General features: G+C 69.1%; 53 protein-coding genes and 1 tRNA gene (1 of these 54 cut by a window edge). 29 read left to right on the forward strand and 25 right to left on the reverse strand.

Annotation, left to right across the window (positions count from 1 at the left end):
* Positions 1-51: 51 nt before the first annotated feature.
* Together NA8_RS23695 and NA8_RS23700 are read right to left on the reverse strand one after the other, a co-directional pair.
* Positions 52-981, reverse strand: a complete 930-nt coding sequence (locus tag NA8_RS23695) for an ABC transporter permease (RefSeq protein WP_245663971.1) — start codon at positions 979-981, stop codon at positions 52-54.
* Positions 978-2495 carry an ABC transporter substrate-binding protein gene (locus NA8_RS23700; protein ID WP_063052559.1) on the reverse strand — a complete coding sequence of 506 codons (1518 nt, stop codon included), beginning with the start codon at positions 2493-2495 and terminating at the stop codon, positions 978-980. The genes NA8_RS23695 and NA8_RS23700 overlap by 4 nt, the downstream gene beginning before the upstream one ends.
* A 382-nt stretch (positions 2496-2877) precedes the next feature.
* On the opposite strand from NA8_RS23700, the gene NA8_RS23705 reads away from it, so the two are divergent.
* The 7 genes from NA8_RS23705 (at position 2878) to NA8_RS23735 (ending at position 11478) form a co-directional block, all read left to right on the forward strand.
* The gene (locus NA8_RS23705) at positions 2878-3975 is read left to right on the forward strand and encodes a TauD/TfdA family dioxygenase (RefSeq protein ID WP_063052560.1); all 1098 of its coding nucleotides are present in this window, start codon (positions 2878-2880) and stop codon (positions 3973-3975) included.
* Positions 3947-4957, forward strand: coding sequence for an ornithine cyclodeaminase family protein (locus NA8_RS23710; protein ID WP_174550127.1), 1011 nt, complete (start codon positions 3947-3949; stop codon positions 4955-4957). The genes NA8_RS23705 and NA8_RS23710 overlap by 29 nt, the downstream gene beginning before the upstream one ends.
* Before the next feature lie 94 nt (positions 4958-5051).
* Complete coding sequence (locus NA8_RS23715) at positions 5052-6356, forward strand: alanine racemase (RefSeq protein WP_063052622.1); 1305 nt, start codon at positions 5052-5054, stop codon at positions 6354-6356.
* 34 nt (positions 6357-6390) lie between these two features.
* Positions 6391-7422 (forward strand): PLP-dependent cysteine synthase family protein, encoded by a 1032-nt coding sequence (locus NA8_RS23720; protein ID WP_063052562.1) that lies wholly within the window; start codon positions 6391-6393, stop codon positions 7420-7422.
* A 73-nt stretch (positions 7423-7495) separates the two neighbouring features.
* On the forward strand, positions 7496-8899 hold the full coding sequence (locus NA8_RS23725) for an MATE family efflux transporter (protein WP_063052563.1): 1404 nt from the start codon (positions 7496-7498) through the stop codon (positions 8897-8899).
* A 373-nt stretch (positions 8900-9272) separates the two neighbouring features.
* Positions 9273-10361: a glycerol dehydrogenase gene (locus NA8_RS23730; protein ID WP_063052564.1), complete on the forward strand. Its 1089-nt coding sequence runs from the start codon at positions 9273-9275 to the stop codon at positions 10359-10361.
* Between the two features lie 163 nt (positions 10362-10524).
* The gene (locus NA8_RS23735; RefSeq protein WP_157106882.1) at positions 10525-11478 is read left to right on the forward strand and encodes a phosphodiesterase; all 954 of its coding nucleotides are present in this window, start codon (positions 10525-10527) and stop codon (positions 11476-11478) included.
* Here NA8_RS23735 and NA8_RS23740 read toward each other — a convergent pair.
* Positions 11426-12889 (reverse strand): stealth family protein, encoded by a 1464-nt coding sequence (locus NA8_RS23740; RefSeq protein ID WP_084467044.1) that lies wholly within the window; start codon positions 12887-12889, stop codon positions 11426-11428. The genes NA8_RS23735 and NA8_RS23740 overlap by 53 nt on opposite strands.
* A 506-nt stretch (positions 12890-13395) precedes the next feature.
* Between NA8_RS23740 and NA8_RS23745 the strand changes: the two genes are divergently transcribed.
* From NA8_RS23745 to NA8_RS34580, 5 genes are all read left to right on the forward strand, one after another.
* Positions 13396-13851 (forward strand): flavodoxin domain-containing protein, encoded by a 456-nt coding sequence (locus NA8_RS23745; RefSeq protein WP_063052565.1) that lies wholly within the window; start codon positions 13396-13398, stop codon positions 13849-13851.
* A 142-nt stretch (positions 13852-13993) separates the two neighbouring features.
* On the forward strand, positions 13994-14479 hold the full coding sequence (locus NA8_RS23750) for a hypothetical protein (protein ID WP_063052625.1): 486 nt from the start codon (positions 13994-13996) through the stop codon (positions 14477-14479).
* Positions 14480-14543: 64 nt separating this feature from the next.
* Positions 14544-15119, forward strand: a complete 576-nt coding sequence (locus tag NA8_RS23755; protein ID WP_040869776.1) for a TerD family protein — start codon at positions 14544-14546, stop codon at positions 15117-15119.
* Positions 15120-15344: 225 nt separating this feature from the next.
* Positions 15345-16511, forward strand: a complete 1167-nt coding sequence (locus tag NA8_RS23760; RefSeq protein WP_157106883.1) for an MAB_1171c family putative transporter — start codon at positions 15345-15347, stop codon at positions 16509-16511.
* A 142-nt stretch (positions 16512-16653) separates the two neighbouring features.
* Positions 16654-17154, forward strand: a complete 501-nt coding sequence (locus NA8_RS34580; RefSeq protein WP_063052567.1) for a PLP-dependent aminotransferase family protein — start codon at positions 16654-16656, stop codon at positions 17152-17154.
* 105 nt (positions 17155-17259) lie between these two features.
* Here the strand turns inward: NA8_RS34580 and NA8_RS23770 are convergent, their stop codons facing one another.
* From NA8_RS23770 to NA8_RS23790, 5 genes are all read right to left on the reverse strand, one after another.
* Complete coding sequence (locus NA8_RS23770; protein WP_063052568.1) at positions 17260-17583, reverse strand: hypothetical protein; 324 nt, start codon at positions 17581-17583, stop codon at positions 17260-17262.
* Positions 17584-17661: 78 nt separating this feature from the next.
* Entirely contained in the window at positions 17662-18303 is a 642-nt protein-coding gene (locus tag NA8_RS23775) for a nucleoside triphosphate pyrophosphohydrolase (protein WP_245663974.1), read from the reverse strand.
* A gap of 149 nt (positions 18304-18452) precedes the next feature.
* Positions 18453-22064: a transcription-repair coupling factor gene (gene mfd, locus NA8_RS23780; protein ID WP_063052569.1), complete on the reverse strand. Its 3612-nt coding sequence runs from the start codon at positions 22062-22064 to the stop codon at positions 18453-18455.
* Positions 22065-22343: 279 nt separating this feature from the next.
* Entirely contained in the window at positions 22344-22991 is a 648-nt protein-coding gene (locus tag NA8_RS23785) for a TetR family transcriptional regulator (RefSeq protein WP_063052570.1), read from the reverse strand.
* A gap of 181 nt (positions 22992-23172) precedes the next feature.
* The gene (locus tag NA8_RS23790) at positions 23173-23787 is read right to left on the reverse strand and encodes a TetR/AcrR family transcriptional regulator (protein WP_063052571.1); all 615 of its coding nucleotides are present in this window, start codon (positions 23785-23787) and stop codon (positions 23173-23175) included.
* A 419-nt stretch (positions 23788-24206) separates the two neighbouring features.
* Here NA8_RS23790 and NA8_RS23795 point away from each other — a divergent pair.
* From NA8_RS23795 to NA8_RS23820, 6 genes are all read left to right on the forward strand, one after another.
* Positions 24207-24277, forward strand: a tRNA-Gln gene (locus NA8_RS23795).
* A 90-nt stretch (positions 24278-24367) separates the two neighbouring features.
* The gene (glmU, locus tag NA8_RS23800; RefSeq protein ID WP_063052572.1) at positions 24368-25858 is read left to right on the forward strand and encodes a bifunctional UDP-N-acetylglucosamine diphosphorylase/glucosamine-1-phosphate N-acetyltransferase GlmU; all 1491 of its coding nucleotides are present in this window, start codon (positions 24368-24370) and stop codon (positions 25856-25858) included.
* Complete coding sequence (locus NA8_RS23805; RefSeq protein WP_063052573.1) at positions 25855-26835, forward strand: ribose-phosphate diphosphokinase; 981 nt, start codon at positions 25855-25857, stop codon at positions 26833-26835. Before glmU ends, NA8_RS23805 begins: the two co-directional genes overlap by 4 nt.
* A 94-nt stretch (positions 26836-26929) precedes the next feature.
* Entirely contained in the window at positions 26930-27190 is a 261-nt protein-coding gene (locus NA8_RS23810) for a hypothetical protein (protein WP_063052574.1), read from the forward strand.
* Between the two features lie 104 nt (positions 27191-27294).
* The gene (locus tag NA8_RS34005; protein ID WP_063052575.1) at positions 27295-28143 is read left to right on the forward strand and encodes a DUF4190 domain-containing protein; all 849 of its coding nucleotides are present in this window, start codon (positions 27295-27297) and stop codon (positions 28141-28143) included.
* 50 nt (positions 28144-28193) lie between these two features.
* Positions 28194-28841 carry a DUF2461 domain-containing protein gene (locus NA8_RS23820; protein WP_063052576.1) on the forward strand — a complete coding sequence of 216 codons (648 nt, stop codon included), beginning with the start codon at positions 28194-28196 and terminating at the stop codon, positions 28839-28841.
* A 22-nt stretch (positions 28842-28863) separates the two neighbouring features.
* Here the strand turns inward: NA8_RS23820 and egtD are convergent, their stop codons facing one another.
* The 4 genes from egtD to egtA form a co-directional block, all read right to left on the reverse strand.
* Positions 28864-29835 carry an L-histidine N(alpha)-methyltransferase gene (gene egtD / locus NA8_RS23825; RefSeq protein WP_063052577.1) on the reverse strand — a complete coding sequence of 324 codons (972 nt, stop codon included), beginning with the start codon at positions 29833-29835 and terminating at the stop codon, positions 28864-28866.
* A gap of 17 nt (positions 29836-29852) precedes the next feature.
* A complete protein-coding gene (gene egtC, locus NA8_RS23830) occupies positions 29853-30662 on the reverse strand; it encodes an ergothioneine biosynthesis protein EgtC (protein WP_063052578.1) in 810 nt (269 codons plus the stop codon).
* Positions 30663-30749: 87 nt separating this feature from the next.
* On the reverse strand, positions 30750-32096 hold the full coding sequence (gene egtB, locus NA8_RS23835) for an ergothioneine biosynthesis protein EgtB (protein ID WP_063052579.1): 1347 nt from the start codon (positions 32094-32096) through the stop codon (positions 30750-30752).
* Between the two features lie 100 nt (positions 32097-32196).
* On the reverse strand, positions 32197-33537 hold the full coding sequence (gene egtA, locus NA8_RS23840) for an ergothioneine biosynthesis glutamate--cysteine ligase EgtA (protein ID WP_063052580.1): 1341 nt from the start codon (positions 33535-33537) through the stop codon (positions 32197-32199).
* A gap of 176 nt (positions 33538-33713) precedes the next feature.
* Here egtA and NA8_RS23845 point away from each other — a divergent pair, with 176 nt between their 5' ends.
* Entirely contained in the window at positions 33714-34904 is a 1191-nt protein-coding gene (locus NA8_RS23845; RefSeq protein WP_063052627.1) for an aminotransferase class V-fold PLP-dependent enzyme, read from the forward strand.
* A 21-nt stretch (positions 34905-34925) separates the two neighbouring features.
* On the opposite strand, the gene NA8_RS23850 is transcribed toward NA8_RS23845, so the two are convergent.
* Positions 34926-35480 (reverse strand): TetR/AcrR family transcriptional regulator, encoded by a 555-nt coding sequence (locus NA8_RS23850; RefSeq protein ID WP_063052581.1) that lies wholly within the window; start codon positions 35478-35480, stop codon positions 34926-34928.
* Positions 35481-35585: 105 nt separating this feature from the next.
* Between NA8_RS23850 and NA8_RS23855 the strand changes: the two genes are divergently transcribed.
* Both NA8_RS23855 and NA8_RS23860 read left to right on the forward strand, forming a co-directional pair.
* On the forward strand, positions 35586-36245 hold the full coding sequence (locus NA8_RS23855; protein ID WP_063052582.1) for a lysophospholipid acyltransferase family protein: 660 nt from the start codon (positions 35586-35588) through the stop codon (positions 36243-36245).
* Positions 36246-36342: 97 nt separating this feature from the next.
* Positions 36343-37995, forward strand: coding sequence for a fatty acyl-AMP ligase (locus tag NA8_RS23860; RefSeq protein ID WP_063052583.1), 1653 nt, complete (start codon positions 36343-36345; stop codon positions 37993-37995).
* A 38-nt stretch (positions 37996-38033) separates the two neighbouring features.
* Here NA8_RS23860 and NA8_RS23865 read toward each other — a convergent pair whose 3' ends face one another.
* From NA8_RS23865 to NA8_RS23880, 4 genes are all read right to left on the reverse strand, one after another.
* Positions 38034-38501 (reverse strand): MarR family winged helix-turn-helix transcriptional regulator, encoded by a 468-nt coding sequence (locus tag NA8_RS23865; RefSeq protein ID WP_063052584.1) that lies wholly within the window; start codon positions 38499-38501, stop codon positions 38034-38036.
* 169 nt (positions 38502-38670) lie between these two features.
* On the reverse strand, positions 38671-39417 hold the full coding sequence (locus NA8_RS23870) for an alpha/beta fold hydrolase (protein ID WP_063052585.1): 747 nt from the start codon (positions 39415-39417) through the stop codon (positions 38671-38673).
* A gap of 395 nt (positions 39418-39812) precedes the next feature.
* Complete coding sequence (gene pth, locus NA8_RS23875) at positions 39813-40400, reverse strand: aminoacyl-tRNA hydrolase (RefSeq protein WP_063052586.1); 588 nt, start codon at positions 40398-40400, stop codon at positions 39813-39815.
* A complete protein-coding gene (locus NA8_RS23880) occupies positions 40393-40995 on the reverse strand; it encodes a 50S ribosomal protein L25/general stress protein Ctc (RefSeq protein WP_063052587.1) in 603 nt (200 codons plus the stop codon). The genes pth and NA8_RS23880 overlap by 8 nt, the downstream gene beginning before the upstream one ends.
* Positions 40996-41299: 304 nt before the next feature.
* Between NA8_RS23880 and NA8_RS23885 the strand changes: the two genes are divergently transcribed.
* Positions 41300-42943 carry a peptide chain release factor 3 gene (locus NA8_RS23885; RefSeq protein WP_063052588.1) on the forward strand — a complete coding sequence of 548 codons (1644 nt, stop codon included), beginning with the start codon at positions 41300-41302 and terminating at the stop codon, positions 42941-42943.
* Position 42944: 1 nt separating this feature from the next.
* Here the strand turns inward: NA8_RS23885 and NA8_RS23890 are convergent, their stop codons facing one another.
* Positions 42945-43472, reverse strand: a complete 528-nt coding sequence (locus NA8_RS23890) for a nuclear transport factor 2 family protein (RefSeq protein ID WP_157106885.1) — start codon at positions 43470-43472, stop codon at positions 42945-42947.
* Between the two features lie 441 nt (positions 43473-43913).
* The gene (locus tag NA8_RS35280) at positions 43914-44792 is read right to left on the reverse strand and encodes an Abi-alpha family protein (RefSeq protein ID WP_084467046.1); all 879 of its coding nucleotides are present in this window, start codon (positions 44790-44792) and stop codon (positions 43914-43916) included.
* A 193-nt stretch (positions 44793-44985) separates the two neighbouring features.
* Here NA8_RS35280 and NA8_RS23900 point away from each other — a divergent pair, with 193 nt between their 5' ends.
* A complete protein-coding gene (locus NA8_RS23900) occupies positions 44986-46308 on the forward strand; it encodes a DUF445 domain-containing protein (RefSeq protein WP_084467055.1) in 1323 nt (440 codons plus the stop codon).
* The gene (locus tag NA8_RS23905) at positions 46299-47192 is read left to right on the forward strand and encodes an Abi-alpha family protein (protein ID WP_063052589.1); all 894 of its coding nucleotides are present in this window, start codon (positions 46299-46301) and stop codon (positions 47190-47192) included. The genes NA8_RS23900 and NA8_RS23905 overlap by 10 nt, the downstream gene beginning before the upstream one ends.
* Here NA8_RS23905 and NA8_RS23910 read toward each other — a convergent pair.
* Entirely contained in the window at positions 47189-47782 is a 594-nt protein-coding gene (locus NA8_RS23910) for a TetR/AcrR family transcriptional regulator (protein WP_063052590.1), read from the reverse strand. The two genes, NA8_RS23905 and NA8_RS23910, sit on opposite strands and share 4 nt — an antisense overlap.
* A 76-nt stretch (positions 47783-47858) precedes the next feature.
* Here NA8_RS23910 and NA8_RS23915 point away from each other — a divergent pair, with 76 nt between their 5' ends.
* Complete coding sequence (locus NA8_RS23915; protein ID WP_063052591.1) at positions 47859-48611, forward strand: SDR family oxidoreductase; 753 nt, start codon at positions 47859-47861, stop codon at positions 48609-48611.
* Positions 48612-48701: 90 nt separating this feature from the next.
* Positions 48702-49637, forward strand: coding sequence for a 4-(cytidine 5'-diphospho)-2-C-methyl-D-erythritol kinase (locus NA8_RS23920; protein ID WP_063052630.1), 936 nt, complete (start codon positions 48702-48704; stop codon positions 49635-49637).
* Positions 49638-49746: 109 nt separating this feature from the next.
* Here NA8_RS23920 and NA8_RS23925 read toward each other — a convergent pair whose 3' ends face one another.
* On the reverse strand, positions 49747-50595 hold the full coding sequence (locus NA8_RS23925; protein WP_063052592.1) for an LLM class flavin-dependent oxidoreductase: 849 nt from the start codon (positions 50593-50595) through the stop codon (positions 49747-49749).
* 292 nt (positions 50596-50887) lie between these two features.
* On the opposite strand from NA8_RS23925, the gene NA8_RS23930 reads away from it, so the two are divergent.
* Together NA8_RS23930 and NA8_RS23935 are read left to right on the forward strand one after the other, a co-directional pair.
* Positions 50888-52690, forward strand: a complete 1803-nt coding sequence (locus NA8_RS23930) for an ABC-F family ATP-binding cassette domain-containing protein (protein ID WP_063052593.1) — start codon at positions 50888-50890, stop codon at positions 52688-52690.
* A gap of 99 nt (positions 52691-52789) precedes the next feature.
* Positions 52790-52996 (forward strand): heavy-metal-associated domain-containing protein, encoded by a 207-nt coding sequence (locus NA8_RS23935; protein ID WP_063052594.1) that lies wholly within the window; start codon positions 52790-52792, stop codon positions 52994-52996.
* A gap of 69 nt (positions 52997-53065) precedes the next feature.
* On the opposite strand, the gene rsmA is transcribed toward NA8_RS23935, so the two are convergent.
* The 4 genes from rsmA to NA8_RS23950 form a co-directional block, all read right to left on the reverse strand.
* A complete protein-coding gene (gene rsmA / locus NA8_RS23940) occupies positions 53066-53947 on the reverse strand; it encodes a 16S rRNA (adenine(1518)-N(6)/adenine(1519)-N(6))-dimethyltransferase RsmA (RefSeq protein ID WP_063052595.1) in 882 nt (293 codons plus the stop codon).
* Positions 53948-53989: 42 nt separating this feature from the next.
* On the reverse strand, positions 53990-55117 hold the full coding sequence (locus NA8_RS35580; protein WP_063052596.1) for a resuscitation-promoting factor: 1128 nt from the start codon (positions 55115-55117) through the stop codon (positions 53990-53992).
* 2 nt (positions 55118-55119) lie between these two features.
* Positions 55120-55251: a hypothetical protein gene (locus NA8_RS35585; protein WP_281199171.1), complete on the reverse strand. Its 132-nt coding sequence runs from the start codon at positions 55249-55251 to the stop codon at positions 55120-55122.
* A 63-nt stretch (positions 55252-55314) separates the two neighbouring features.
* Positions 55315-56142 carry a TatD family hydrolase gene (locus NA8_RS23950; RefSeq protein ID WP_063052597.1) on the reverse strand — a complete coding sequence of 276 codons (828 nt, stop codon included), beginning with the start codon at positions 56140-56142 and terminating at the stop codon, positions 55315-55317.
* 71 nt (positions 56143-56213) lie between these two features.
* Between NA8_RS23950 and metG the strand changes: the two genes are divergently transcribed.
* On the forward strand, positions 56214-57325 hold the 5' portion of the coding sequence (gene metG / locus NA8_RS23955) for a methionine--tRNA ligase (protein ID WP_084467047.1). 475 nt of this gene lie beyond the right edge of the window; 1112 of the gene's 1587 nt are visible here — the first part of the coding sequence; it begins with the start codon at positions 56214-56216; its stop codon lies beyond the right edge, outside the window.

Consider the following 57325-nt stretch of genomic DNA (forward strand, 5'->3'; position numbering starts at 1 on the left):
TCAGCCGGCCGAGCCGTCGCCGCGCCGCACCCGCGAGCTCGGAGGAGGGCTTCATCGCCGCCCCCGCAACGACCAGCTGCGGATGCCGTCGGCGGCGGCCAGCATGATCATGATGATCACCCCGGACAGCGCGACCACCGCGGCGACCACCGAGGTGTCCCGATCGGCCACCGAACCGGCCAGGACCGCACCGAGACCGGGGTAGTTGAAGACGGTCTCCACCACCAGGGCCCCGCCGAGCAGCATCCCCACCGTGGTGGCGAAGCTGGCGACGATGGTCGGCAGCGCGAACGGCAGCACGTGCCGCGCCAGCACCATCCTGCTCGAAATTCCATCCAGCACAGCGCTTTCCACATGTGGCGCGAGCGCGGCTTCGGACAGGGCGGCACGCACCACCCTGGTGTTCCAGCCGGCCTGGGGCAGTGCGAGCGCCAGTACCGGCAGCACCAGCATCTCGGGTCCGGCGGGCATCCCGGAACGGCCGGTGATGGTGACCGCGGGAAGCCACCCGAGCGCCAGCGCGAACACCAGGATCAGCAGCGTGGAGATCACGAACTCGGGAACCGCCACGGCGGTAGTCGTCGTGGGCTGCAACACGCGCGCGGCCACGCTGCCCGGACGCGTCGCCCACCACGCGCCGAGCGCGAGCGACGCGAGCACGGTCACCGCGAGGGCGAGCCCACCGAGCAGCAGCGTCGGCGGGAACTTGTCGACGAGCAGGTCGTTGACCGGCCGTCCACGGGCGGTTCGCCCGAAATCACCGGTCACGACGCCCGATATCCAGTGCCAGAACCGCACCGCCAGCGGGCGGTCCAGTCCGAGTTCGTGTTCTTTGGCCGCGATCTGCTCCGGCGTGGCCTCCCGGCCGAGGACGGCGCGTGCGGTATTGCCCGGCAGCAGGTCCACCGCGACGAAGACGCACGCCAGCAGCGTCACCAGCAGGATGACGCGCCGGAGCAGGAGTCGCGCGAAGGAGATCACCCGGCCAGCCAAACCCTTTCCAGTTGGACGCGCGCGAAGCCGCCGAGCGTCGGCAAGTCGCGCACCCGGGAAGCGGCGATGTCGATACCGTCGGCCATCCCCCAGACCAGGTATCCGCCGCGCTCGTACTGGATGCGCTGTAGTTCCCTGGCGGCCCGCTGATATTCCTCGTCGCTGTGCGCGCCGAGCGCTTTCGCCGTGGCCGCGTCGAACGCCGCGTCCTTGAAGGCGGTCTCGTTGCGATTCGATCCGCCCGCCAGCAACTTGCTCGCGAAGAAGAGCGTGGAATCGTTGGTGCCCCAGGAGATCGTGTACAGCGGCGCCTTCAGCCAGGTCTGGTCGTAGAAGGCGTTCGGCTCCTGGGTGACCACATCCAGCCGCACACCGATCTCGGCGAGCTGGGTGGCGATCACCTTCGCGGACTCGACCTCACCGGGCGCCTCGGCCTTGGTGACGAACGGATAGCCGCGCCCGGTATCGAAATTCGCTTCGCGCAGCAGCGCCGCGGCGCGGTCCACGTCACGGGTGCGCTGGGCGAGGGAGGTGTCGTAGAGCGGGTCGCCGGTGCCGAGGACGTCGTTGGCCACTGTTCCGTACCCGGAGTGCACCTGGTTGACCAGAGCTTTGCGGTCGACGCCGAGCCGCAGGGCGGTGCGCACGCGCGGGTCGGCGAACGGCCCGTCGGAGGTGCGCATGGCGACGCCGACCACCGTGTCGTTCGCGCGGCGCACGACTGTCAGGTCACCGCGCCCCTCGGCGGTGCGTCCCGCGATGGCGCCGACGTTCGAGGCGAGGTCGATCTGCCCGCCGAGCACCGCGTTGCCCAACGCGGTCACGCTCTCGAACATGGTGACCTCGATGGCATCCAGCGGCGGCGGCCCGCCGTGCCACTGCTCGTTGCGCACCAGCCGGGCGTTGCCGCCCTGATAGGACTCCAACCGGAACGGTCCGCTGCCGACCGCCTCGGTGAAATCGGTGCTGTCCTTCTTCACCGTGAAGGTCATCAACCGGACCAGCAGCGGCAGTTGGTTGTTCGGCTCGGGCACCGTGAGGACGACCCGGTTCGGCCCGTCGGCGGCGATGTCCTCCACGGCCACCGGCATTTTCGACGCGCCGCCGACCGTGCGCAGCCTGCGCAGCGACCACACGACGTCCTCGGACGTCACCGGTGATCCGTCGTGGAAGGTCGCGTTCTCGGCCAGGGTGAAGCTCCAGCGCCGCCGATCGACATCCGGCTCCCAGCGAGTGGCCAGGCGCGGCACGACATTCGGGTTACCGCCCGGCACGGTGAGGGCGTCGTACACCAGGGAGGCGATCAGGAAGTCGCTGTCGTTGCTGAGGTTGGCGTGCGGGTCGCGTTCGATGCGAGCCGCGGTGCCGAGCGCGCCCACCCGCAGCGTGCCGCCGCGGCGCGCGGGGCCGGGCGAGTCCGCGCCGTCGGAACAGGCGGCTACCAGCAACACCGCCCCCGCTCCGAGACTCGACCGCAGCAGTCGCCGTCGATTCAAAACCATTGCGCTGCCCTCATTCCTGAACCGAACCCATCTCGGTACCGCCCACCCAGTGTATTGATCAGGACAGGCTAGCCTAATGGATTGCGCGACTCGCCGATTCCGGCACCGAAACGGCAGCGCAAGGGCGTATCGCCCGCAAACTCCCGGATCGAGTGCGAGCGCCGTCCGCCGACCGCCGGCCCGGACCGAAGCGCGGTTATACGATCCGGCTACTTTTCGCCGACTCGCTTAGGTAAGCCTTGCTTCACTACAGCGGAAGGGATACCTTCGCATACAGAATGCGACCCCTGCTTTTCGAACCGATGCGAAGAAGGGACTCTTGGTGAAAAGCGTTCTCTCCGAACGTAAGACGCTTCACCCACAAGACCTCGAACGACGTGAGATGTCCGCGGAGGCGGGCCGGGCGGTGCGGGAGCTCGCCCGAGCGATATCCGCCACACTCGATCACACGCTCACCGACCCGGCCACCGCCGCGCGCACCCTCACCGACCCGGCGATCATCGAACGCATCGTTGCGGGCGCCGCGGAACTCCCGGCCGAGGTGCGCCACGCCATGCGTCCGCCGGCCACCGCGGCAGGCGCTGCCGTCATCAGCCGTCTTCCGCTGGCGGACAACGAATTCGGTCCCACTCCGCCGAGCTGGCGCGAGGCGGCGAGCTGGAGCGGCGATCCGGTGCGCCGCGCGTGTTCGTTCGAACTCGACTTGGTCATGCTCTTGCTCGCGCGCAGTGCGGGTGAGCCGTTCGGCTGGCAGGGACAGCAGGGCGGACGGCTGGTCAACAACATCGTTCCCGCGGCCGGTCACGAATACGAACAGTCCGGCGCCAGCAGCGAAGTGCTACTGAGTCCGCACACCGAAGACGCCTTCCATCCGCAACGCGCCCACATACTGATGCTCGGTTGCCTGCGCAACCCGGACTCGGTGGGCACCACCGTGTCGTCGGTGCGCCGAATCGAACTCAGCACCGAGCAGCGCGCATTGCTCAGCACTCCCGCCCTGCCGATCCTGCCGGACGTCTCCTACGGCGACGGACACGAAAACTACTCCGCCGCAGCGATTCCGACGCTATGGAGCGCTGCGGGGCCGGACCGGCAGACACTGCGCTACGACCCCGCATACACTCCGCTCGCCGAGGCGGACGCCGAATACCGGGCGGCCTACGAACAACTCGCCGCCGAACTCGAACGCGTCTGTGTGACTGCCACGTTGTCCCCCGGTGAGTTGTTGTTGGTGGACAACGACGTCGCCGTGCACGGCCGGGTACCGTTCACCGCGCGATACGACGGCACCGACCGATGGCTCAAGCGAGTGAACATTCGGCTTCCGGAACGACAGCGGCGGGCCGAGGAAGCCGACGAGAATGGCTACGGCCAACAAATCGTGGCCCCGTTCCGGACGGCGGACACCCCGCCGGTCGCGAGCGGCACTCATGAGCGGGATGCAGTACGACATGATCGAGGACCCCTTGAGCACGCGTGACCGAAGCACACCTTTGCGGGTGTTGAGCCGCAGCGATCTCGCCGACGTGCCGATCACACCGGCCGCGGTGGTGCGCGCGGTGGAGGAGGCGTATCTCGCCTTCGCGGCGGGCGATTCGGACAATCCGCGCAAACTCAGCGTCGCGAACCCGGACGGCTGGTCGGTCGCCTACGCCATGCTCGGCCGGGACGGTCGCAGGCGCGTGGTGGCGATGAAGACCTCCTACAAGTTCGACCCCGGCCACGATCGCAGCACCAAGCGGTACTACACGACCATCACGCTCTATGACGACAGCACCGGTGCTCCGATCGCGATGATGGACTGCGCCCGGGTCGGCGCGTTGCGCACGCCCGCGGTGTCGGCGCTGCTGGTGCGCGAGACGATCCGGCGCGGCGCGGCGAGCGTGCTGCTGATCGGCACCGGCACCCAGGGCCGCAACGCCCTGCCGCATCTGCTCGCCGCCAACCCGCAGCTGCGCAAACTGATGGTCTACGGCACCCACCCCGAGGGACTGGAAGCCGTGCACCGCGGGCTCGCCGAGCATCATCCGCACGCCCTGCTCGAGACCGTGACCGATCCCCGCGCCGCGGCGGCCACGGCCGATGTCGTGCTGGCCACCGCGGGCCCGGCCACCGAGGTGGCGCTCGAATCCGAGAATCTGGCCCCGGGTTCGGTGGCGGTGCTGGTCGGTTACGGACTCGCCCCCTCGACGCTGGCGGATGCCGATCGCGTGATCGCGACCAGCGCCGAGCAGATGGCGCTGACCGGCACCGACATGGCAGGACCGGACGGCGTGCTGCGCGCGGTGGACGCCGAACTGCCGCAGATCCTGAATCGCCGTGCGGTAGCGCGCCGCTCGGACGACGAACGTGTCTTCGTCTACAACAGCGGACTGGTGCTGACCGACATCGCGGTGGCCCACGCGCTGGCCGAGCGGGCGATCGCGGAGGGCCGGGGTACGGAGGTGCCGCTGTGGGACTAGCGCAGGGAGGCACGCGGTGGAACTAGAACATTCGAGTATCGCCGTGGAGCCGGGGGCCGACGCGAACGCGCACGAGTCGATCAGCGCGCCACCGATGCCCGCGCATCTCGACCCGTGGGAGCGCCGCCTGCTCGCCGATCCGAACCTGCTCGGTGACCTGTCTTTCGCGATGAGCGGCCCGTTCCACGTGATGTATCCGGCACGGGTCGGCCACAACATCCGCGCCTTCCGCGCCGCTTTCACCCGCGCCGGAGTGCACGGCACGATCTACTACGGCAAGAAGGCGAACAAGGCCGCCTGTGCGGCGCGGGCGTGCGCGGAACACGGCGCGGGCGTCGACGTCGCCAGCGTCGGCGAGCTGACCGCCGCGCTGGCGCAGGGTGTGCGCGGCCCCGAGCTCATGGTGACCGGCCCGGCCAAGGCGGACGATCTGCTGTGGCTGGCCGCCCGGCACGGTTCGCTGATCGCCGTGGACAACCTCGGCGAACTCGAGCGGCTCGCCGCGCTGACGTCTCCCGGGGAGCCTGCGCGCGTGCTGCTGCGAGTGCTGCCCGCGGCCTCGGCCAGCCGATTCGGCATGACATCCGGCGAAATCGAGGAGGCGCTGGCGCTGTGCGGCGCTCACGCAACCATCCGGCTGGAAGGCTTCAGTTTCCACCTGTCCGGCTACGACGCGGTCGCGCGGGCGGAATTGGCGGGCGAGCTGATCGCCCGCTGCCTGCACGCGCGCACACTGGGGCATCCGGCCACCACCGTGTCGATCGGCGGAGGCTTCGGCGTCGACTACGTTCCGGCGGACGCCGCCCTGGAGTTCACCGCGGGGATGGGCAGGCAGTGGTTCCACTCCGGGAAGTCCTTCGATTCGTACTACCCGTACCACTTTCCGGTGCCCGGCGCGGCCATGCTCACACAGATCCTCGACCACGACGATCTCGCCGGGCGACTGCGCGACAACGCCGTGCGCCTGGCGATCGAACCGGGCCGCGCGCTGCTCGCGCACGCGGGCTGCACCGTCTTCCGCGTGCAGGGCGGCAAGACCAGGCACGCACACGGCAAGCCCTACCGGTTGCTCACCGTCGACGGCACCAGTCTCAGCCTCTCGGAGCAATGGTTCGACAGCGAGTACCTGCCCGATCCGGTGCTGTGGCCCGCGCGGCCCGGCGCGGTGACGCCGACGTGCGTCGGTGCGGCCAGTTGTCTGGATTCCGACATGCTGAGCTGGCGCCGGGTGCCGCTGCCGCGCCCCGCCGAAGTCGGTGACCTGCTGATCTACCCCAATACGGCGGGCTATCAGATGGATTCGAACGAGTCCGCCTTCCACGAACTCCCCATCCCCCCGAAAGTCGTACTGCACGACGCACCCGGCGAGCGCTTCCGCTGGACCCGCGACGGTAGCTGACCCCGACTTCCCCGACCCGAACCAGGAGACATCAATGCCGCTCGTCACGCGCGTGACGGATCTGATCGGTCGCACGCCGCTGTTCGAGCTCGCGGCCACCGCGACGGGCACCCGCCTGCTACTCAAACTCGAGCAGTTCAACCCGACCGGCGCGGCCAAGATCAGGATGGCGCGCGAAATGGTGCTCGATGCCGAGCGTCGCGGTTTGCTGCGCAGTGGCGGACATATCATCGAGTCCACGTCCGGCAATACCGGGCTCGGCCTGGCGGTAGTCGCCGCCGAACGTGGGTATCGCTTCACCGCAGTGGTCGACCATCACGCATGTAAGGACAAACTGCGCGCGATGCGGGCAATGGGTGCGGAACTCGTGTACGTCGCCGACGAGGGCGACGACAATCTCGCCACCTCGGCACGGGAGGACCTGGCCGCGGCGATGGCGGCCGAGCGCGCCGACGCGTTCTTCACCGAGCAGCACAACAACGACGCCAACGCGATGGGCTACTACCCGGTGGCGGAGGAATTGCTCGAGGACGTCGAGCGGGTCGACATCCTGCTGTCCGCGGTGGGAACCGGAGGTTCGCTGTTCGGCACCGCGACCCGGCTGCGCCAGCTCGGCTGTCCGCCCTACGTGATCGGCGTCGAGCCGGTCGGTTCGATCGCCTTCGGCGGGCCCGGCGGCCCGTACTGGCAGTCGGGCACCGGCACTCCGCCGGGGGCCACCATCGGCACCGCCGTCGACTATTCGCTGCTGGACGAGGGCGTGAAGGTCTCCGACGCGGCGGCCTTCGCCACCGCCCGGGCGGTGGCGGCCGAACTCGGCCTGATGATCGGCGGGTCGGCGGGCGGTTCGGTGCACGCCGGGCTGACCCGGCTCGAGAACTTCCCGCCTGGCTCGACCGTGGTCACCATCGTCTGCGACGGCGGGGAGAAATACCTGGACACGGTGTTCGACGACGACTGGATGAACGAGCGCGACCTGCTCGACGCCGACGCCGAACGCGAGGTCGCGGAGCTGCTGCGGCGCTACACGCCCGCTGCCAGGAACACTCTGGTGCAAGCGCGGTGAGGTCCGGTCGCTCGTACCGCACGACGTTGCGCCCGCGCGGGACCGCACTCCCGCCTTCTGCGAAGGAGAACCGGTGATCGCGACGAGTTTCCGCGGCGACGGCGGCCGGCTCACCGCGCTCGCGACGCCGATCGCGCTGACCCAGCTGGCCCAGATCGCGGTGTCCACCACCAACATCGCGCTGATGGGCACGCTCGGCGTGCGGCAGGTGGCCGCGGGCGGCCTGGCGATCGTGCTGTTCAACCAGATCCGCACCATGTGCGTCGGTTTGATCACCGGCAGCGGCAACCAGATCGCCACCGCCGTGAGCGCGGCGGGCAAGCGCGGCGACTCGCCGGATCCGGAGATCCGCGACCTGCTGCGCTCGAGCTTCCTGATCGCAACGGTCGCCGGTCTGCTCGGCGGCGCGGTGCTGATCGGGCTGGGCTGGGTGCTGCCGTGGCTCGGGCAGGACCCGGGCGTGCTCGCCGACGCCCGTCCCCTGCTGGTGGCGCTAGCACCGGGCCTGCTGCCCTGCCTGTGGTTCCAGGTGCTGCGCCAATACACGGTCGGCATGCAGCGCCCGCAGGCGCTGTTGCTGGTGACGCTCGGCTCGGTGGCGCTGAACCTGCTGCTGGCCCTCGGCTTCATCCACGGCAAGGGCGGGCTGCCCGAGCTCGGACTGACCGGTATCGGCGTCGCGACCTCGCTCGTCTTCCTGATCACCTTCGGCGTGTTCTGGGCGATGGTGTGGCGTGACGAGGAACTCGGCCGCACCCTGCCCGTGACGCCGCTGCCGGTGCGGCTGAGCACCGTGCGCGCCGAGCTGAAACTGGGCGCGCCGATCGCGTTGACCTACGGCTCGGAGGCGGGCATGTTCTCGGTTCTCGCCCTGGTCATGGGCAGCATCGGCCCCGCGGCGCTGGCCGCGCACAACGTCGTCTACCAGATCATCTACATCGTCTTCCAAGTCGCGATCGGTTTGTCGCACGGCGCGTCGATCCTGGTCAGCCACGCGGTCGCGCGGGACGAACACGCGCACGCCCGCGCGCTGGCCTGGCTCGCGCTGCGGCACGCCGCGGTGATCGCGGCGGTGACCGGCGCGATATACGTCGTCGCCCCCGATCTGGTGCTGCGGCCCTTCCTGGATTCCTCGGATGCCGACACCATCCGGGTCGCGCACAGCCTGCTGCTGATCGGCATCGTGCTGCAATTCTTCGACGCCGCCCAGAACATCGGCAACGGTTTGCTGCGCGGGCTCAAGGCGACCAACGCGGGCTTCCGGCTCTCGCTGATCGGCTACTGGGGCGTGGGCCTGCCCGTCGCCCTGCTGCTGGCCTACCCCGCGGGTCTCGGCGCGGCAGGCGTCTGGTGGGGCCTCACCGCCGGCCTGGCCACCACCGCAATCCTCATGCTGCGCCGCTACTTCGCCTTGCTCGGAGAGCGGGAACGCGACCGGCCCCACGTGCTCCCGGAAACGCTCACCACGCCGAGCTGATCCGGCTGCGAGCCCCCTTGCGGTGCGCTTAGGGGGTCTACCGCCCACGAACGCTGCGCCTCCGGCGGCTTACGCGGCCGCCTCGTGCTCTTCCTCTGACCTCAACCACGAGTGGCGCATGTTCGCGGAGAAACGCGAGAAGACCTCTCCACCGTGTGCCACCCATGGGTAGCCGCGTCGTGAAGTCCGAGCGGCGGTGGTGAGGGACGCCCCGGCTGCGACAGTCCGGAGTGTCCGAATCGGCCGGAACCTCGGTGTGTCTAGGTGAGCTGTGCCGATCACGGCCGCGGCGACGCGTGCTTCACGTTAGCGTGGAAGGGTCGTCGGTCGGGCCGGGCAGACGTGCGCGCGGCTCGGGATCGGGAGGTGCCGGATGCTCAGCGTGTTCTCCTCGCCGGGACACTACGTGCAGGGCCGGGATGCCACCGCCGCGCTCGGCGCGGAGATGACGCGGCTCGGGATCGGCGGTCCGGTGCTGATCGTGGCCGGATCCAGCGCCTTCCGGCTGCTCGCCGACACCTGGGAACGCTCGCTGACCGACGCGAAGATCGCCTATTCCATCCATCTGTCCAGCGGGGAATGCAGCAGGGCGGAGATCGCGCGGATCGCCCACGCCGTCGAACAGTCCGGTAGCACGGTGGTACTCGGCGCGGGCGGCGGCAAGGTGCTCGACGCGGCGCGCGCGGTCGCCGACGATCTCGACCTGCCGATGATCAGCTGCCCCAGCACCGCCTCCAGCGACGCGCCGTGCAGCGCGCTGTCGGTGATCTACACCGATGCTGGCGAGTTCGAGGCGTATCAGCTGGTCCGGCGGAATCCGGCGTTTGTGCTGGTGGACACCTCGGTGGTCGCGCAGGCCCCGGCCCGGCTGCTCGCCGCGGGGATGGGCGACGCCTTGGCCACCTGGTTCGAGGCGCGCACATGCAGCGCCGCCCAGGTGCGCAATATGCGCGGCGGGGCCTCTACGCGCAGCGCCACCGCCTTGGCCGAACTCTGCTACCGCACCCTGCTCGCCGACGGTGCGCAGGCGCTCACCGCCGTCCGCGCGCGCTGCGTCACACCGGCGCTGGAGCGCGTCGTCGAGGCCAACACGCTGCTGTCCGGGCTCGGCTTCGAATCGTCGGGGCTGGCCGCGGCGCACGCCGTGCACAACGGTCTCACCGCCGCCGCGCGGACGCGCCCGTTCCTGCACGGCGAGAAGGTGGCCTTCGGCACCGTCACCCAACTGGTGCTGGAGGGCGCGCCCGCGTCCGAGATCGGCACGGTGCTCGATTTCTGCGCCGAGGTGGGCTTACCGACTACGCTCGCCGCACTCGGTCTGCCCGACGCCGACGACGAGACGCTGTGGGCCGTCGCGAAGCGGGCGACCGCCGCGGGCGAGACCATCCACAACGAACCCTTCACGGTGGATGCCGCGATGGTGGTGGACGCCCTGCGCACCGCCGACGCGCTCGGCCGGTGATCAATCCCACACCGATCGGCGTTTCCCCAGCGTTCGACACCGAAAACTCACCTTCCCGCAAGCGTGTCTTCATCAAACGCCGGGAAACCTGTCCGTAACCGACGCTATCGTGGCGACGGAGCCAAGCCAATGGCGGGCAAACCGCCAGGAGGAGTTCGGTCCGGTGTCCATCACCAGAGTCGCGGAGTATCCGCGTCCGGATCACGTGTTGTTCCACTTCAGCGACACACATCTCATCGCGGGCGACGACCCCTTGTACGGCGATGTCGACGCCGACCTGCGGTTACGGCAACTACTCGAGCAGGCCGCGGCCAGCCGGATCCGGCCGACCGCGATCGTGTTCACCGGCGACCTCACCGATCGGGGCGAGCCCGCCGCATACGCCAAGCTGAAGTCGATCGTCGAACCGTTCGCTAGAAGTTTGCAAACACCCATTGTGTGGGTGACCGGCAACCACGACGACCGCGCCGCCCTGCGCGCCCGCCTGCTCGGCGAATACCCCACGACTTCCCCGCTGGATCGCGTGCACCTGATCGACGGGCTGCGCGTCATCGCCTTGGACACCTCGGTGCCCGGGCACCACCACGGCGAGATCTCCGACGGTCAGCTGGCGTGGCTGCGCTCGGTGTTGGCCGAGCCCGCTCCCTTCGGCACCGTCCTGGCCATGCACCACCCGCCGGTGCCGTGCGTGGTCGACCTCGCCGTCACTGTGGAACTGCGCGATCAGCGCAGACTGGCCGACGCGCTGGACGGCAGCGACGTGCGCGCCATCCTCGCGGGGCACCTGCACTTCTCCACCAGCGCGACCTTCGCGGGCATCCCGGTCTCGGTGGCGTCGGCCACCTGCTACAGCCAGGATCTCGGTGTGGCGCAGGGCGGCCTGCGCGGGCGGGACGGCGCGCAGGCCTTCAACTACGTGCACATCTACCCGGACACCGTGGTGCATTCGGTGGTGCCCATCGAACGCGGCCGCACGGTCGGCGTTCCCGCGACGCCGGAGGAGGCGCAGCGGCGGCTGGCGGAGGAGGGCATCGTGATCCCGCCCGCCGGGCGCATTCCGCACGTCATGCGGCGCCCTGCGTCGACTCCGGAAGCGGATGACGAGGCGGTGTGCTGAACCGCTCCCACGGCGCGGGCTCCGGGTAGTAGGCGGCCAGGAACTCCGAGACGACCCGCACCCGTTCGGACTCGGCGACTTCGGGGAAACTGCCGTCGTTGAGGCAGAAGAAGTCGATGTCGCGCCTGCGCGCCAGCCCGTCCAGCAAGGTCAGTCCGCGGTAGCTGGTGGTGTCGACGTAGCGCACCTTCGCCGCCTCCTGCGGCACCGCACGCCCGGTCAGCATGGCGTAGTAGTGGTACAGCGAATTGGTGACCGAGATGTCGGTGGCCGCCCGGAACCGGCTCGCGCTGGTGCGCGCGAAGTCCCCGGCGAATTCCTCTTCCATCTCCTGCAGCACGCTGCGCCGCAACGGCACCGGCGTGTGCTCCAGGTGCCGGGTGATGACATGACCGAAGCGATCGGCCAGCAGCGCCCGGTTCACCCGCGCGGCGTTCTCGAAACCGCTGCGCCGCTCGTCGCTGCGCCCCGGGCCGATTCGGAGGTCCGCTTCGATGAACCGGCTCACGCCGCCCGGCGTGAAGAACATCGACGGACGCACCGGCCGCGCGAAGAACATGTCGTCGTTGGAGTACAGGAAGTGCTCGCTGAGCCCGTCGATGTGCTGCAACTGGCATTCCACCGCGTGCGAGTTGAACACCGGCAAACCGCTGACGTCGCGGAAATGGTCCACCGCACGCACCACGGTCACCTTCGGGTGCGCGGTCAGCCAGTGCGGCGGCGTGGAGTCGGTCGCGATGAAGATCCTCCGGATCCACGGCGCGTTCTTGTGCACCGACCGCAGGGCGTACTTCAACTCGTCGATCTGCCGGATCCTGGCGTCCGCGTCGTCGCCCTCGCCGACCACGACCTGGGCGAGCATCCCGGCGCGGCGGGCGCGGAATTCCGGATCGGAGCCGTCCACCCAGGAGAACACCAGGTCGATGTCGAAACCGACGTCATCGGTCTGCGGCGCGAACATGTCCACCAGGGTGGGCCAGGTCCGGTCGAACAGCCGCACCTGGGTGCGCTGGACGTCGGCGAGGTCGAACACCGTCCGGGTCAGCGCGTTCGGGCGCGGACAGGTCACCGTGTCACCGTGGTACTCCCACAGTTCCAGCTCGACGTGATGCGCCGGATCATGGTCGCGCCCGAGCCGGAGGACGTTGTGCCGCACCTCGACGCAGCTGAATCCGGCCGAGATCGCCGCAGCCGTCACCCGGCGCACCATCAGGCGGTGCGCCGCGTCGGCCGCGAGCACGAGCCGGTGCCCGCCGTCGCGTACGAGCAGAAACGGCACCTCCGCCGCCGCCAGCTCCGCGCGCAGATACCCGAGATCCGCGATCATCGCGGCCGACACGGCGAGGTTGCTCACCATGAGCCGCGTCACCATTTCCACTGCCCCCGAATCCACTGCTCCCCTGTCCACCATGACTATCTCCACATCCGTCGATCCACCGGTTTCGATACGTCCGGGGCACCGCGCCGAGCCGCGAGTCCGCCGATGCGAGACATCGACGAGAGAAGACCGCGCCCGGCGCGGTGACATTCAGAAGTGGGGAAGAGAGCCGAAGCGGGCGCGCGAATTGATCACCTGGAATGCAGACGACTGGTAGACCATTTCGTTTTCACCTCACTCACGGCCGGACGCGCGAAGCGTCATGGATGGAAGCGCTGCACTCGTGCGAGAACTCGAAGGGCACGGGTGGCAACCGCGCAGCCGGACGGTCATCGGCCGGCGAAAAAGTGGTCAGCCCAGAAAACACCGGGCACCCTTACGAATGATGCAACGCGCTGGGGATTCCGTCAATCGTTGCAGCTCGACCGCCCGTGTTCGGCCCCTGCGGCCGGTGACGCCCATCCACCGGAGCCGCAGCGCATCTTCGGCTATAGTTAGGGTAGCCTCACCATATTCACGCTGGAGAAAGGTTTGCGCCGGTGCGTGTCGTCATCCTGTTCGGAACCGAGATGGGCACCGCGGAGTCCGCGGCGGACAGCATCGCCGAGGAACTGCGCGGGGCGCACGAAGTCTCGGTGCACGACATGGCGGACTTCGCCATCGAGGATCTGGACGTCCGCGACTTCCACATCGTGGTGTGCTCGACCTACGGCGACGGCGACCTGCCGACCGGCGCCGAGCCCTTCGCCGACGCGCTCGACCGCCATGCGCCCGAATTGAGCGGCCTGCGGTTCGCCGTCTTCGGGCTCGGCGACACCGTCTACGGCGACACGTTCAACCGCGGCGGCGAGATCATCGCCGAGAAGCTCATCGCCCGCGGCGCCGTCCAGCTCGGCGAACACGCGCGGCACGACGCCTCGACCGAGATCCGCGTCCGGGACATGGCTCGGCAATGGGCCGCCGCGCTCGACATTCCCGCGCCGCTCTCGGCCTGACCGGCGCCGCGCACCGGCCGCGGGTCTGCGAAGTGAGGTCCGGACAAAGTACCCAGCGCCAGCACGCAAGGGGCACAGCACCTTAGACTGCTATCAAGCGCGGCACAGGCCGCCGCGCTCGACGATCCATGAGGTGACGAAGATGGCAGCCGGAGCGAGCCCCGCCCAACGTCAGCACAACTCGACAGATCATCCCGAGCTGGACGTGCTTCCGGAATGGCCCCTGGAAACAATCGGCGTACTGGTGACGACCGATCCCGCGCCGCATGCGATTCCGGTGTCCTGGCCCGTGCGGGCCGGTGACCGGCGAATCCTGCTCAGCCTGAAGTACGATCGTGGCTCGCTGGCCCGGCTGCGCGACCATCCCGAAGTGGCGCTGCTGATCCTCGGCGGGGGCAACGTGGCGATGTGCGCGCGGGGCACCGCGCACGTGGTCGCCGAGCAGATGCCCGGCGCCGACGACTATGTCGCCGTGCGCATCGACGTCGACGTAATCGATGATCACCGCCAGTCGGCCTTCGCGGTCGTGCAAGGCATCCAGCGCACGGTGCTCGACGACGAGAGCGAACTGCGCGCGCTGAAGGACCGGGTCAGCACACTGCGATCCTGGGCCGACCACAAGAACTGAAGCAGCCCGACGTTTCCGGGAGCAGAGAGAAGGCGGCACCGGCCGTGCCGCGCGGAAGGGGATCATGAGCGTCACTCTTGCCAAAGGCGGCAACGTCTCGCTGTCGAAGCAGGCGGCGAATCTCACCAAAGTGTCGGTGGGGCTCGGCTGGGACGTGCGCACCACCACCGGCGCCGACTACGACCTCGACGCCAGCGCGCTGGCCTGCGGACCGAACCTGAAAGTGCTGTCCGATCAGCATTTCATCTTCTACAACAACCTGCGTTCGCCCGATGGGTCCATCGAGCACACCGGTGACAACCTCACCGGCGCGGGTGAAGGCGACGACGAGGTGATCAACGTCGACCTCACCGCCGCCCCGCCGGAGATCACCAACATCTTCTTCCCGGTGTCCATCCACGACGCCGACGCCCGCGGCCAGTCGTTCGGCCAGATCCGCAACGCCTTCATCCGCGTCGTCGACGCGGGCACGGGCGTCGAACTGGCTCGCTACGACCTCACCGAGGACGCGTCCACCGAGACGGCCATGATCTTCGGCGAGCTGTACCGCCACAACAACGAGTGGAAGTTCCGCGCCATCGGGCAGGGGTATGCGTCGGGCCTCGCGGGGATTGCCCGCGACTACGGCGTAAACGTCTGATCGAATTCCCCGACGCCGCGCGGGTCTTCCGGTCGATGCACACCATCGAATCCGGATTGGACGAGGTCCGACGACACTGGAGCCTGTGGCGCGGGCGCGCTTCGAAGTGCTGGCCGAAGACCCGAGCGGCGTCGGTTCGGGACCGGCCGAGCTGAGCCCAACCGCTACCGCCTGTGCACCCTGCCCCGGCTCGCCGATAGGAGCACGCTCGGCTATGGTCCGGTGGTGTTGTCGCCGCTTCCCGGAGTCATCGCTTGGCCGGTGATCGGCTATGCCACGGTCCTGATCGCCGGAAGGCTGTTGCTGTTCAGGGACACGATCGCCGATCAGTTCCTGAATCGGATATTCATGTGGTGCCTGCTCAGCTTGCTGCTGTTCCGGTGCACGTGGACGCCCGGCATCACCAGTCTGGCACAGCTGTTGGCCCTCGGCTGCCTGGTCATGATGTCCATGTACGTTCTCGGCCTCGCTCGATTCTGGGACGCCGACAGCGATGTGGCGGCGATCTGGCGCCGCCAGAGCAGCTACTGCCATGTCGCGGTTGTCGCGGCGGTCGCGATACTTATTGCAGGGGCCCACGCTCGCGCCGCAGGGGGCTCGGTCGATTTCGGCCTGGGGCTCCACGGGATGGTCCTCGGGATCGCCTTCGGCGTCCCAATGGCGGTGTGCGCGTCGACGCTTATGTGTGCTGGTCTTCGAGAACTCCGGCGAAGCGAACTGGCGACGGAAAGGATCTTCTGCTTCGCCCAGATAGCCTGCTGCGTCTTCATCCTCACCAATCAGGCCGTCTCTACGACGCAGGCACTGACCGGATGGCCCGATCTCGGACCGCAACTGCCGCGCGTGGAGTTCATCACCGTCGTATGCTTCGTCATCAGCATAACGTTCGCCGCGGTACCGCTGGGTACCTGGTTGATCGAAAGCGCGGGACTGGACCGGAGCGGGCGTTCCTGTCGTCGGCTGCAACCACTGTGGCGCGATCTCACCGCCGCGGTGCCGGAGATCGTGCTGTCACCGGACACCGACACGCCTGCGCGGACCATTCCGGACACCCGCCTACTTCGGATGACCGTCGAGATCCGCGACGCCCTGTTGCATCTGAGGCCATATTTTCCAGAGGAACTCGACGGTTCGAGCACGAAAAGGGACCTATCGCATTCGGGTGTAGCAGATTGCGCACATCGCCTCGCCCGCGCCGTGCAGACCAGGAAAGCTGGTGGGCCACCGACCAGTTCGGAGGTCATTCCGCAGCTGTCCTCGGCCGCACAAAATTTCGACACCGACCTGCGCTATCTGCTCGATCTGGCGCGGGTCTGGCCGCGCGCTCGCGCCGCGATCGCCGGGGATGAGCCGATCAAGTCGGCCGGTGCCTGCGCCAATCCTCGGCTGTGAGCGGACGGCGTTAACCGGTAGTTGCTTCCGCGGCATCACCCCGGCCGCGCGGATGGCGGCGGCGAAGCCGAGGGCCGCTTTGCGGGGACGTTCCTCGGCGCTTTCGGCACCGCCGAGGTGGACGACGCGGAGGGATTCGGGGATGAGGTCGGCGGAGAGGCTCGCCTTGGGGGGCGCGGGAGACGATCTTTTCGGCCAGCGCCAGGGCGGGTTGGGCCATGGCGATCCGCGGGTGGTCGACGGCGCGAAGAAGGCCCTGGATCAGTTCGGGGCCTCCGTCGGCCAGCCGCATCGTCGCCGAGAGATCCCGCTCTACGAAGAGTTGGAACGCCGCCTCGCCGACATCTACGGTGTCGGCGACGCCATGGTGACCACCAGTGGTTACCTCACCAATGCCGGTGTGATCGGCTTTCTGCTCGGCGAGGGTGATGTCGCGGTCTGCGACTCGCTCATCCACGGCGTCATCTCCGGCGTTCAGTGGTCTGGTGCGCGACGCCTCGATTTCCGGCACAACGACCCCGAATGCCTCCGCTTCTTCATCACCTCCGAGCACACCGACGAGCAACTGACCAGAACAGTGGATCTACTCACCGAAACGATCGCCCGAGCCGAGCAGATCCCGGACAGCACGGTCGACAGATGATCCGCACCGGCCACGCTGTCGGCGGCCTGTCGACTGCGCGCATCGGCGGTCCCGAAATTTCCGCAGGACGGATTCGTCCCCGGCGGGCCATGCGGCCGAACATCGTCAACCGCAGCAGAACGGGTCGTCGCACGGGTCGCCGACCTCGCTGCCGTATGCCGTGAGGTTCCGGATGGGCGCCAGGACTTGCTCGGCGGTGTGGTCGTCCAGCGAGGGCATGGCTCGGTCGCTCGGCTTTCCCCACGTCGGCGGGGTGTCGTCGATGTCGAAGCGCGGCGCGCCGTCGATGAACAGTGTCCACAGGGGATGATCCGGGAAGCCGTTCATCCGCAGCACCCACCACTGGCCGTCGACGGAAGCGGCGACGGGGAATCGGCCGATTCCGGTCCTTCGCCAGTGCGGTCGCGCGCGGAGTTCGGGGTACGGCATCGTTTCAGTCTCGCTGATCCGGCCCTCGCGTGCCGACAGGTCACGCCAGCGCCAGGGGTTTGGCGGCGGCCCCTCTGCCTACTCGTCTTCCTCCGGCCAGAAAGCCTGCCAATCCTCGGCGGTGAGCGGGAGGCGTTCGCCGCGTTCCTTCTCCGCGGCGTCCTCGGTCGCACGGATAGCGGCGGCGAACGTCAGCGTCGCTTTGCGGAGATGTTCTTCGGCGCTTTCCGGCCCGCCGAGACGCACCACCCGGAGAGCTTCGGGGACGAGATCGGGCGGGAGGCCGGCCTTGGTGCTGCGGGAGATGACCTTCTCGGCGAGTGCCAGGGCGGGCTGGGCCATGGCGATGCCGTCCAGGCAGGAGCGGCGGGACTTCTCGGCGGATTTGCGCTCCTCCCAGGCGCGTTCCTGCGCGGCGATCTTCTCCGCTATCGACGCGGACGGATCGATCGGGGCGTCGATGAGGTGCGGGCTGCGGTTGACCAGCTTGGCGACCAGGGCGGCGGCGACGTCGTCGACCGTGAATTCCCCTGCTGCCTCGGCGATCCGGGAATGGAACAGCACTTGCAACAACAGGTCCCCGAGTTCTTCCTTGATCGTCTCGGCATCGCTGTGCTGGATCGCGTCGAGCAGCTCGTAGGTCTCCTCGAGCAGATAGGGACGCAGGGAATCGTGGGTCTGGGTGACCTCCCACCCACCGAAATGCCAGAGGCGGTCCATCACCTCGACCGCACCGGCCAGCCCCGCCGCGACCACCGCCGTGTCCGTGGGCGGCAGCGAGTCGCCGTTCGGCGCGCTACCGGACGCCACGCCTCCGGCGGCATGATGCCGGGCGGCCCGCAGGACGGACTCGTCGCGACCCGTCGAACTCATCGCGGCGCCATCTCGGCGGCGACCGTGAGATCGACCGCTCCTTGCGCCTTCCCGTCCAACGCCAGCAGCAGATCGGCGACGAATTGCAGCAGCACCACATCGCGGACGCGCTCGGCCCCGACACTGTCCTCGACACGCGGCAACGGAAGCTGCACCACTCCGGACGCGGCGCGGTATCCCGCGCTCGGGTAGATCCGCTTGAGGCGCATCTGCTTGGAATCGGGCAGATGCAGGGGCGAGATCTTCAACGTCGTCCCCGTGACCGCGATCTCGGTGACCTCGTACTCGCGGGCGAGCAGCCGCAACTTGGCCACCGAGACCAGGCGCCCGACCTCGACCGGCAGCGGGCCGTAACGGTCGACGAGCTCGTCCACGACCAGCGCGAGCGCCGCGTCCTCTTGCGCCGCGGCCAGTTTGCGATACGCCTCCAGGCGCAGCCGGTCGCTGGCGATGTAGTCGGGCGGGATGTGCGCGTCCACGGGCAGGTCGATGCGCACCTCCTTGACCTCCTCGGTGGTGATCGGCTTGCCGTCGGCGGCGGCGCGGTACGCCTCGACGGCCTCGCCGACCAGCCGCACGTAGAGATCGAAGCCGACGCCGGCGACGTGACCGGACTGTTCGGCGCCGAGCACGTTGCCCGCGCCGCGGATCTCCAGGTCCTTCATTGCGACCGCCATGCCCGCGCCGAGGTCGGAGTTCTGCGAGATGGTGGCCAGCCGGTCGTAGGCCGTCTCGGTGAGCGGCTTCTCCGGCGGGTACAGGAAGTAGGCGTAGCCGCGTTCCCGGCTGCGCCCGACCCGGCCGCGCAACTGGTGCAACTGCGAAAGACCCAGCGCGTCGGCGCGTTCCACGATCAGCGTGTTGGCGTTGGAGATGTCCAGGCCGGTCTCGATGATCGTGGTGCACACCAGCACGTCGTATTCGCGTTGCCAGAAGCCCTGCACGGTGGACTCCAGCGCGTCCTCGTTCATCTGGCCGTGCGCGACGACCACCCGCGCCTCCGGCACGAGATCACGAATCCGCTTGGCGGCCTTGTCGATCGATGACACCCGGTTGTGCACGTAGAAGACCTGTCCATCGCGCAGCAGTTCGCGGCGGATGGCGGCGGTGACCTGCTTGTCGTTGTATCCGCCCACGTAGGTGAGCACCGGGTGGCGTTCCTCCGGCGGGGTGAGGATGGTCGACATCTCGCGGATCCCGGCCAGGCTCATCTCCAGGGTGCGCGGGATCGGGGTCGCCGACATGGTGAGCACGTCGACGTGCGTGCGCAGCGCCTTGATGTGCTCCTTGTGCTCGACACCGAACCGCTGCTCCTCGTCGACCACGACGAGGCCGAGGTCCTTCCAGCGCACGCCGGTCTGTAGCAGCCGGTGGGTGCCCACCACGATGTCGACGCTGCCGTCGGCCATTCCCTCCAGCACGGCGCGGGCCTCAGCCGGATCGGTGAAGCGCGACAGGCCCTTCACGGTGATCGGGAAGCCCGCGACACGCTCGGCGAACGTCTGTAGATGCTGTTGGGCGAGCAGCGTGGTCGGCACCAGCACGACGACTTGTTTGCCGTCCTGCACCGCCTTGAACGCCGCGCGCACCGCGATCTCGGTCTTGCCGTAGCCGACGTCGCCGCAGACCACGCGGTCCATCGGGACCGGCTTCTCCATATCCGCCTTCACCTCGGCGATGGCGGTCATCTGGTCGACGGTCTCGGTGAACGCGAACGCGTCCTCCATCTCCTTCTGCCACGGCGTGTCGGCCCCGAAGGCGTGCCCCGGCGCGGCCTGACGGGCCGCGTACAGCTGCACCAGCTCACCCGCGATCTCGCGAACTGCCTTGCGCGCCTTGCGTTTCGTGTTGGCCCAGTCCGAGCCGCCGAGCTTGGACAGGCTGGGCATCTCGCCGCCGACGTAGCGGGAGAGCTGGTCGAGCGACTCCATCGGCACGAACAGCCGGTCGCCGGGCTGGCCGCGCTTGCCCGGCGCGTACTCGATCACCAGGTACTCGCGGCGGGCGCCGCCGACGGTGCGTTCGATCATCTCGACGAACTTGCCGATGCCGTGCTGGTCGTGCACCACCATGTCGCCGGCGCTCAACGCGAGCGGGTCGACCTGGTTGCGGCGCTTCGCGGGCATCCGCTTGCCCTCGGTCGGCGCGGTGACCCGGTTGCCGGTGAGGTCGGACTCGGCGACGACCACCAAACCGGCGTCTTCGAACACCAAGCCGTCGTGCAGGGAGCCGCACAGCACGCCCACCACGCCCTCGTTCGGCTCGGCGCCCGTCTCCAGCGCCGCGGCGGGCACGTCGGCATCCGCCAGCCGTTCCAAGACGCGCTGCGCGGTGCCGTGACCTGCGACAACCACCACGGCCCTGCCGCCGGTGGTCACGTGGGCGCGCAACGAGGCGAACATGGTCGCCACCAGTTCGTCGGACCCGCGCGCAGTGGGGCCGGGCAGCACCCGCAGGACGACCTCGGACGAATCGCCGGAGGCGAGCGGGCTCAGCGTCCACCAGGGCAGACCCTGCCGGTCGGCGCTGGCGTGGACGTCGGACAGCGGCTGGTAGGCCGACGCGGCCAGGTCGAGCCCGTGGCCGCCGAGTGGCGCGGCGCCCCCGAACGAGGCAGCGGTCCAGGACGCCTCCAGGAATTCCTCACCGGTGCGCACCAGGTCGGCGGCGCGGGTGCGGATCTTCTCCGGATCGCACAGCAGCACATGGGTGCCTTCCGGCAGCACCTCGGTGAGCAGCCGCAGTTGTCCAGGTCGCAGCACCGGCAGCAGCGCTTCCATGCCCTCGACCGGGATGCCTTGGGCCAGTTTCTCCAGCATCTCCACCAACGCCGCGTCGGCCGCGTTGGCGGTGGCCACCTCGGCGGCCCGCTCGCGCACCTCGGCGGTGAGCAGCAGCTCCCGGCACGGCGGCGCGACCACGACGTCCACCGCGACGTCGGGCAGCGAGCGCTGGTCGGCGACGGCGAACGGCCGCAGTTCGGTGATCTCGTCGCCCCAGAACTCCACACGCACCGGATGGTCGGCGGTGGGCGGGAAGACGTCGAGGATGCCGCCGCGCACCGCGAACTCGCCGCGCTTGCCCACCATGTCGACCCGGGTGTAGGCGAATTCCACCAGCCGCAGGAGCAATTCGTCGAAGTCCAGCTCGACGCCGACGCGCAGCACGATCGGCTCGATGTCACCGAGACCGCCCGCCATCGGCTGCATCAGCGATCGCACCGTGGTCACCACCACGCGCAGTGGCGCGGGGAAGTGCGGGTCGTCGGGGTGCGCGATCCGGCGCAGCACCTCCAGCCTGCGCCCCACCGTGTCCGCGCCCGGCGAGAGCCGTTCGTGCGGCAACGTCTCCCAGGACGGGAACTGCGCGACCGCGGGACCGAGCATCTCCGCCAGCTCGACGGTCAGATCGTCGGCCTCCCGCCCCGTGGCCGTGACCACCACCAGCGGCCGCTCGGCGGCCACCCGCGCCGCGACGAACGGCCGCACCGCCGACGGCGCGACCAGCGCGACCGACGTGGTGCCGATCAGCTCCGCGACGGTCCGTAGCGAGGTATCGGCACCGGCCGCAGCGGCCAGTCCCGCCAACGGTGGGCGGTGGGTGGACATCGACAACTCCTGAGCGCAGGCGACACGGTTCGAGCGGCCAACCGAGTCTAGTTAAGCGGGTGTCCCGTAATTGCAGCGCCTGCGGGGACGCGCTCCCGAGCTGTCGCCGATGTGCGCCGAAGCGACCGCCTCCGCACTCTCCACGCCGCGTACGCGACATCCCAGCCGGACCGCCGACGCGCCCCGCACACCGAGGTGCCGAGCCGACGTATGCCCGACCCCAGGTTCCGAGCGAAGCGAGACCGAGCATGCGCCCGTTCGCCGCAGGCGCGGCCAAAGTTACGGCACGTAGCGGCGCAGGCGTCTAGCGGCGAACTCGCGGAAGTAGGACAACTTCTCCGGCGGCACGAGGGCCGGGAGCAGGAAGTACCACGCCCGCTCCATCCGGACCGCCATCTGGTCGATGGATTCGGTGCCGACCGCGATGATGTGCACGCCCGCGGCCATCTCCTGCCAGAGCAGGCCGATGACCTCCGCGTCCAGGTCGGCGATCAGGTCGCCCTGGGCGATGGCTCGCTCGGCGAGCAGCCGGTAGGTGTCGCCCCAGTTCTTGGCGATGTTGTCGCCTTGGGCGCCGCGGTAGTCGCCGATCTGGTGGGTCAGCTTCAGCATGGCGCCGACCATTGGGTCGTTCATCGATAGATCGGCGACGACGTAGGTGATGCCGATGCACGCTTCCAGCGCGGGCACCCGGGGATCGAAGAAGCCCTGACACGAGCTGGTCAGTCGCTCGTTGCCCTGGTCGACCACGGCGCGCGCCAGCTCTTCCTTCGAGCCGAAGTGAAAATACAAGGCGCCCTTGGTCACATTGGACTGCGCGATGATCTCGCTCAGGCTCGCATTCGCATATCCCAAGCGCAGAAAGACATCGGCCGCGCCTGCCAGGACGGAGTCGCGGGTGATCTCCGCGCGCGCTTGCCTAGCCATCAGATCCGCCTGTCATCCTAAAACCAGCCATCCTGAAGTAGACCGACATCCCGAAGTTGACCGACTTACCGCCCGAACAGCACCCAAAGGATGGGTGAACCGTACCACCAGGCGCGCGCCCGGCAGCCAATTCGAGCATTCGGCAAGACCCGCCGCGCAATTTGCTGGTTAACAATCCGGGTCACTCACCTGCGCCCGCGCGCCACTCCGAACTCAATTGCGGCTCGGCCTCCAGATGGCTCAGCCCGTTCCAGCACAGGTTCACCAAGTGTGCCGCCACAACCTCTTTCGAGGGTTGACGCTCGTCGAGCCACCAGGTCGCGGCGGTGGCGACCTGGCCGACGAGCGCCTGCGCGTAGAGGGTGGACAGACTGGTGTCGAACCCGCGACGCGCGAAATCTTCGGCCAGGATGTGCGCCACCTGATTGGTCGCCTCGTTGAGCAAACTGGAGTACCTGCCCTCCGCCGCCGCGGCGGGCTGATCGCGCACCAGAATTCGAAACCCGTCGGTTCGTTCCTCGATGTAGGTCAGCAGCGCCAGCGCGACCTGTTCGAGCCGGATACGCGATCGGTTCTGCGTGAGCGAGGAGGTGATCATGTCGAGCAGCATCGACATCTCGCGGTCGACGACGACCGCGTACAACCCCTCCTTGCCGCCGAAGTGTTCGTACACCACGGGTTTGGAGACCTGGGCGCGTTGCGCGATCTCCTCGATGGAGGTCGCGTCGTAGCCGCGTTCGGCGAACAGCGCGCGCCCGATCTCGATCAGCTGCTGACGCCGCTGGGTGCCGGTCATCCGCGGCCGGGACACTCGATGCGACTCACCCGAAGACACCCCTGCTCCTCCGCCCTCTCCGCGTTGTTCCCGGTCGTGAGTGCCTCGGCGGTTCCCTCCGACCGACGGTCGCATGCCGGGCGGGTCGCGGGCGAGCCCGGCGAGTTGCCCTCGTGCGTGTCGAGCCGGCCGTCGCACCGGGGCTCCGACGCACGACACCGACATTCGGATACCACTGTCCCAGACCGGCCGGGTATCCACCCGCCCGACCCACCGGTCCGCCTCTGGCGTGTCTCCGGCCGTCCCGGCTCCGCCCTGGTACGGCCGGAATACGCGGACAGGCGGGCAGAACAATTCGCGGGGAGGCGGCCGAGTATGCGAGGATTCATCCCGTGCCGTGGCACAGCGGCGGGGGTGTTCGCCAACCGCCGGTGTGGCAATCCGCCGTGGTGTAATGGCAGCACATCTGATTTTGGTTCAGAGAGTTCAGGTTCGAGTCCTGGCGGCGGAGCTCGAGAGCACGATGCCCTATCGTTGGCCCGCAGATCGCTGACCAAGCACGACGATGCCCCGCACGAGGACAGGCAGCCGAGGGAGATCCATGCCACAGCAGACCGCCGTCGTCGTTCTCGCAGCCGGTGCCGGGACGCGAATGCGGTCGAAGACCCCCAAGGTCCTGCATTCGCTCGCCGGTCGGAGCATGCTCGCGCACGCGCTGCATGCGGCGAACGAGATCGACCCCGCGTACCTCATCACCGTGGTGGGGCACGACCGCGAACAAGTCGGCGCCGCGGTGACCGCGGTAGCCGGCGAGCTGGGCCGGGAGATCACCCCGGCGATCCAGGAGCAGCAGCTCGGCACCGGGCACGCGGTGCAGTGCGCGCTGGCCGCCCTGCCGGTCGGATTCACCGGTGACGTACTGGTCACTTCCGCGGACGTGCCGCTGCTGGACGGGCACACCCTGGCCGCGCTGCTCGACGAGCACCGCAGCTACGCCGAACGCCCCGCGGTCACCGTGCTGACCTTCGTTCCGCCGGACCCGAACGGCTACGGCCGCATCGTGCGCGACGCGGACGGCCAGCTGGCCGAGATCGTCGAGCATGCCGACGCCACCCCGGAGCAAGCCGCGATCACCGAGGTGAACTCCGGTGTGTACGCGTTCGACGCGGCGGTGCTGCGCACCATGATCAGCAGGCTGTCCACCGCCAACGCCCAGCACGAGCTGTACCTCACCGACGTGCTGCGCCTGGCCCGCGAGGCCGGTCACCCGGTGCACGGCGCACGCCTGGTCGACGCGGCCAAGGTCACCGGCGTCAACGACCGGGTGCAACTGGCCTCGGCGGCGCACACGCTCAACCGTTACATCCTGGAGCGCCACATGCGCGCGGGCGTCACGATCATGGATCCCTCCTCGACCTGGGTCGACGCCGGCGTGCGCATCGGAAGGGACGCCGTGCTGCGCCCCGGCGTGCAACTGATCGGCAACACAGTCGTCGGCGAGGACGCCGAGATCGGGCCGGACAGCACGCTCACCGATGTCGTCGTGGGCGACGGCGCCCGGGTGATCCGCACCCACGGCGAGGGAGCCACCATCGGCCCGAAAGCGACCATCGGCCCGTTCAGCTACCTGCGGCCCGGCACCGTCGTGGGCGACGCGGGCAAACTCGGCGCTTTCGTCGAGACCAAGAACGCCTCGATCGGCGCGCATTCGAAGGTCCCGCACCTGACCTACGTCGGCGACGCCACCATCGGGGAGCACAGCAACATCGGTGCGTCCAGCGTCTTCGTCAACTACGACGGGGTGACCAAGCATCACACCGTGGTCGGGTCGCACGTACGCACCGGCAGCGACACCATGTTCGTCGCGCCGGTGACGGTGGGTGACGGCGCCTATACGGCGGCGGGTACTGTACTGCGCAGAAACGTTCCGCCCGGAGCTCTCGCGGTCTCCGGCGGGCCGCAGAAGAACATCGAGGGCTGGGTACAGCGACACCGTCCGGGGACGGACGCGGCCCGCGCGGCGGCGGAAGCCATCGCGGCCAAGGAGATGTCGGGTCAGGCAATAGAGCAAAAGGATGGCAATCAGCAGTGACCGCGTCATGGATCGATAACCAGAAGAACCTCATGCTCTTCTCGGGACGCGCTCATCCTGAGCTGGCCGAGCAAGTCGCCAAGGAACTCGACGTCCACGTCACGCCGCAGATCGCGCGGGACTTCGCCAACGGCGAGATCTTCGTCCGGTTCGAGGAGTCGGTCCGCGGTTCCGACGCCTTCGTCCTGCAGAGCTTCCCCGCGCCGCTGAACCAGTGGCTGATGGAGCAGCTCATCATGATCGACGCGCTCAAGCGCGGCTCGGCCAAGCGGATCACCGCGGTGCTGCCGTTCTACCCGTACGCCCGCCAGGACAAGAAGCACCGCGGCCGCGAGCCCATCTCGGCCCGCCTGGTCGCGGATCTGCTGAAGACCGCGGGTGCGGACCGGATCATCACCGTCGACCTGCACACCGACCAGATCCAGGGCTTCTTCGACGGCCCCGTGGACCACATGCACGCCCAAGTGCAGCTGGCGGAGTACATCCGCAACAACTACAGCCTCGAGCACATCACCGTCGTCTCCCCGGACTCCGGCCGCGTGCGCGTCGCCGAGAAGTGGGCCGACTCGCTGGGCGGCTCGCCGCTGGCCTTCATCCACAAGACCCGCGACCCGCTGGTGCCCAACCAGGTGAAGTCCAACCGTGTGGTCGGCGAGGTCGAGGGCCGCACCTGCATCCTGATCGACGACATGATCGACACCGGCGGCACCATCGCGGGAGCGGTCAAGGTGCTCGAGGAGGCCGGCGCGGGTGACGTGGTCATCGCCGCGACCCACGGCGTGCTGAGCGCGCCCGCCGCCGAGCGCCTCGCCAACTGCGGCGCCAAGGAGGTCGTGGTGACCAACACCCTGCCGCTGGCGGAAGAGAAGAAGTTCCCGCAGCTCACCGTGCTCTCCATCGCGCCGCTGCTGGCCCGCACCATCCGCGAGGTCTTCGAAAACGGCTCGGTCACCGGCCTTTTCAACGGCAACGCCTAAGCCTCACACCCCGGAAACGGCGGCTCGGACTCCGGTCCGGGCCGCCGTTTCCGTGTTCGCGTTAGCCACGGCGATCGGTGGGGATACTGAGAGTATGGACCGTGACCCGTTGGAGACCGAGATGGGGGATGACGACCAGGAGGACGAGATCCGCCAGTATCAGCGCAATATCGAGGATCCGCCCGACGACCTGCGCATCCGCTACCACGAGGACGAGGACGATGGCAGGCTCGGCATCGGTGACGAGCTGGATCAGGAGTGGACGCCGCAAGACGGTCGCACCGAGGACGACGAGGCGGACGACCGGTCCGCCGAGGTGGCCGCGATCGAGATCGTCGACGACGAAGACCTCTGAGCCGGGCGCCGCCCCGACGCGCCGTGCTGTAGCAATCGGCTATGACGATGCGTGCACCGTGGTAGGCATAGGTTGCGTGACCGGGACGACACGAGGAGGGTGCGATGAGCACGCCGAAGGATCCGGACCACACGGACGACGAGCGGCGGGAGCCGGAGGCACCGTCGTTGTCGAAGCAGACCGGTGAGACCTCCGGTGACGAGCCTGCTCAGCCACTGACCGGCGCCGCCCCGGCACAGACCGGCACACCACCCACCGAGCACGATCGGGCCGCCGCGCGACCACCGGAAAGCGAGCCTGGCCCGGCGGACCAATGGTGGCAGTCGGGCGGCACGCCGCCCGCGGGCCCGCTGGGCGGTCAGTGGGGCGCGGAACCCAGCGGTCAACCGGCCGAACCTCAGCCTTGGGGCGCCGACGGGCCGGGCGGCCAGCAGTCCTGGGGCGCCGAGCCCGCCGCGCCGGGGCCACCGCTGTCGGGTTCCGCGCCCCAGCCTCCGACCGACGAGGAGACGCGACGGTTCGCGCCGGACGACCACGCGCAATACGGTTCGGGCGGACAACCGCCCTACCCGCCGTACGGACAGCCCACCGACGCCGGGCATCCGTATCCGCCGAGCGGGCAACCTCAGTACCCGGCGGGCGGAGGGTACGACCAACCGGCGGCCGGACCGCAGTACGGCTACCCGTTCTACCCGCAGGAGGGGTACGAGCCCTACGGCACGCCGCCGAGGCAGCCGGGTAGCCAGGTGTACTCGATCATCGGGTTCGTCTGCGCGGTGACCGCGGTGCTGTTCTGCCCGATCTTGTTCGGTCCGGCCGGGATAATCCTGGGGATCGTCGGGCACAACAAGGGCGAATCGCTCGGCAAATGGGCAGCGATCGCGGCGGCCGTCGGGATGGTCATCGGCTTCATCGTGGGATTCGCCGTGTTCGGCGGAGACTTCACGACGTAGATTTCCGGTATGGGTTCCTTCGGTGACACCAGCGCGGCGGGTGTGCGAGCATGACCGGATTCACGGGTTTCCCGCTGGCCGGGCTGGACTTCTACGAAGACTTGGAGGCCGACAACTCCAAGGCCTTCTGGACCGCGCACAAGAGTATTTACGACGAGTCGGTGCTCACACCCATGAAGGCGCTCGTGGCCGAGCTGGAGCCGGATTTCGGTGCGGCGAAGATCTTCCGGCCCTATCGGGACGTGCGATTCGCCAAGGACAAGACGCCGTACAAGACCGCGCAGGGCGCGGTGGTGCGCGCCGCGCCGGGCGTCGGCTGGTACGTCCAGATCAACGCCGCGGGCCTGTTCGTCGGCGGCGGCTTCTACCAGGGCTCGCCCGATCAGCTCGCGCAACTGCGCGCCACCATCGACGACGAGGTGCGCGGCCGCGAACTGGCGGCGATCCTCGCGAAACTCGCCGACGCGGGTTTCACCATCGGCGGCGAGAAGCTGAAGACCAAACCCAAGGGCTACGACGCCGACCACCCGCGCATCGACCTGCTGCGGCACAAATCCATCACGTGCGGCAAGGAATTCGGCGCACCCGGCTGGCTGGACACGCCGCGCACGGCGAAGGAGGTCCGCGCCGCGTGGGAAACGATGCGGCCGCTGGTCGAGTGGCTCGCGGCGGTGATCGGCGGCGCGCCCTCCCGGTGACCGCCGCCGACGGGAGCCCCGGTCAGCGCCGTCCGGCGAGGATCAGTGCGAAGCGATCGTCCGGATCGGTCCACACGTGCCCGGTGGCGAAGCCCGCGGCGGCGAGCTCGGCGTCGAGCCCCTCGACCCGGAACTTCGCGGAGATCTCGGTGCGCATCTGTTCGCCGCGGCCGAAACGCACGGTGAGGCCGAGGTCACCGACCGTGACGGTCATGTCCTCGCTCGCCTCCAGCCGCATCTCGATCCACTCCTGCGCCGCGTCCCAGACCGCGATGTGCCGGAACTTCTCCGGCGCGAAGTCGGCGCGCAGGCGAGCGTTCAACACGTGCAGCACATTCCGGTTGAACTCGGCGGTGACGCCTGCCGCGTCGTCGTAGGCGGGCACGAGCACCGCCGGGTCGGTGACCAGCCCCGCGCCGAGCAGCAGTTGCTCACCCGGCTCGAGCACCGCGTGGATCCTGGCGAGGAATTCGGCCCTCTCCTCGGGGATGAGGTTGCCGATGGTGCCGCCGAGGAAGGCGATCATCCGGCGTCCGCCGCGCGGGAGGTTGTCCAGGGTGTCGGTGAAGTCGCTGACCACACCGTGCACGCCGAGACCCGGGAACTCGGCCGCGACCTCGTCGGCCGCCGCTCGCAGCGCCGCGGACGAAACATCCTGCGGTACATACGTCTTCAAGGGTCCACGGGCGCTGAGGGCGGTGAGCAGCAGGCGGGTCTTGGCCGCCGATCCGGCGCCCAGTTCGACCAGCACCTCGGCCTGGGCGGCGTCGGCGATCTCGTCGACCACCCGCTCGAGCAGCGCGCGCTCGGTGCGCGTCGGGTAGTACTCGGGCAGTTCGGTGATCCGCTCGAAGAGTTCGCTGCCCTTGGCGTCGTAGAACCATTTGGGCGGCAGCCATTTCGGCGTCGCGGTCAGGCCCTGCGTGGCGTCCGAGCGGAGCGCCGTGTTCAGGTCGTCTTCGGTGAGGTGGATGTCCAGCGTGGCTGCGGTCATGGCGCGGGCCTTTCGGGTCAGAGGAGGGCGTCGACGGACAGCGCGCCGGGCCTGGCGCTCACCAGGCTGCGGTCCGGGATCGACCGCCAGCGCGGGTCGTCGTCGAAGGGTTCGGAGGACACGAGCGCGAAATCGTCGGTGACCAGCACCGACAACGAATGGTGGCAGGTGGTCGCCCACAGTTGCGCGCCGTCGGAGAGCAGAAGATTCAGACGTGCTTCCGGCGCCCGGTCGAGGATCGCGGACACCAGCAGCCGCAGTGCCGCCGGAGCCGCGGACCATTCGCCGTCCGGTGCGCCGGTCGCCAGCAGATCGCACAGCAGTACCCACAGCGTGGCCGCGTCGGTGGCGGATTCCGCCTCCAGCAACCGCGCGGGGGTGAACAGATCCTCGGCGCCGAGTTCGGCCGCGATGAGCGCGAACTCGTCGGCCACACCGGTCAGTGTGCGCCGCCAGTCCGGCACCACACCGTTGTGACTGAACGCCCAGCGGTCACGGGTGAACGGCGCGCACGCGGACCGTTCGACCGGCATGCCGACCGTCGCCGACCGCACCGCTGCGAGCACGGCGGCGGACTCCAGCTGCGGAAGCACCTCGTCCACGGCCGGGTCGGTCCAGATCGGCGCCGCGTTGCGGTAACAGCTGGCGGTGACCGTGTCGTCCGCTCCGACGCGCCACCAGGCGACGCCGAACCCGTCGGCGTTGATGGTGCCGCCGTGGCGCATGTCGCGCGGCGCCCACGCCTGTGTGCGCAGCGAATGGGAGCCGAGGGTCACCATGTCGCCTACCCGCACCGGCGGGCCGATGTAACCCAGGTGTCTACACATCCGCACCCGCCGAAGCCACCTTCGACCGGTGCGGTCCACGCACCGCGTGACCACGGGCCGGCCACCGTCCGGAATGACAGGCGTCGCTCACTCGCCTTCTCCCGGGCCCAGATCCCGCGCCAGGCGGAACCCGGCGAAGATCTGGCGACGGATGGGATGGTCCCAGTTTCGGAAGGTGCTGCGGCAGGCCACCGGATCGGTGCCGAAGGAGCCGCCGCGCAGCACACGGTAATCACCGCCGAAGAACACCTCGGAGTACTCCCGGTACGGGAACACGCGGAAGCCCGGGTACGGCTCGAAACCCGAAGCGGTCCATTCCCACACGTCACCGATCAGCTGGTGCACGCCCGCGCCAGACGCGCCGGCCGGATACGCGCCGACCTCGGCGGGTTCCAGATGCCGCTGCCCCAGGTTCGCGGTGGTCGCGTCGGGATCGGCGTCGCCCCACGGGAATCGGCGCGACGCGCCGGTGGCCGGATCGAACCTGGCCGCCTTCTCCCACTCCGCTTCCGTAGGAAGGCGCTTACCCGCCCAGTTCGCATATGCCTCGGCCTCGAACCAGCACACGTGCACGACCGGCTGCCGCGGCCGCAGCGGGGTCATCACCCCGAATACCCGCCGCCACCAGCGCCCGGACGGATCGCGCTCCCAGAATTGCGGCGCGACGAGACCTGCCTCGGTGCGATGCGCCCAGCCGCGCTCGGACCAGAGTTCGGGCCGCTGGTAGCCTCCGTCGTCGACGAAAGCCAGGTATTGCTCGTTGGTCACCGGCGCGGCGTCGATCGCGAAGCCCGGCAACCGGACCCGATGGGCGGGGCGCTCGTTGTCCAGCGCCCACGCGTCGGTCGAGGTGCCCATGGTGAATTCGCCCGCGGGGACCACGACTTCCCCGCTGACCGGCGCCGCGGCGGCGGGTGCGGCCGCCGCGGCGAGCACGGGGGCGCCTGCGCGCAGCTGATGGGTGGCCAGCATGGTCTCGTCGTGCTGCTGCTCGTGCTGGGCGATCATGCCGAACGCGAACCCGTCATCGATCAGCGGCCGACCTCGCAGGTCGCAGCGCTCCAGCACATCCCAGACCTTGTCGCGCACGGCGCCGACGTAGTCGCGGGCCTGGCCGGGATCGAGCAAAGGCAGTTCGGGCCGGTTCGCGCGGGCGTGTTTGAAGGCGTCGTAGAGCTCGTCGATGTCGGCGCGCACCGCGGCGCGTCCGCCGACGTCGCGCACGAGCCAGAGTTCTTCCTGGTTGCCGATGTGCGCGAGGTCCCAGACGAGTGGGCTCATCAGTCGTGAATGCTGGGCTACCAGTTCGGCTTCGTCGAGGCAGTCGGTGAGGGTGAGGGTGCGTTGCCGGGCGCGCGTGAGCACATCGGCGATCCGGTCGCGGAGCTGTTCGGTACCGGCGTGGTCGGTGAAGGCGGGATGGGAAGTTGTCACGGGAAACGTCTCCGGGATTCGTGCTGATCGGCGTCTGCGCTGCTGCGCGACTCGGTGCGGTCGACCGGGTCGCTGTCGGGGAAATGCGGTCGGCTGCTGGTCACAGGGCTGTCTCCGTGGGCTCCGGGCTGTGCTCGGTGTCGTCCTCGGTCGGAGTGCGACCGTGGCGACATCGTTTCGCGGCCGATTCCACGGCGCGGGCCGCGTCGTCGGTGGCGGTGTGCTCGGCCGCCAGGCGTAGCAGGGCGACCGCCGCGGCCCGGATATCCGGATCGGCCAATCCGTAGCGGGCGGCATCGACCCAGCGGCCGGCCAGCGGCGCGGCGATCGAGCCGGCCTCCGCGACCACCGCCGGGCTGGACATGAGCGCGTCGATCACGTGCACCGGGACGGTCCACGCGTCGCCGGGCTGGGCGTCGATGTAGCGGACCTCCAGGTGGCCCGAGGCGCGCACCGGCGGGAACAGCGTGGTCAGGTGATAGTCGAGGTCGCTGATGCCGGGGCGGCGGCCGACCTCGTCGTCCAGCGCGCCGCACAGCCAGTCGGCGAAGGTCGCACCGGGCGGTGCGGACCATTCCGCGCAGTCGCCGTTACCGCGCTCGGCGCCGCCGTCCGGTCGGCGCACGCACAGCAGCGGCACGTCCAGCGCCCATCTGCCGTACGCGGCGATCGGGTCGGCCCAGTCCAGCACCGGCGGGCGGGTGCGCGTGTTGTCCAGCCGCAACCAGGCCCGCATGCGCTGGGACGCCCATGTTCCCGGCGGCGCGCCACGCAGGGCGGGTGAACAGGCGAAGGCGGCCAGCAGCGCCGGGCCGACGGCGTACAGGGCGCTCCAGCGCGCGGTGACGTCCGCGCGGTCTGCCCCTGCGTCGACGCTGACCTGGGTGGCCGCGGTATTGCACATCATCAGTTTGCCGAACGGCCCGATGCCGCCGAAGGAGCGCTCCATCGCGCGATAGCGCGGCAGCTGAAGCAAGCGTTTGGGGCGGCGGTCCGGGTCAGCGGCGACGGAAACGGTGCGGATGGACCGGGATTCGAGAAGTTTCCGCAACATGCGGGCATCATCACGCAGCCGATCACACAGCTGCGCGGCAGCTCCGTAGGGAGCGCTGGAGAGTTCGATCTGACCGCCGGGTTCCAGAGTGACCCGGCTGCCCCCGGGCAAGGCGAGCGCCGGCGAATCGGGGGCGATGGACCGTGGTGCGTACGGTCCGAGTGCATCCGCCAAGGCGGACAGCTGGGGGCGCGGAGCGGCCGAAGGACCCGACGCCGAACACTCACCCTGCACCGTGAGCCATTCGAGTTCGGCGCCGATCAGCGCCGGTGGCCCGAGCTTGAAACACACCCCCCCGATATATGCTTCCGCCGCCGCGCGGGAGGACAGTTCTCCCTGCTCGGTGGCACACCCGGCCGACTCAGGACTCTCGAGCGTGACCGCCATGCCAACCTCCAGTGGGCTCCGGGACGTAGTCCGCTGCTCTTCGGTTATCGCCATTCTGGGCGGTGGTATTCCACTCCCCGGCCGAATTTCGCGTGCGGCGATCCATCCAGCGTAGCGACGCAGGCCGACAAGAAACCGACATGAAGCCGAACAATCCACCCGATAAGGTCGGCTCCATGCTGGATGACGATCGCGTACGAGCCGACACTCCCGGATGCGCTCCGGGGCCCGGACCGGGACCCGTTTTCCTCGACAGCGCCGGATCGTCGCTGCCCCCTCGGGTCGTCACCGACACCGTCGTCGCGCATCTGCACAGGGAAGCCGAGATCGGCGGCTATCGCGCCGCGAACGAACGGCTCGGCGATCTGGCCGACGTCAAGACCGCGATCGGCGCGCTGATCAACGCCGCACCCGAGAGCATCGCCCTCAGCGACAGCGCCACGCGCTCCTGGGCGGACTTCTTCTACTCGGTACCGCTCGCCGCGGGCGATCGAATCCTGGTCTCCGAGGCGGACTACGCCAGCAACGCCATCGCCGCCCTGCAACGGGCCCGCGCCACCGGCGCCACGGTGGAGAAGATTCCCAGCGACGGCACCGGGCAGATCGACTTGGACGCGTTGTCGGCGCTGATCGACGAACGGGTCAAGCTGGTGTCGGTGCTGCACGCGCCGACCAACGGCGGGCTGGTGAACCCGGCCGCCGAGGCGACGCGGATCGCGCACTCGGTCGGCGCGCTGGTGCTGCTGGACGCCTGTCAGTCCGCCGGACAGCTGCCCCTGGACGTGGCCGAACTCGGCGTCGACGCCTTGTCGGCCACCGGTCGCAAGTGGCTGCGCGGCCCGCGCGGCACCGGTTTTCTCTACCTGCGGCCGGAGTTGGCGCGCTCGATGGAACCCGCCCGGCTCGACCTGCACGGCGCGCAATGGACCGGCCCGCACGACTACCGGCTCGCGCCCGATGCCAGCCGCTTCGAGTTCTGGGAATGCGACGTCGCGGGCCGGCTCGGCCTGGGCGCTGCCGTGCGATACCTGCTCGAACTGGGCCCGGAAGACGTCTACGCCGCGATCGCGGCCCGCGCCGAACACCTGCGCAAGGCGCTGCCGGAGATTCCCGGGGTGACCGTGCGCGACCTCGGTCTCCGGCACAGCGGCATCGTCTCGTTCACCGTCGACGGCGTCGACTCCGTCGAGGTGCGCGACCGGCTGCTGGCGCAGGACATCACGGTCACGGTCAGCCACGCCGGTTCGACCCTGCTGGATATGACCGGCCGTGGCCTCGCCTCCGTCGTGCGCGCCTCGCCGCACTGCTTCGTCGGCTTCGACGAGCTCGATCGCTTCTTGGCCGCGGTGGCGGAACTGCGCGCTTGAGCCGCGAGCGCCCCGCAACACTCAGGCCAGATGGACCGCGAGCGCCCTGGCCACCAGAGCATCGACGTCGGCGCCCGGGGCGACCAGACGCAGGCTGCGATTGGCCTGCGCGGTGGCGATGCCGTGCAGATTCGTCCACAGGGTGATCGCGCGGTCGCGTGGATCGGTCGTGCCCGCCGCCGCGCCGACCAGCTCGGCGAACCGCGCGAACAGCGGCAGGGTGACCGACCGCAGATTCTCGCCGGAGCCTTCGAGCAGATCGTGCCGGAACATCAGGGTGAACATCTCGGGCCGCCGCGCGGCGAACTCGATGTATTCGGCGCTCATCCGCCCGAGACGGTCGCGCGCGGCCTCGGTGTCCACCGCTGTGAACCGGTCGGCGAGGTCTGCGAACCCCCGCGCGGCAATCGCGGCCAGCAGTGCCCGGTGGGTCGGGAAGTAGCGCCGTGGCGCACCGTGTGAGACGCCAGCCGCCCGGGTGATCGCCCGCAACCCCAGGTGCGCGGCGCCCACCTCTTCGAGCAGATCGACGCCGACGTCGACCAGTCGATCTCGCAGCGTCTCGCTCTCGGCCATGCGGACATTGTCTACGGCTGCCACGACAGAACCACACTCCCGCACATAGACACTGTCTACGCAATGCGGTAGACAATGTCTACGCGCTCGTCTACGGAGGTCTTCATGTGGTACTCGCTGTTCAAGTACGTGCTGCTCGGTCCGCTGCTGCGGCTGCTCGGCAGGCCGGATGTCGCGGGGCTGGACAACATCCCGCGCACCGGGCCGGTGATCATCGCGGCCAATCACCTCGCCGTGATCGACTCGCTCTACCTCGCGCTGGTCGTGCCCCGGCGCGTGACGTTCCTGGCGAAACAGGAGTACTTCACCGGGAAGGGCCTGCGCGGCCGTTTCAATCGGTGGTTCTACTCGGCCTCCGGACAGGTGCCGGTCGACCGGACAGGCGGCGACGCGGCCGCGGGCGCACTGGCGGCGGCCACCCGTATCCTGGAAGCAGGCGGGGTCTGGGCGATCCATCCCGAGGGCACCCGCTCACCGGATGGCCGGGTCTACCGCGGCCGCACCGGCACCTTGCGGGTCGCCATGGCCACCGGCGCGCCGGTCGTTGCGGTGACGCTCTCCGGCACCGACCGGGTGAACCCACGCGGCAGTCGTCTGCCGCGATTCGGCAAAGTGCGCATCGAGTTCGGGGCGCCGCGCCGCTACCCGCCCGCCGAGCAGCGCCACATGGTGCGCGCCGCTACCGACGAGCTGATGCGCGAGCTCGCCGCGCGCTCGGGCCGGTGCTATGTCGATCGCTACGCGGCCACCTTCTCGTCGCTGTGACCTGGGCCCCCGGAAAAGGGGTTAACGCCGCCCCGCGATGGCGGGATAGTGGGGGGAGGCCGGTTCCCGGCGACAGCTGGTGGTTAGGAGATGAACGTTGAGCAGGTTCACCGACGAAATGTATGCCACGGCGCGAACCTCCGAGCGCGGACTGGTGACCGGCGAGCCCAGCGCCCCGCTGCGGCGCACCTGGGCCGAAATCCACCGGATCGCCCGGCGCATGGCGGGCGGGCTGGCCGAAGCGGGCATCGGGCACGGCGACGCGGTCGGCGTGCTCGCGGGCATGCCGGTCGACATCGCCCCGGCCTGCCAGGCCGTCTGGATGCGCGGCGCGTCGATCACCATGCTGCACCAGCCGACCCCGCGCACCGATCTGGTGGTCTGGGCGCGCGACACCGAGACCGTGCTGACCATGATCGAAGCGCGCGCGGTCGTGCTGGGCGCGCCGTTCGAGGCGGCCGAGCCGCTGCTGCGCGAACGCGGCATCACCGTGGTGCGCATCGATCAACTGCCCGACGGTCCCGACACCGACCCGGTGCCCACCGCCGAGGGCGATATCGCCTTGCAGCAGTTGACCTCCGGTTCCACCGGCTCCCCCAAAGCGGTCCGGATCACGCACGAGAACTTCTTCGTCAACGCCCACGCCATGTTCGACCGGGTGAAATTCCAGCTCGACGACGACGTGATGGTCAGCTGGCTGCCCCTGTTCCACGACATGGGCATGGTCGGGTTCCTCAGCGTCCCTATGCAATTCGGCGCCGAAGTGGTGTGCGTGACGCCGCTGGACTTCCTCACCAGGCCGCTGGTGTGGGCCGAGCTGATCAGCAAGTACCGCGGAACCGTCACCGCCGCGCCGAATTTCGCGTATTCGCTGCTTGCCCGGCGGCTGCGGCAGGCCGACGACGGCGCGTTCGACCTCAGCAGCGTGCGCTACATGTGGAACGGCGCCGAACCGGTGGACCCGGACACCATGGACGCCTTGGCCGCCGCCGGGAAACGATTCGGGCTCAACCCGATGGCGCTCACCCCGGTCTACGGCATGGCCGAGACCACGCTCGCCGTGTCGATCCCCGACGCCGGTCACGGACAGGTGCTCGACGTGATCGATGCCGATCTGCTCGAAGCGATCGGCAAGGCGGTGCCGGTGCCGGAGGAGCACGGCCAGCCCGCCAACATCCGCAGATTGCCCACCCTCGGCTATCTGGTCGACCATCTGGAGGGCCGGATCGTCGACAGCGAACGTCAGCCGCTGCCTACTCGGTCGGTGGGCGTGATCGAATTGCGCGGTCCCGCGGTCACTTCCGGGTATGTGACGGTGGACGGATTCCAACCGGCCCAGGACGACGAGGGCTGGCTGGACACCGGCGACATCGGCTACTTCACCGACGAGGGGCTGATCGTGGTGTGCGGCCGGATGAAGGACGTGATCATCATGGGCGGCCGCAACATCTACCCCACCGACATCGAGCGCGCCGCGACCAGGGTGAGCGGCGTGCGTCCCGGCAACGCGGTGGCGGTGCGCCTGGACGCCGGCCAGAAGCGGGAGAGTTTCGCCGTGGTGGTGGAGAGCGGCAGCCACCAGAACCCCGAGGAGGTCAAGCGCATCGAGCGCGAGATCGTGCATTCGGTGTTCGCGGAGGTAGGGGCCCGGCCACGCACCGTCACCGTGCTCGGCCCCGGCGCACTGCCGAAGACCTCCTCCGGTAAATTGCGCAGGGCCGCGACCGCGATCCATCTGCCGCGCGGATGAGACTGTCCATCCGTCACCGGCGATCGCCGACCGACTTCTCAGCGGTTGCCACGACGAGCAGCACGACGTCCGACGGCTTGGACCGCCGGGAATCGGTCGGCGAAACCGCGCAGTAGCTCGAGTGTTCCAGTCATCGGTTTGCCTGCTGTCAGCTCATCAATCGTCCGATACAAGCGCTCTTCGACCTCGGCGACGCGGGCGGAGAGCCGCTCTCCGGCCGGCGTCAGCGCGAGCGTGACTCGCCTGCGATCGTCCGTCGCGGATTCGCGCTCGACGAGGTCCATGGCGACGAGGCGATCGACCAGCCTGCTGGGACTTCCGCCGGTCTCGCAGACCAAAAGCTCCCCGAGCCCGGCGAGAGTCAGGGGTTGATGATCGGCCAGCACCCGCAGAACTTCGGCCTGCGAGGGAGTCAGCCCGAGAGGCCGCAGTTCCGCGGCGAGCATTCGATTGCCTTCTCGCTGGACAGCCAACACGAGGTAACGCAATTCTTCGGCCGGCCGCATCGAAAGGCTCCTCACAAGTGATTGGGTGTATTGATGCCGTGTAATCGGATCACACGGCACTCGGCGGCGGGGACCGGCCCCGGAAGACAGCGCTCGCCGGTGTCTGCGTCACCTCCCGCCTCGACCGGGTAGTGCCGCGTCGGCGCAGACCATTACCCATCCCTCCGGGTCACGCGGGCGTGTGACTCGGCCGCGTCAGGCGGACATCCTGGAGGAACTCCTCGACGGTCTGCGCGTAGGTTCGCGGATGAGTGAAGCGGAACATGTGTCCGGTGCGGTCCAAGACGACCTCGCGGGCATTTGGGATGCCTTCGCGCAGGATCGTCGCGGCTTCCGGACCGATCAGCACGTCGTGCGAAGGAGTCAAGATCAGCGTCGGCACCGCGACCTGCCCGAGGCGAGCGGTGTAGTCGGCGTTCAATGCCGCGACCGTGCGGGCGCCGAACGAGGAGGCGGGCGTGTTGTCCAGGAAAAGGCGGCGGCTATGGCCTTCACTCCAGGGCACTTGCCCTTCGTTGTCATGCGGGGAGGCCAGATTGTGCGCATGAGCGCGCAGCGTCACCTGCCGGTAGAGCGGACCGCGCATCTTCCCCATCACGCGCATCGCCGCCTTCAGCGCAGGCGACGAGAGGGGATTGGCCGCGAATCCGCCCGACAGCACCAAGCCGTGTAGGCCGTGCGGCCGGCGCACCGCGAGCGCCAAAGCGACATTGGCGCCGAAGGAGTCGCCGATCAGCACGTACTCGTCCAGATCCGCCACTTCGGCGGCGACCGCGTCGGCATAGCTCTCCATGTCCGCCACGCCCTCGGGCAGCCGCATCGTGCGCATGGGCCGACCGGCCAGCGGGGCGAGCTGTTCGAGGTCCCAGGGGGCGCCGGAGAAACAGGGAACGAAAACGAGGGTTGGATTACTCATGGGATTAGATTACATGACATACATGTCGTGTAATCTAATTGGTGAGCGGAGTCACACTCGGGATTCGACACGAGCGAGAATCAATGTTCTGTAATCTGATTACACGTCACGCAATAGTGTATGCTGCGCCCACGGACCGACGCGGTGGACGCCCCATGCGTCCCCATTGATGCGTTGCCGACGCTCGGCCGAACGGAAGCTCTCTCCCCACCGACCGCTGCCATCGAAGCGGCCGCCCGGGTGTTTCGAGCCGAGGATTATCGCGAGGTATCGAAACCTTGCTGCCGAAAAGGGCCGAGAAAGCCCTGAGGACGCCGACGGGCGCGCGGAATCGCCGCGCCATTGCCCCGCTTCGACGAGAGGTGACCCGCTCCAAGCGTCGAAATGCTTGCGAATCAGTGCAATTGATTCTGCGCGGTCTCCAGACCCACGCGCAGCAGCAGCTCCACCGCGTCGGCGGCCTGCTCGACGATCACCGGGACCTCTTTGCGCTCCGGCGCGGAGAACGGCTTCAGCACATAGTCGGCCGGATCCTGGCGGCCCGGCGGGCGGCCGATGCCGATGCGGGTGCGCAGGTAGTCCTTGGTGGTCAGGGCGCTGGAGACGGAGCGGAGACCGTTGTGCCCGCCCTCACCGCCGCCACGCTTGAGCCGGATAGCGCCGAACGGCAGATCGAGTTCGTCGTGCACCACGATCACCTCGGTGGGCGGCACGGAGAAGAACTTCGCCAGCACGGCCACCGGCCGCCCGGACAGGTTCATGAACGACCGTGGCTTCGCGATCAGCACCTGGCGCCCGTCCAGCCGCGCCTGCAGCAGGTCGGCGCCGGATTTCTTGTGCACACCGAAACGGCCGCCGACGCGCTCGGCGAGCACGTCGGCGACCAGGAAACCCACATTGTGCCGGGTGCGCTCGTATTCGGGACCGGGGTTGCCCAGTCCGACGACGAGCGCGGGCCCGGCGGACGGTGCGCTGTTACTCAGCGCTCTCGCCCTCGGCCTCGGCCGTCTCCTCGCCCTCGACGGGCTCGGCGGCCGGGGCGGCGATCACGTTGACGATCAGGGTCTCCGCATCGGCGGCCAGCTCGACGCCCGAGGGCAGCTGCAGCTCGCCGGCGGTGATCTGGGTACCCGCCTCGACGCCCTCGACGGAGACCTCGATGGCCTCGGGCAGCTTCATCGCGTCGGCCAGGACGGAGACGGTGGTGGCTTCCTGGGTAACCAGGGTGCCGGGGGCGGCGTCGCCGGCGACGGTGACGTTCACGTCGGCGGTGACCTTCTCGCCGCGCTTGATGATCAGCAGGTCGGCGTGCTCGATGTAGCGGCGGATCGGGTGCACCACCACGGACTTGGTCAGCGCGAGCTGCTTCTGGCCGTCGATGACGAGGTTCAGCACCGCGTTGGTGCCGTGCTCACGCAGGATGGCGGCGAAGGCCTGGGCGTTCACCGACAGGTGCTGCGGGTCGGCCTGGTGGCCGTACAGCACGGCCGGGACGTTGCCCGCACGACGGGTACGGCGGGCTGCGCCCTTGCCGAACTCGGTACGTACGGATGCTTCGAGAAGGTTGACGTCGGACATGACTGGATCTACTCCTACGGCTCTTCCGGGCTGTCAGTTACACGTCAGGGGTTCCGCACACCTGACGGGGGTGGTCTACTCGTCGGGGCGAAGACCGAACGAGGACGGCCGGAAGCCGAGCCGCGTCGATCACGGTGTCGCAAAACTGGTCTGCGGTCACCCTCGCCGAGACAACCCGAACACCATACCCCAGCGCAGAGACGCTCTTTGAATCGGGTGGTCACCGGCGGTTCGGCTCACGCTCGAGCGAGTCGCGTACGCTGGCGTGGTTGCCGATCGGTCGTCTGCGAAAGGTTGTCTTGCGTTGAGCGCCTCCCCTGAGGGTGTTGTCGCGCCCGCACCCCGCGGGCTGTCCGCCGAGGTAGCCCGCCGGCGCACGTTCGCGGTGATCTCCCACCCCGACGCGGGCAAGTCCACGCTCACCGAGGCACTCGCCCTGCACGCCAGGATGATCTCCGAGGCAGGCGCGATCCACGGCAAGGCCGGGCGCAAGTCCACCGTCTCGGACTGGATGGAGATGGAGAAGGCGCGTGGCATCTCGGTCAGCTCGACCGCGCTGCAGTTCAACTACCGCGCCGCGGGGTCCGAGGTCGACAGCGTCATCAACCTGGTGGACACCCCCGGCCACTCCGATTTCTCCGAGGACACCTACCGGGTACTCACCGCCGTCGACGCCGCGGTGATGCTGATCGACGCCGCCAAGGGCCTGGAGCCGCAGACGCTGAAGCTGTTCCAGGTCTGCCGCCACCGCGGCATCCCGGTGATCACCGTGATCAACAAGTGGGACCGGCCGGGCCGGGCTCCGCTGGAGCTGCTCGACGAGATCGACGAGCGGATCGGCCTCACACCCACCCCGCTGTTCCTCCCGGTCGGTATCGCGGGAGACTTCCGCGGCCTGCTGCGCCGCGGCCCGGACGGCGCGGCGCTGGAATACATCCACTTCACCCGCACCGCGGGCGGCGCGACCATCGCGCCGGAGGAGTCGCTGACTCCGGAGGCCGCCGCGGCGCGCGAAGGCGAGCCGTGGACCACCGCCGCGGAGGAGAGCGAACTGCTCTCGGCCACCGGCCAGGACCACGACCAGGAGTTGTTCCTGGCCGGGCAGACCTCACCGGTCATCTACGCCTCCGCGATGCTGAACTTCGGCGTGCGGCAGCTGCTGGAGACCCTGGTGGCGCTGGCGCCCGCTCCGGGTCCGCGGCGCGATGTCGAGGGCAAGCCCCGCGAGACCGGCGACCCGTTCAGCGCGGTGGTGTTCAAGGTGCAGGCGGGCATGGACGCCGCCCACCGGGACCGGCTCGCGTTCATGCGGATCGTGTCGGGCGAGTTCGAACGCGGCATGGTGGTCACCCACGCGCAGACCGGGCGGCCGTTCGCCACCAAGTACGCGCTGACCGTGTTCGGCCGCGAACGCGCGACCGTCGACACCGCCTACCCCGGTGACGTCGTGGGCCTGGTCAACGCGACGGCGCTGGCTCCAGGGCACACGCTGTTCGTGGACAAGAAGGTGGAGTTCCCGCCGATCCCGTCGTTCGCACCGGAGCATTTCGCCGTGCTGCGGGCCCGTAGCGCGGGCAAGTACAAGCAGTTCCGCAAGGCGATGGACCAGCTCGACTCCGAGGGCGTCGTGCAGGTGCTGCGCAACGACATCCGCGGCGACGCCGCTCCGGTCCTGGCGGCCGTCGGCCCGATGCAGTTCGAAGTGGTGACCGCGCGCATGCTCACGGAGTTCAACGTCGAGACCACGATGGAGCACCTCGGCTACACGCTGGCCCGGCGCACCGATGCCGCGTCGGCGGACGAACTCGGGCGGCAGCGCGGGGTGGAGGTCTTCACTCGCTCAGACGGTGCGCTGCTCGCGCTGTTCAGCGATAAGTGGCGGCTGCAATACATCGAGAAGGAGCACCCGGCGCTCACGTTGGAGCCCCTGGTGGCCACCGCCGACTGAGTCAGCCGACCTCGGACTCCGGCCGCATCGGCGGGACGCCGGGGTCGCGTTCGATCGAAGAGATGCCGTCTTCTTTCGCGATCAGGCCCCAGCGGCTCGAGGTCAGCCGCAAGCTGGGCAGGTCGCTGAGGGAGAGCACCACTTCGTAGGTGCGTTCGTAGCCGGTGTGCGAGATCCGCCAGCGGCCGTCGTCGCAGCGGACGTAGCGGTCGGTGTAGAAGGCCGCGCCGCGCAGCAGCATGTTGTGGCCCGGAATGAGGACCGTGTCGGCGAGGTACCACGTGCCGGTCGCGGTGTCGCCGTCCACATCGATCTCCGGGTGGTCACAGCGGTGCTCGGTGATCACGTGCGGCCCGAGGGTGTTGCGCATGAACGCGATGAACGCCTCGCGCGATTCGAACTGCAGATATTCGCTGTAGGTCGCGGTCGCCTCGGGCACCATGGTGTCGGCGAAGTCTTCCCAGGATTTGGTGTCGAGGGTGCGCAGGTACCGGTACTTCAGCCGGGAGATCGCCGAGACGTCGTCCAGCTCCCGCTCGTCGCGGCCCCGGCCGGCCCGCGGATCGTCGCGCACCTGGCCGAAGTCGATGGTTCCCGCGTCGAAGGGCAGCCGGTCATCGGCGTCCGCATCCCCTTCAACGGCGCTGGTCGCCCGCCTGCCGCGGTTCGGACCCGCACCGACCGGGTCGAAATCTCGTTCCTCCGGCTCCGTGCCGGAATCGATGTCCACCCCGCCGCGCTCCTGACCGCCCGGGGGAAATCCCAGGTCGTCGCGCTGCGGCCCACCGGAGCCCGTGCCCCGGTCGTTACGCACTTGCCCAGCGATGCCCAAACCTGGGTCGCCGCGCCCCTGCCCGCCGGTTCGCTGATCCATACCCTCAACAATCCCATCCCGAGTGCCGGATTGGGAGGGTTGTATCAGATTGCTATCACGGCGAGCGGAACATTCCAGTCAAGATCAACTTCGGGGTCAACTTCCGATGGTGAAACAGGTACGGCAGAAGTCCTCGCCGAACTCGGTCAGCCGGAGACTCTTGCGGACGATCTTCGGCGCCCGGCCCGCCTTCTTCAGCGCCGCCTCCACCACGGGCTGCACCTCGAGCACCATGTACCGGCTCAGCACCACCGGATCGTCCGAGGTCAGCGTCAGCCCGAGGCGGTTGAGATTGATCAGGTAGGAACGCGCGCGGTCGGGGTAGCGCACGCCGGCCTGCTCGGGCACCGAGGTGAGATCGCCCTGCACCAGTTCCGAGCCGATCCCCAGCGGCCGGTTGGTGCGCACGTCGACCGACGGCTGCGGGCCGTTGAGCGCCATGAAGCGCAGGATGCGCGCCTCGTCGGGAGCGAGTTCGTCGAGGATGCGGTCGTAGGCCGGGTGCACGTCCTCGGTGAAGTAGACGTCGGCCGACCTGGCCAGCAGCGCGTCGCCGCGGCGGCGCAATTCCTCGGTGCTCGCCGAGCGCAGGTAGGGGCCGACGGTGAGCGGCTGCTGCGAGGTGGGGCCGTTGGAGGTCGGGACGTAGCTGACGATCTCCCGGACCGAACCTTCGGTGACGCCGAGCGCGCTGCGGGCGATGGAACGCAACGCGTTTCCGGTCCGCTCGGCGATCTCGGCCGAGGACTCCCCGTCCAGTGCGGCCTGGGTGATCTCCCTGGTGACCTCGTAGGTCGTGCCGACCGCCCATTGGCTTCCGCGCACGACGGTGCCCGCTGCCACTCCGGCCGCGCGGAACACGCCGCGAATCAGCCGTGCCTCATTGCTGATCTGCCGCTGTTCGACATCCGAACTGCGCTCGACGGCGCGGGAACCTGGCCGGGCCACGTCCTGTCCGGTCCTGTCGTCTGCCACGTTTTCTCCGATATCGCCGGGGGGAACGAATCCGCTCCACAGATTACTTCCCCTTGTGTCGCGGGTCATTCGCACCGCCTGACTCGGACAGTGCGACCGGCACGCGGCGCGCAATAGGGTTTCTTCGAGGAGGGGGTGCTAGTTTTGGGTGCCGGTGAGGCGGCGATCACCGGTGTATCGGCAGGAGGGTGTCGTGTTAGAGAGTGTTTTCGGAATCCACCCCACGATCCTCCTCGAGCTCGTGACCATACCGCTTTTCACCGGCGTGATCGGCTACATCACCAACTGGACCGGCGTGCTCATGCTGTTCAAGCCGGTCGCCTTCCACGGCGTCCGAGTTCCCGGCCTGCGCGCACTGTATCCATTCCTGCCCAAGCGAATTCAGGTCCTCCCGCTGCTCAGCTATGACGGCCGGTTCGGGTGGCAGGGCATCGTCCCGTCGCGCGCCGACAAGATGGCCAGCATCGCGGTCGACAAGGGCTTGGCCAAACTCGGCAGCGTAGCCGACTTCTACCGGGAGCTCGAGCCGGACAAGCTCGCCGAGCATCTCACCAGCATCGCCGACGCGCAGATCAAGGACATCGTCGAGGACATCCTGCGCCGCGAGCATCCTCAGCTCTGGTACAACCTGCCCGCCCAGGTGCGCGACATGGTGCATGCCAGGGTGCGCCAGCAGCTGCCGGAGATCCTGCGCGAGCTGACCGAGGAATTGGGCGCGAATATCGATCAGCTGCTCGATGTGAAGCAGATGGTGATCCGCTACTTCCAGGCCCGGCCGCATCTGCTCAACACGCTGTTCCAAGTGCTCGGCGCGAAGGAACTGCGATTCATGCAGAACTTCGGTTTCTACTTCGGCGCGCCGATGGGCGTGCTGCTGGTCGTCGTCCTGCATCTGACCGGCTGGTCCAGCCTGGTCGTGCTGCCGATCGGCGGCGTGATCATCGGCTGGGTGGTCAACTGGATCGGCATCAATATGATCTTCGCGCCCGCATATCCGAAGTGGTGGGTCCCGTGGCGGCAGGGCCTGCTGATCAAACGCAAGTCCGAAATCACCGACGGATACGCGGAATTGGTTTCCAGCCAGGTGATCACCGTGGCGAATATCGGCGACGAGTTGCTCAACGGCCCGCGCTCGGACCGCACCATGCAGATGCTGGAGGACACGCTGCGCCCGGCCGCCGACCGCGCGCTCGGCCCCGCGCGCCCGGCGGTCAAGTTCATGCTCGGCAGCCGTGAATACGACTCGCTGCAATCGACCTTCACCAACGAAGCCATGTCCATCGCGCCGATCGCGTTCGCCGACCCGGAGTTCAATGTCCGCCAGGGCAGGCAGATCAACGAATATATCGCCAGGCAGATGGCGATGTTGTCGCCGCCGGACTTCGTCGACATGCTTCGCGCGGCCATCAAGCAGGATGAATGGCTCCTTTTCGTCCATGGCGGCGTGCTGGGGCTCTTCGCCGGATACGCTCATATCCTGATCTTCGGAACGGGAGTGGCGACATCATGGCTGTAGCGAGTCCGGACGACGGCGATCCCGAGGCCGTCGAGCACCTCGACGCGACGGCGGCGAATGCCGGGCCATCGCAGGAGATCGCCCGGCGGCCGGCTTCGGACATCGCTCGCACCGACGAATTACCAAGACGGGTCACGGTTCCCGTGGCCACCGTGCGTGCCGCGACGGGCGTGGCACGGGTCGCGTGGACCGCCGTCACCGGGGTGACCTCCTGGGGAGTCGGCACCGCGGTCGACGTCACCTCGACCGTCGTGCGGCGCAGCATCGAGGGGGCGCCGCCGCGAGAAGTGCTGGCCGAGGCGGAGTCCGAAGTCCGTGACGCGATGCGCAAAGCGCTCGGCCTGACCGCGGCCGCGCAACCGCCGGCGCAGGACGCCGTACCGACGCTGCGCGAGCAGGGCGCCGCGCTGCTGCGGTTGTCGGCGAGCCCGCACGGCGAGGACGACAACCATCCGGCCTTCGCGGGCATGCTCGCCGAGCTGACTCCCGACGAGGCGCGCATCCTGCGTTTCCTGCATCTGGACGGGCCGCAGCCCTCGATCGACATCCGCACCGGACGCCCGCGCGCGCTCGGCTCCGAACGCCTCGGCTCGATGCTCACCCTGATCGGCGAGCACGCCGGCCTGCGCTTCCCCAACCGGATCCAGCAGTACCTGACCAACCTGCGCAGACTGGGACTTGTCGAGCACGCGCGCGAGCCGGTCGGCAATCCGAACCGGTATCAGCTGCTGGAGGCGCAGTCACCGGTGCGGGAGATGCTGAAGCGGTCCGGCTTCGGCACCAAGGTGATCTACCGCAGCGTGGTGCTGACCGACTTCGGCGCGGATTTCGTGCGCACCTGCCTGCCCGTGGTGGTGCAGGACGGACGCGCCTCGGGGCACTAGGGTTCCCACCCGCGCAGCGCCAGCTCGGCCACCCGCTCCAGTTCGGCCCGGCTCGCGCCGTCCCGCGCCGCTTGCGACATTCCCTGCATCACCGTGCCGACATAGCGGGCCAGCGTGCGCGCGTCCAGGTGAGGCGACAGCACGCCCGCGTCGATGTCGGCCTGGATGCGCTCGGCGAACGCGTCGATGTTCCGATTGCGCATGTCGCGCAGGAAATCGGCGATCTCGGCGCTCGTGGTATTGACGCCCGCGCTGATCACCAGACAGCCGTGCGGGCACTCCGGCCGGGTGTACTCGGCCGCGGCCTCGCGCAGGATGCGCCGGACCGCCGCGTCGGCGGTGCCCTCCTCGGCGAGCGCCCGCGTGACGAATCCGCCGTAGCGCGCGCCGAATTTCGCGACGACCTCGGCGAACAACGTCTTCTTGTCCCCGAACGCCGCGTACAGGCTGGGCGCACCGATACCCATCGCCGCGGTCAGGTCGCCGATCGAGGTGGCCTCGTACCCGCGTTCCCAGAACAGCCGCATGGCCTTCTCCAGCGCCGCGTCCCGGTCGAAGGATCGGGGCCGTCCACGGGTCGTGGTACTCATGCCGCCATTCTATAGCGGTCACTAGATAATGTGGTACCTTTCTTTCTGTAGTGACCGCTAGAGAAAGGAGCCTGCGATGGGCGCACTGACGGGCAAGACGGCACTGGTGACCGGGAGCAGCCGGGGTATCGGCCGGGCGATAGCCGAACGACTGGCTCGCGACGGCGCACGGGTGGCGGTTCACTACAACAGCGATGAGCAGGCGGCGAAGGCGACCGTGGCCGCGATCGAGGCATCGGGCGGCGCGGCGTTCGCGATTCGCGCCGGACTGGGCGTTCCCGGTGACGCAGAGGCACTGTGGGCGGCCTTCGACGCGCATGCCGACGGCCTGGACATCCTGGTGAACAACGCGGGCACCGACGGCGTCCGGGAGCCGATCGGCGGAACCGACGAAGCGGCGTTCGACCGGGTCTTCGCGGTCAACGCCAAGGCACCCTTCTTCATCACCCGTCTCGGCCTGGATCGGTTGCGGCCGGGCGGGCGGATCGTCAACATCTCCACCGGCCTGACCCACGGCGCGTACATGCCGCAGCTGATCGCCTACACCATGACCAAGGGCGCGATCGACAGTTTCACCAGCGTGCTCGCCAAGGAGGTCGGGGCACGCGGCATCACCGTGAACGCGGTGGCGCCGGGCATCATCGATACCGACATGAACGCGAACTGGCTGCGCAACGCCGAAAGCCAGGCGGCGGTGGCGGCGATGTCCCCGCTGCAACGAGTGGGGCAGCCCGCCGACGTGGCCGACGTGGTCGGGTTCCTCGCCTCCGACGAGGCGCGCTGGGTGACCGGCCAGTGGATCGACGCCACCGGCGGCGGACTGCTGTAACGGCCCGGGGATTACCCCGCCGCCGGTTCCTTTTCGCGACGCCCGCTACGGAACGGCATCGTCCGGCCGCTCCCATTAGGCTTGAGCACCGTGCTGTCAGTTGTGCCGAGTCCCGTCACCGTGCGGGCGCCGTCGAAGGTGAACCTCCATCTCGGAGTGGGCGACCTGCGTGCCGACGGCTACCACGACCTGACCACGGTGTTCCAAGCACTGTCCCTGAGCGACGATCTGGAGATCTCCCCGTCGGGTTCGCTGGCCGTCCGGGTCACCGGAGAGGGCGCCGCGGACGTGCCGACCGACCGGACGAATCTGGTCTGGAAGGCGGCTGTCCGGCTCGCGCACCTCGGCGGCCGCGCTCCCCTGGTGGAAATCGCCATCGCCAAAGGCATTCCGGTAGCCGGAGGCATGGCGGGCGGGAGCGCCGATGCCGCCGCCGCGCTGGTCGGGCTGAACGAGCTGTGGGACCTGGGATTGTCCAGGGAGGAACTGAGCGCGGTGGCGGCCGAACTCGGCAGCGATGTGCCGTTCGCCCTGCACGGCGGCACCGCGCTGGGCACCGGCCGCGGGGAGCGCCTGCTGCCGGTGCTGTCGCGCAATACCTTTCACTGGGTGCTCGCCTTCGCCAAAGGCGGCCTGTCCACGCCCGCGGTCTTCGCCGAACTCGACCGGTTGCGCGAGCACGGCGACCCGCCTCGGCTCGGCGAGCCGCAGCAGCTGATGCAAGCGCTGGCCTCCGGCGACGCGCACCAGCTCGCGCCCTTGCTCGGCAACGATCTCCAGGCGGCGGCGGTGTCGCTGAAGCCGGAACTGCGCCGCACGCTGCGGGCTGGCGTCGCGGCGGGCGCGCTGGCCGGGCTGGTGTCCGGCTCCGGGCCCACGTGCGCGTTCCTCTGCGAGAGCGAGGAATCGGCGATCTCGGTGGCCGCCGAACTGGCGGGCGCGGGCGTCTGCCGCAGCGTGCGGACGGCCAGTGGACCGGTGCCGGGTGCGCGCATCCTCAGCGCCGACCCGTCCGGGAAGCACTGACCGGCAGCGCTTCGCCGATAAACGAGGGCGACCGGCAGCGCCGCGAGGACAACCGCGCCCGGCGCGACGGAGGCATCCAGTCCTCGGCGGCGGCACGAATGCGCGTTGCTCAGGGCAGCGCGTCGGCGAGCCGATCGACCTGATCGGCATCGCGCCCGTAGCAGTAGAACATCACCTCGTCCGCGCCCAGATCGCCGAATTCGGCGATGGTGGCGCGGATCTGCGCGGGCGTGGTGAGCAACCCGGCGAGGATGCCCTCGGTGTAATCGCTGAACCCGTAGTAGGCGCCCATCGACGCGCGGGCGTCCTCGATGACGTGATCCGGGCCGAGGGCCACGTTGACCTGGGCGACGATCCTCGGCTCACCCGATCGGCCGTGGTCGCTCCAGGAACGGCGCACGGTGTCGAAGAGGTTGCCCGCCCAGGAGGGCGGCGCGGCGGCGAGGAATCCGCCGCCCCACCGCCCGACGCGTTCGAGCGCGGCGGGCCGGAAACCACCGAACAGGATTTCGGGCCCTTCCGGGCGCAGCGGCGCGGGGCCGATCGGCCCGCACTCGTCGCTGTACGCCTCCCCCGCCCACAGGCGGCGCAGAAGCGCGAGTTGCTCGTCGAGGCGGCGGCCGCGGGTGCGCAGGTCGGTGCCCGAGGCGAGGTGGTCGTCCGCGCGGCCGCCGACACCGAGGCCGAGCACCAGCCGTCCGCCGGTCATCCGGTCGAGCGTGGCGGCCTGCTTGGCGAGCAGCACCGGATCGCGCAGCGGCGCGAGCAGCACCTCGGTCTGCACCTTCACGCGGCTCGTCGCGCCGGCGATCGTGGCCAGCGCGATCAGCGGTTCGGGGTTGTCGTAGACCAGCCGGTCGAGCAGGCCGAGGGTGCGGAACGGGCCCGCGTCGGCGCGCCGGGCCCAGTCGAGCAGGGCGGTGGGATCGGAAATGGGCAGGCCGAGGCCGACGTGCATGGAATTCCTCCAGAAGAGCGATGCGGAATGGGACGGGTGCCGCCCGCCGACACCTCGAGGCGAGGTGGGCGTCCCACTCTGCGGCTGTACTTCTGGGGAACGCCGGATCGGTTACATGGAACGAACAGTGTTCGTTCGCCGATCAATCTAAACGAACATCGTTCGTCCCGCAAGCTCTCTCGCTGCTCGCCGGGCGAACGGACGCCCCGCCCCGGTCGGTACGCTGGCCCGGGGCCCACGACCGCGACAGGCAGGTCTCATCGGACCGCCCCCGCAAGACACGGAAGGATCCATGTCCAACCTGATCAATCTCGAACAGGTCCACAAGAGCTTCGGGATCAAGCCGCTGCTGGACAACGTCTCGCTCGGCGTGCACGCGGGCGAACGGATCGGAGTCGTCGGCCTCAACGGCGGCGGCAAGACCACCCTGCTCGAGGTGCTCACCGGTATCGAGGAACCGGACAGCGGCCGGGTCAGCCGCCTCGGCGGCCTGCGCATGGCGGTGGTGACCCAGCGCGGCGTGCTGCCCCCGGGGGCGACGGTCGGTTCGGTGGTGCTGGCCGGGCTGGCCGACGACGCCATGACCGACGAGGTCGCCGAACACGAGTGGGCCGCCGACCCGCGCATCCGCTCGGTGATGGAAGGCATCGGCATCGCCGATCTCGGCTTGGACACCTCGGTGGACAATCTCTCCGGCGGCGAGCGCCGCCGGGTCGCGCTCGCCGCCGCGCTGGTGCGCGAACTCGACCTGCTGGTGCTCGACGAGCCGACCAACCACCTGGACGTGGAGGGCGTGCAGTGGCTGGCCGCGCATCTGCTCGGCCGCCGCAGCGCGCTCGTCGTGGTGACCCACGACCGCTGGTTCCTCGACACCGTCGCCACCAATACCTGGGAGGTGGTCGGCGGGAAGGTCGAGAGCTACGAGGGCGGTTACGGCGATTGGATCTTCGCCCGCGCCGAGCGCGCCCGCCAGGCGGACGCGTCCGAGGCCCGGCGGCGCAATCTGGCCCGCAAGGAATTGGCCTGGCTGCGGCGCGGCCCGCAAGCGCGCACCTCCAAGCCACGCTATCGGGTCGAGGCCGCCGAGGCCCTGATCGCCGACGTGCCGCCGCCGCGCGACAGCGTCTCGCTGGCGGCCTTCGCGCGCAAACGCCTCGGCCGCGTCGTCGTCGAACTGGAGGACGCCACGCTCACCACCCCGGACGGCCGGGAACTGGTGCGTGACCTGACCTGGCGGCTGGCGCCCGGCGAGCGCGTCGGCCTGGTCGGCGTCAACGGCTCGGGCAAGACGACGTTGCTGCGCGCTTTGGCCGGAGACACCGGCGCGATCTGGGCCGGGGGTAAGCGCGTACAGGGCCAGACCGTCCAGATCGGCTGGCTGCGCCAGGAACTCGACGACCTGCCCACCGGCCTGCGGGTACTGGAGGCGGTGCAGCAGGTCGCACAGCGAATCATGCTGGGCGACAAGGAGGTCTCCGCCGGCCAGCTGGCCGAGCGACTCGGCTTCACCCCCGCCCGCCAGCGCACCCCGGTCGGCGACCTGTCCGGCGGCGAGCGGCGGCGCCTGCAACTGACCCGCATCCTCATGTCCGAGCCGAACGTGCTGCTGCTCGACGAGCCGACCAACGACCTGGACATCGACACCCTGCAACAACTGGAGGACCTGCTCGACAACTGGGCGGGCACGCTGGTCGTGATCAGCCACGACCGGTATCTCATCGAGCGGATCTGCGACTCGACCTGGGCGCTGTTCGGCGACGGCAAGCTCACGAACCTGCCCGGGGGCATCGGGGAGTACCTCACCAGGCGCGCGGCCATCACGGCGAGCCGGAGCCGCGCCGCCGCGCCGGAGGCCAAGCCCGCCGACGCACCGGCCACCGACTCCGCCACCTACCGCGCGGCCCGCAAGGAACTGACCAGGCTGGAACGCGCCATCGACAAGCTCTCCGAACGCGAGCAGCGCTTGCACTCGGCGCTCGCCGACGCGGCCACCGAGCCGGACAAGCTGGTCACCTTGGGCGCGGAACTCAAGCAGGTGCTCGCGGAGAAGGAGACGGCCGAAGAGCGCTGGCTGGAACTGGCCGACGGCGTGTGAGGCTGCGGCACCCTTGCGGACTAATACCCATAGGGGGTATCTTTCGGAGGCCGGGGTACCCCCCGGCCGTATGAGAATCTGGATGCGAAGGAGTCGGACATGCCCACCACCACCTACACCGTCACGGGGATGACCTGCGGGCACTGCGTCAGCTCCGTCAAGACCGAGATCGGCAAGATCGACGGCGTGACCAGTGTGGATGTGGATCTCGCCAGCGGCGCCGTCCGCGTCGACAGCACCGCGCCGATCGCCGACGCCGACATCGTCGCCGCGGTGGACGAAGCGGGCTACGAAGTCGCCGTCTGATCCGGACGTTTGCGTGGCTCCTCGCTCCGGCCGATGCCGGTACGAGGAGCCACTGCCCTGTGCGCAGTACTACGCCTGGGCCGCCAGGCGGACGAAGGCGGCGGTGTCCAGGGTTTCGCCGCGGGCGGCGGGGGCGATGCCCGCGGCGAGCAGCCGACGTTCGGCTTCGGCGGGCGAGCCCGCCCAGCCGGCGAGCGCGGCGCGGAGGGTCTTGCGGCGCTGCGCGAACGCGGCGTCGACGACCGCGAACACGCGGCGGCGATGCTCGGCGTCCATCGGCCATGGGGGCTGGGCGTAGCGGTCGATCCGGACCAGCCCCGACTCGACTCGCGGAACCGGCCAGAACACCTGGGTGCCCACCGCCCCCGCACGCCGGACCGTCCCGAAGAAGCCCGCTTTCACACTGGGCACGCCGTAGGTGCGACTGCCGGGATCGGCGGCGAGCCGATCGGCCACTTCCGCCTGCACCATCACCAAAGCCACTGCGATGCCGGGCAATTCGGCGAGCAGATGCAGCAGTACGGGTACCGCCACGTTGTACGGGAGATTGGCCACCAGCGCGGTGGGCGCTACAGGCAGATCCGCGGCGGTGACGCGCAGCGCGTCCGCCTCGACCACCGACAGGCGCGCCGCCAGATCCGGCGCCCGGTCCGCGGCCGTAATCGGAAGGTGGCGCGCCAGCACGGGATCGATTTCGACCGCGACCACCGAGTCCACCACGTCCAGCAGCGCGAGGGTCAACGAACCGAGACCGGGCCCGACCTCCAGCACCACGTCCCCGCGCCCCACCCCGGCGGCCGCGACGATCCGCCGCACCGTGTTGGCGTCGTGGACGAAGTTCTGCCCGAGTTGCTTGGTCGGCCGCACCCCCAGCCGCTCGGCGAGCACCCGCACTTCGGCGGGGCCGAGCAGCGCCGCACTTCCACGAGCGGAGATTTCAGGTTCGGACACCTCGAGAATCTATCAACCGCGCCGCGAGGCGTCCGGTGAGCGTCAGCTGATACCGAGCCGGCCGGTGCAGGCGGGCCAAGCGCCCCAGCCCTGCCGCTGGCGAGTGATCTCGGCGATGGCGATCTGCTCTTCCCTGGTGGCCATGTCGGCGCGGGGGGCGTAGCGCAGTCCGCCCTGTCGCTCCCAGGTGCCCTGGTCGAACTGCACACCGCCGTAGTAGCCGTTGCCGGTGTTGATCGACCAGTTGCCGGTCGACTCGCAGCGGGCCAGCGCGTCCCAGATCGCGCCGTCGCGCACCGGGGGCACCTCGGTGCCCGGCTTGGCGCCCTTGCGGACGGTCTTCGGCTGCGCCGCCACGGTCACCGTGGAACCGACCGCCTGACGGTCCACTTCCTGACCGTTGACCATGGTGACCGCGAACGTGACGTCCTGGACGCCGGGAGCGCCGGGGGACTCCACCACCGTGCGGCTCATGTTCATGGTCGGGTCCTCGATGACGTTCTCCGGCGGGTCCAGCGGCAGCGTCTCGGTGTGCTGTTCGACCCGCTTGCGTGTCACGGTGACGCGCAAGCCGTTCGTCACCGGAGTGGACGCGGCCGGTTCGACGGAATCCTGCTCGATCAGCGGGATGCCCGCCACCTCGAGGAATTTGCCGACAGTGGGGGCGGCGGCGCGCACGTCCACCGGGTTTCCGATGCCGTCGACCAGCGAGACCACGCGCGGGGTGGCGATCATGAGCGTGGCGCCCTGCAGCGGGAGCCGCTCGTCGCGGGCGGGCGAGACGTACACCTCTTTCGAGATCTTCAACTGCTCGAGCGCCTCCCCCGCGGTCACGCCGGTGGTCCAGACCCGCTGCGTCATCCCGTCGACGGACAGATCCACCTCGCGGGCGCGGTTGAGCGTGATGGTCGCGCCGTCGCCGATGTGCGCGGCCAGGGCCGGCGCCACCTTGTCCCGATCGGTCACGGCGAAGCCCGCGGCCTTCAGCACACCGCGCACGTCGCGCGACATGGTGGTCTGGAAGAGCTTCTCGCCGTCCACGACGACGGTCACCGTCTTGCGATTCACGATCGCGAGACCGGCGCCGACGATCAGCGTCAGCAGCAGCGCGCCGACCGCGATGTGCAGCAGCGGCGAACGCGACTGGTTGATCCGCGTGAAGGGGGACATGGTCACAGCACGATAACGAGGGGTTCGGGCGCCGACAACAGCAAGCTCAGGAACAGCGCCTTTTCAATATCACGATCAAATATCGACCCCGCAGGTAAATCACGAAACGGAACGTCGAAAGTGACATAGGACACATTTCGCATACAACGATGCATTCCGGGCATCCGTGCGCCCCCGCGGGTACGCGGGCGCGGCGCTCAGAGCCGGTAGACGCGCCGCGCGTTGTCCGTGGTGATCTTCGCCAGTTCCAGCGGATCCTGGCCGCGCACTTCGGCCAGCGCCCGCACGGTGTACGGCAGGCAATACGGCTCGTTCGGCGCTCCGCGGAACGGATGCGGGGTCAGATACGGCGCGTCCGTCTCGACCAGGATCTGGTCGTCGGGCACCACCTTGGCCGCTTCGCGCAATTCGTGCGCGTTCTTGAAGCTCACCGTCCCGGAGAAGCTGAGGATGTAGCCCTCGGCCACGCAGGACAGCGCCATGTTCGTGTCCGAGGAGAAGCAGTGGAAGATCACCCGCTCCGGCGGGCCCTCGTCCAGCAGCACGGTGAGCAGGTCGTGATCGGCCTCGCGGTTGTGGATCATGAGCGGCTTGCGGACCCGCTTGGCCAGGTCGATGTGCCAGCGGAAACCCTCGATCTGGGTCTCGATGTCGGCGCAGCCGTCCAGCTTGCCCGGCCAGTAGTAATCGAGGCCGGTCTCGCCGACAGCGACCACCCGCGGGTCGTCGGCCAAGCGCTCCAGCTCGGCCTTGGCGTCGTCGTCGAGTGCGTTCGCCCTGGTCGGATGCAGCGCGACGGCGGCGTACACGCGATCGTCCCAGTGCGCGGCCCGCACCGCCCACTGCGCGGCGGCCAGGTCGTCGGCGACGGTGACCACTCGGCCGACGCCGACCGAGGCGGCGCGATCGACGATCGCGGCGGTGGACGCCGCGTCGGTCGCTCCGCAGGCGTCCAGGTGGGTGTGCGCGTCCACGATCGGCGACAGCGGCTCGGGCAGCTTCGGCGCGGGACGTCCCGCGCTCATCGGCGGCCACCGCGCGGTGCGGACGCGCAGACCCGCGCATCGGCGCAGGGCATATTCACGCGAGCGAAAGAATGCACGCGCATTACAGTAGACACACCATGAGCGAAGCTGACCGCCCCGCCTTCTACATCACCACGGCCATCGCCTACCCGAACGGCGCGCCGCACATCGGGCATGCGTACGAGTACATCTCGGCCGACGCCATCGCCCGCTTCAAGCGCCTCGACGGTTACGACGTGTTCTTCATGACCGGCACCGACGAACACGGCCAGAAGATGCAGCAGGCAGCGGCCGCCGAGGGCATCCCGGTGGAAGAGCTCTCGGCGCGCAACTCCGACGTGTTCGAGGCGATGGACAAGACGCTCGACATCTCCTTCGACCGGTTCATCCGCACCACCGACGCGGACCACCACGCCGCCAGCGTCGCCATCTGGGAGCGAATGCTGGCCAACGGCGACATCTACCTGGGCAACTACTCGGGCTGGTACTCGGTGCGCGACGAGGCGTTCTACACCGACGAGGAGACCACGGTGTTGGAGGACGGCACCCGCATCTCGACCGAGTCCAAGACGCCGGTCACCTGGACCGAGGAGTCGAACTACTTCTTCCGGCTGTCGGCCTACCAGGACAAGCTGCTGGCGCTCTACGAGGAGCACCCGGAGTTCATCGCGCCCGCCACCCGGCGCAACGAGATCGTCAGCTACGTCAAGGCGGGCCTGAAGGACCTCTCCATCTCGCGCACCACCTTCGACTGGGGTGTGCCGGTGCCCGGCCATCCCGACCACGTGATGTACGTCTGGGTGGACGCGCTGACGAACTACATCACCGGCGTCGGCTTCCCCGACACCTCCTCCGCCGCCTTCGGCAAGTTCTGGCCCGCCGACGTGCACATCATCGGCAAGGACATCACGCGGTTCCACACGGTGTACTGGCCCGCGTTCCTGATGTCGGCCGGTATCGAGCTGCCCAAACGCGTGTTCGTGCACGGGTTCCTGTACAACAAGGGCGAGAAGATGTCCAAGTCGGTCGGCAACGTGGTCGACCCGCTGGAACTGGTCGAGAACTACGGTTTGGACGCGGTGCGCTTCTTCCTGCTGCGGGAGATCTCCTACGGCCAGGACGGCAGCTACAGCCACGAGGCCATCGTGGGCCGGATCAACAGCGACCTGGCCAACGAGTTCGG

Origin of the sequence: Nocardia arthritidis NBRC 100137 (assembly GCF_001612765.1) — a bacterium.
GTDB lineage: Bacteria > Actinomycetota > Actinomycetes > Mycobacteriales > Mycobacteriaceae > Nocardia > Nocardia arthritidis.

What these genes read in the sequence shown, in the direction of transcription:
- NA8_RS23700 (WP_063052559.1), bottom strand. Translation starts at nt 2,495, where the DNA reads ATGGTTTTGAATCGACGGCGACTGCTGCGGTCGAGTCTCGGAGCGGGG.
- NA8_RS23705 (WP_063052560.1), top strand. Translation starts at nt 2,878, where the DNA reads ATGTCCGCGGAGGCGGGCCGGGCGGTGCGGGAGCTCGCCCGAGCGATA.
- NA8_RS23710 (WP_174550127.1), top strand. Translation starts at nt 3,947, where the DNA reads ATGATCGAGGACCCCTTGAGCACGCGTGACCGAAGCACACCTTTGCGG.
- NA8_RS23715 (WP_063052622.1), top strand. Translation starts at nt 5,052, where the DNA reads ATGCCCGCGCATCTCGACCCGTGGGAGCGCCGCCTGCTCGCCGATCCG.
- NA8_RS23720 (WP_063052562.1), top strand. Translation starts at nt 6,391, where the DNA reads ATGCCGCTCGTCACGCGCGTGACGGATCTGATCGGTCGCACGCCGCTG.
- NA8_RS23730 (WP_063052564.1), top strand. Translation starts at nt 9,273, where the DNA reads ATGCTCAGCGTGTTCTCCTCGCCGGGACACTACGTGCAGGGCCGGGAT.
- NA8_RS23740 (WP_084467044.1), bottom strand. Translation starts at nt 12,889, where the DNA reads ATGGTGGACAGGGGAGCAGTGGATTCGGGGGCAGTGGAAATGGTGACG.
- NA8_RS23750 (WP_063052625.1), top strand. Translation starts at nt 13,994, where the DNA reads ATGGCAGCCGGAGCGAGCCCCGCCCAACGTCAGCACAACTCGACAGAT.
- NA8_RS23755 (WP_040869776.1), top strand. Translation starts at nt 14,544, where the DNA reads ATGAGCGTCACTCTTGCCAAAGGCGGCAACGTCTCGCTGTCGAAGCAG.
- NA8_RS34580 (WP_063052567.1), top strand. Translation starts at nt 16,654, where the DNA reads ATGAGGTCGGCGGAGAGGCTCGCCTTGGGGGGCGCGGGAGACGATCTT.
- NA8_RS23770 (WP_063052568.1), bottom strand. Translation starts at nt 17,583, where the DNA reads ATGCCGTACCCCGAACTCCGCGCGCGACCGCACTGGCGAAGGACCGGA.
- NA8_RS23775 (WP_245663974.1), bottom strand. Translation starts at nt 18,303, where the DNA reads ATGGACCGCCTCTGGCATTTCGGTGGGTGGGAGGTCACCCAGACCCAC.
- mfd (WP_063052569.1), bottom strand. Translation starts at nt 22,064, where the DNA reads ATGTCCACCCACCGCCCACCGTTGGCGGGACTGGCCGCTGCGGCCGGT.
- NA8_RS23785 (WP_063052570.1), bottom strand. Translation starts at nt 22,991, where the DNA reads ATGGCTAGGCAAGCGCGCGCGGAGATCACCCGCGACTCCGTCCTGGCA.
- NA8_RS23790 (WP_063052571.1), bottom strand. Translation starts at nt 23,787, where the DNA reads ATGACCGGCACCCAGCGGCGTCAGCAGCTGATCGAGATCGGGCGCGCG.
- glmU (WP_063052572.1), top strand. Translation starts at nt 24,368, where the DNA reads ATGCCACAGCAGACCGCCGTCGTCGTTCTCGCAGCCGGTGCCGGGACG.
- NA8_RS23810 (WP_063052574.1), top strand. Translation starts at nt 26,930, where the DNA reads ATGGACCGTGACCCGTTGGAGACCGAGATGGGGGATGACGACCAGGAG.
- NA8_RS34005 (WP_063052575.1), top strand. Translation starts at nt 27,295, where the DNA reads ATGAGCACGCCGAAGGATCCGGACCACACGGACGACGAGCGGCGGGAG.
- NA8_RS23820 (WP_063052576.1), top strand. Translation starts at nt 28,194, where the DNA reads ATGACCGGATTCACGGGTTTCCCGCTGGCCGGGCTGGACTTCTACGAA.
- egtD (WP_063052577.1), bottom strand. Translation starts at nt 29,835, where the DNA reads ATGACCGCAGCCACGCTGGACATCCACCTCACCGAAGACGACCTGAAC.
- egtC (WP_063052578.1), bottom strand. Translation starts at nt 30,662, where the DNA reads ATGTGTAGACACCTGGGTTACATCGGCCCGCCGGTGCGGGTAGGCGAC.
- egtA (WP_063052580.1), bottom strand. Translation starts at nt 33,537, where the DNA reads ATGGCGGTCACGCTCGAGAGTCCTGAGTCGGCCGGGTGTGCCACCGAG.
- NA8_RS23845 (WP_063052627.1), top strand. Translation starts at nt 33,714, where the DNA reads ATGCTGGATGACGATCGCGTACGAGCCGACACTCCCGGATGCGCTCCG.
- NA8_RS23850 (WP_063052581.1), bottom strand. Translation starts at nt 35,480, where the DNA reads ATGGCCGAGAGCGAGACGCTGCGAGATCGACTGGTCGACGTCGGCGTC.
- NA8_RS23855 (WP_063052582.1), top strand. Translation starts at nt 35,586, where the DNA reads ATGTGGTACTCGCTGTTCAAGTACGTGCTGCTCGGTCCGCTGCTGCGG.
- NA8_RS23865 (WP_063052584.1), bottom strand. Translation starts at nt 38,501, where the DNA reads ATGCGGCCGGCCGAAGAATTGCGTTACCTCGTGTTGGCTGTCCAGCGA.
- NA8_RS23870 (WP_063052585.1), bottom strand. Translation starts at nt 39,417, where the DNA reads ATGAGTAATCCAACCCTCGTTTTCGTTCCCTGTTTCTCCGGCGCCCCC.
- NA8_RS23880 (WP_063052587.1), bottom strand. Translation starts at nt 40,995, where the DNA reads ATGTCCGACGTCAACCTTCTCGAAGCATCCGTACGTACCGAGTTCGGC.
- NA8_RS23905 (WP_063052589.1), top strand. Translation starts at nt 46,299, where the DNA reads ATGGCTGTAGCGAGTCCGGACGACGGCGATCCCGAGGCCGTCGAGCAC.
- NA8_RS23910 (WP_063052590.1), bottom strand. Translation starts at nt 47,782, where the DNA reads ATGAGTACCACGACCCGTGGACGGCCCCGATCCTTCGACCGGGACGCG.
- NA8_RS23915 (WP_063052591.1), top strand. Translation starts at nt 47,859, where the DNA reads ATGGGCGCACTGACGGGCAAGACGGCACTGGTGACCGGGAGCAGCCGG.
- NA8_RS23925 (WP_063052592.1), bottom strand. Translation starts at nt 50,595, where the DNA reads ATGCACGTCGGCCTCGGCCTGCCCATTTCCGATCCCACCGCCCTGCTC.
- NA8_RS23930 (WP_063052593.1), top strand. Translation starts at nt 50,888, where the DNA reads ATGTCCAACCTGATCAATCTCGAACAGGTCCACAAGAGCTTCGGGATC.
- NA8_RS23935 (WP_063052594.1), top strand. Translation starts at nt 52,790, where the DNA reads ATGCCCACCACCACCTACACCGTCACGGGGATGACCTGCGGGCACTGC.
- NA8_RS35580 (WP_063052596.1), bottom strand. Translation starts at nt 55,117, where the DNA reads ATGTCCCCCTTCACGCGGATCAACCAGTCGCGTTCGCCGCTGCTGCAC.
- NA8_RS23950 (WP_063052597.1), bottom strand. Translation starts at nt 56,142, where the DNA reads ATGAGCGCGGGACGTCCCGCGCCGAAGCTGCCCGAGCCGCTGTCGCCG.